This is a genomic window from Streptomyces sp. NPDC017056, assembly GCF_044332485.1.
Lineage (GTDB): Bacteria > Actinomycetota > Actinomycetes > Streptomycetales > Streptomycetaceae > Streptomyces.
In genome coordinates, this window is the sequence record NZ_JBIRPD010000007.1 from 281,249 (window position 1) to 337,619 (window position 56,371).

General features: G+C 72.7%; 50 protein-coding genes (2 of these 50 cut by a window edge). 34 read left to right on the forward strand and 16 right to left on the reverse strand.

The window, feature by feature from the left end; genetic code table 11:
• Positions 1-402 carry the 3' portion of a DNA helicase PcrA gene (gene pcrA / locus ACH4OW_RS15605; RefSeq protein ID WP_398028041.1) on the forward strand. It extends 2,076 nt beyond the left edge of the window, so the window shows 402 of its 2,478 coding nt (coding positions 2,077-2,478); its start codon lies off the left edge, out of view; it ends in the stop codon at positions 400-402.
• 78 nt (positions 403-480) lie between these two features.
• Here pcrA and ACH4OW_RS15610 read toward each other — a convergent pair whose 3' ends face one another.
• Both ACH4OW_RS15610 and ACH4OW_RS15615 read right to left on the reverse strand, forming a co-directional pair.
• Positions 481-2,061: a M23 family metallopeptidase gene (locus ACH4OW_RS15610; protein ID WP_398028043.1), complete on the reverse strand. Its 1,581-nt coding sequence runs from the start codon at positions 2,059-2,061 to the stop codon at positions 481-483.
• Positions 2,062-2,380: 319 nt separating this feature from the next.
• The gene (locus ACH4OW_RS15615) at positions 2,381-3,334 is read right to left on the reverse strand and encodes a lipase family alpha/beta hydrolase (protein WP_398028045.1); all 954 of its coding nucleotides are present in this window, start codon (positions 3,332-3,334) and stop codon (positions 2,381-2,383) included.
• Between the two features lie 444 nt (positions 3,335-3,778).
• Here ACH4OW_RS15615 and ACH4OW_RS15620 point away from each other — a divergent pair, with 444 nt between their 5' ends.
• Positions 3,779-4,189 (forward strand): cobalamin B12-binding domain-containing protein, encoded by a 411-nt coding sequence (locus ACH4OW_RS15620; protein WP_073759125.1) that lies wholly within the window; start codon positions 3,779-3,781, stop codon positions 4,187-4,189.
• Positions 4,190-4,215: 26 nt separating this feature from the next.
• Here the strand turns inward: ACH4OW_RS15620 and ACH4OW_RS15625 are convergent, their stop codons facing one another.
• The gene (locus tag ACH4OW_RS15625; protein ID WP_398028226.1) at positions 4,216-5,991 is read right to left on the reverse strand and encodes a DUF5691 domain-containing protein; all 1,776 of its coding nucleotides are present in this window, start codon (positions 5,989-5,991) and stop codon (positions 4,216-4,218) included.
• 242 nt (positions 5,992-6,233) lie between these two features.
• Complete coding sequence (locus tag ACH4OW_RS15630) at positions 6,234-7,598, reverse strand: SWIM zinc finger family protein (protein ID WP_398028047.1); 1,365 nt, start codon at positions 7,596-7,598, stop codon at positions 6,234-6,236.
• A gap of 166 nt (positions 7,599-7,764) precedes the next feature.
• On the opposite strand from ACH4OW_RS15630, the gene ACH4OW_RS15635 reads away from it, so the two are divergent.
• The 7 genes from ACH4OW_RS15635 to sucD all read left to right on the forward strand — a co-directional run bounded on the left by ACH4OW_RS15635 (position 7,765) and on the right by sucD (position 17,053).
• Positions 7,765-8,886 (forward strand): AAA family ATPase, encoded by a 1,122-nt coding sequence (locus tag ACH4OW_RS15635; protein ID WP_360136464.1) that lies wholly within the window; start codon positions 7,765-7,767, stop codon positions 8,884-8,886.
• Positions 8,883-11,297 (forward strand): DUF5682 family protein, encoded by a 2,415-nt coding sequence (locus tag ACH4OW_RS15640; protein WP_398028050.1) that lies wholly within the window; start codon positions 8,883-8,885, stop codon positions 11,295-11,297. Before ACH4OW_RS15635 ends, ACH4OW_RS15640 begins: the two co-directional genes overlap by 4 nt.
• Positions 11,294-12,457: a VWA domain-containing protein gene (locus tag ACH4OW_RS15645; protein ID WP_398028052.1), complete on the forward strand. Its 1,164-nt coding sequence runs from the start codon at positions 11,294-11,296 to the stop codon at positions 12,455-12,457. The genes ACH4OW_RS15640 and ACH4OW_RS15645 overlap by 4 nt, the downstream gene beginning before the upstream one ends.
• A gap of 172 nt (positions 12,458-12,629) precedes the next feature.
• Complete coding sequence (locus ACH4OW_RS15650; protein WP_398028054.1) at positions 12,630-13,553, forward strand: hypothetical protein; 924 nt, start codon at positions 12,630-12,632, stop codon at positions 13,551-13,553.
• Between the two features lie 127 nt (positions 13,554-13,680).
• Positions 13,681-14,544 carry a hypothetical protein gene (locus tag ACH4OW_RS15655; RefSeq protein ID WP_398028056.1) on the forward strand — a complete coding sequence of 288 codons (864 nt, stop codon included), beginning with the start codon at positions 13,681-13,683 and terminating at the stop codon, positions 14,542-14,544.
• A 419-nt stretch (positions 14,545-14,963) separates the two neighbouring features.
• The gene (gene sucC / locus ACH4OW_RS15660; protein WP_360136459.1) at positions 14,964-16,145 is read left to right on the forward strand and encodes an ADP-forming succinate--CoA ligase subunit beta; all 1,182 of its coding nucleotides are present in this window, start codon (positions 14,964-14,966) and stop codon (positions 16,143-16,145) included.
• A 23-nt stretch (positions 16,146-16,168) separates the two neighbouring features.
• Positions 16,169-17,053, forward strand: coding sequence for a succinate--CoA ligase subunit alpha (gene sucD, locus ACH4OW_RS15665; RefSeq protein WP_360136458.1), 885 nt, complete (start codon positions 16,169-16,171; stop codon positions 17,051-17,053).
• Between the two features lie 84 nt (positions 17,054-17,137).
• Here the strand turns inward: sucD and ACH4OW_RS15670 are convergent, their stop codons facing one another.
• Positions 17,138-18,229 (reverse strand): hypothetical protein, encoded by a 1,092-nt coding sequence (locus ACH4OW_RS15670; protein WP_398028058.1) that lies wholly within the window; start codon positions 18,227-18,229, stop codon positions 17,138-17,140.
• Positions 18,230-18,304: 75 nt separating this feature from the next.
• Here ACH4OW_RS15670 and ACH4OW_RS15675 point away from each other — a divergent pair, with 75 nt between their 5' ends.
• On the forward strand, positions 18,305-20,416 hold the full coding sequence (locus ACH4OW_RS15675) for a DUF6350 family protein (protein ID WP_398028060.1): 2,112 nt from the start codon (positions 18,305-18,307) through the stop codon (positions 20,414-20,416).
• Between the two features lie 79 nt (positions 20,417-20,495).
• Here the strand turns inward: ACH4OW_RS15675 and ACH4OW_RS15680 are convergent, their stop codons facing one another.
• On the reverse strand, positions 20,496-21,545 hold the full coding sequence (locus ACH4OW_RS15680) for a hypothetical protein (RefSeq protein WP_398028062.1): 1,050 nt from the start codon (positions 21,543-21,545) through the stop codon (positions 20,496-20,498).
• Between the two features lie 264 nt (positions 21,546-21,809).
• Between ACH4OW_RS15680 and purN the strand changes: the two genes are divergently transcribed.
• Both purN and purH read left to right on the forward strand, forming a co-directional pair.
• Positions 21,810-22,463, forward strand: a complete 654-nt coding sequence (purN, locus tag ACH4OW_RS15685; protein WP_398028064.1) for a phosphoribosylglycinamide formyltransferase — start codon at positions 21,810-21,812, stop codon at positions 22,461-22,463.
• Complete coding sequence (gene purH / locus ACH4OW_RS15690) at positions 22,460-24,019, forward strand: bifunctional phosphoribosylaminoimidazolecarboxamide formyltransferase/IMP cyclohydrolase (protein WP_360136453.1); 1,560 nt, start codon at positions 22,460-22,462, stop codon at positions 24,017-24,019. The genes purN and purH overlap by 4 nt, the downstream gene beginning before the upstream one ends.
• 108 nt (positions 24,020-24,127) lie before the next feature.
• On the opposite strand, the gene ACH4OW_RS15695 is transcribed toward purH, so the two are convergent.
• Entirely contained in the window at positions 24,128-24,718 is a 591-nt protein-coding gene (locus ACH4OW_RS15695) for a hypothetical protein (protein WP_360136452.1), read from the reverse strand.
• Between the two features lie 156 nt (positions 24,719-24,874).
• Positions 24,875-25,672: an RDD family protein gene (locus tag ACH4OW_RS15700; RefSeq protein WP_360136451.1), complete on the reverse strand. Its 798-nt coding sequence runs from the start codon at positions 25,670-25,672 to the stop codon at positions 24,875-24,877.
• 287 nt (positions 25,673-25,959) lie between these two features.
• On the opposite strand from ACH4OW_RS15700, the gene ACH4OW_RS15705 reads away from it, so the two are divergent.
• The 18 genes from ACH4OW_RS15705 to ACH4OW_RS15790 all read left to right on the forward strand — a co-directional run bounded on the left by ACH4OW_RS15705 (position 25,960) and on the right by ACH4OW_RS15790 (position 46,248).
• Positions 25,960-26,814, forward strand: coding sequence for a bifunctional methylenetetrahydrofolate dehydrogenase/methenyltetrahydrofolate cyclohydrolase (locus ACH4OW_RS15705; protein WP_360136450.1), 855 nt, complete (start codon positions 25,960-25,962; stop codon positions 26,812-26,814).
• 50 nt (positions 26,815-26,864) lie between these two features.
• A complete protein-coding gene (locus ACH4OW_RS15710) occupies positions 26,865-27,293 on the forward strand; it encodes a DUF3017 domain-containing protein (RefSeq protein ID WP_360136449.1) in 429 nt (142 codons plus the stop codon).
• A gap of 104 nt (positions 27,294-27,397) precedes the next feature.
• Positions 27,398-28,648 (forward strand): NADP-dependent isocitrate dehydrogenase, encoded by a 1,251-nt coding sequence (locus ACH4OW_RS15715; protein WP_398028068.1) that lies wholly within the window; start codon positions 27,398-27,400, stop codon positions 28,646-28,648.
• A gap of 302 nt (positions 28,649-28,950) precedes the next feature.
• Positions 28,951-30,222 (forward strand): helix-turn-helix domain-containing protein, encoded by a 1,272-nt coding sequence (locus ACH4OW_RS15720; RefSeq protein WP_398028070.1) that lies wholly within the window; start codon positions 28,951-28,953, stop codon positions 30,220-30,222.
• Positions 30,223-30,699: 477 nt separating this feature from the next.
• Positions 30,700-31,689, forward strand: a complete 990-nt coding sequence (locus ACH4OW_RS15725) for a malate dehydrogenase (protein ID WP_360136446.1) — start codon at positions 30,700-30,702, stop codon at positions 31,687-31,689.
• A gap of 230 nt (positions 31,690-31,919) precedes the next feature.
• Entirely contained in the window at positions 31,920-33,728 is a 1,809-nt protein-coding gene (locus tag ACH4OW_RS15730; protein WP_398028072.1) for a hypothetical protein, read from the forward strand.
• Positions 33,729-33,832: 104 nt separating this feature from the next.
• Positions 33,833-34,210, forward strand: a complete 378-nt coding sequence (locus tag ACH4OW_RS15735; protein ID WP_398028073.1) for a hypothetical protein — start codon at positions 33,833-33,835, stop codon at positions 34,208-34,210.
• A 2-nt stretch (positions 34,211-34,212) separates the two neighbouring features.
• Positions 34,213-35,076, forward strand: a complete 864-nt coding sequence (locus ACH4OW_RS15740) for a hypothetical protein (protein WP_398028075.1) — start codon at positions 34,213-34,215, stop codon at positions 35,074-35,076.
• 80 nt (positions 35,077-35,156) lie between these two features.
• A complete protein-coding gene (locus ACH4OW_RS15745) occupies positions 35,157-35,402 on the forward strand; it encodes a helix-turn-helix transcriptional regulator (protein WP_360136442.1) in 246 nt (81 codons plus the stop codon).
• The gene (locus ACH4OW_RS15750) at positions 35,399-35,941 is read left to right on the forward strand and encodes a hypothetical protein (protein WP_398028077.1); all 543 of its coding nucleotides are present in this window, start codon (positions 35,399-35,401) and stop codon (positions 35,939-35,941) included. The genes ACH4OW_RS15745 and ACH4OW_RS15750 overlap by 4 nt, the downstream gene beginning before the upstream one ends.
• A gap of 332 nt (positions 35,942-36,273) precedes the next feature.
• On the forward strand, positions 36,274-37,782 hold the full coding sequence (locus ACH4OW_RS15755) for an aldehyde dehydrogenase family protein (protein WP_398028079.1): 1,509 nt from the start codon (positions 36,274-36,276) through the stop codon (positions 37,780-37,782).
• A gap of 58 nt (positions 37,783-37,840) precedes the next feature.
• The gene (locus tag ACH4OW_RS15760) at positions 37,841-39,382 is read left to right on the forward strand and encodes a GMC family oxidoreductase (RefSeq protein WP_398028081.1); all 1,542 of its coding nucleotides are present in this window, start codon (positions 37,841-37,843) and stop codon (positions 39,380-39,382) included.
• Positions 39,382-40,506 (forward strand): glycine betaine/L-proline ABC transporter ATP-binding protein, encoded by a 1,125-nt coding sequence (locus tag ACH4OW_RS15765; protein WP_398028083.1) that lies wholly within the window; start codon positions 39,382-39,384, stop codon positions 40,504-40,506. Before ACH4OW_RS15760 ends, ACH4OW_RS15765 begins: the two co-directional genes overlap by 1 nt.
• The gene (locus tag ACH4OW_RS15770) at positions 40,506-40,766 is read left to right on the forward strand and encodes a hypothetical protein (protein WP_398028085.1); all 261 of its coding nucleotides are present in this window, start codon (positions 40,506-40,508) and stop codon (positions 40,764-40,766) included. The genes ACH4OW_RS15765 and ACH4OW_RS15770 overlap by 1 nt, the downstream gene beginning before the upstream one ends.
• Positions 40,763-42,754, forward strand: coding sequence for an ABC transporter permease subunit (locus ACH4OW_RS15775; protein ID WP_360136436.1), 1,992 nt, complete (start codon positions 40,763-40,765; stop codon positions 42,752-42,754). Before ACH4OW_RS15770 ends, ACH4OW_RS15775 begins: the two co-directional genes overlap by 4 nt.
• Before the next feature lie 2 nt (positions 42,755-42,756).
• Positions 42,757-43,743: an ABC transporter substrate-binding protein gene (locus tag ACH4OW_RS15780; RefSeq protein WP_398028088.1), complete on the forward strand. Its 987-nt coding sequence runs from the start codon at positions 42,757-42,759 to the stop codon at positions 43,741-43,743.
• Between the two features lie 118 nt (positions 43,744-43,861).
• Positions 43,862-45,550: a sensor histidine kinase gene (locus ACH4OW_RS15785; protein ID WP_398028090.1), complete on the forward strand. Its 1,689-nt coding sequence runs from the start codon at positions 43,862-43,864 to the stop codon at positions 45,548-45,550.
• A complete protein-coding gene (locus ACH4OW_RS15790; RefSeq protein WP_398028092.1) occupies positions 45,547-46,248 on the forward strand; it encodes a response regulator in 702 nt (233 codons plus the stop codon). Before ACH4OW_RS15785 ends, ACH4OW_RS15790 begins: the two co-directional genes overlap by 4 nt.
• 13 nt (positions 46,249-46,261) lie before the next feature.
• On the opposite strand, the gene ACH4OW_RS15795 is transcribed toward ACH4OW_RS15790, so the two are convergent.
• Positions 46,262-47,713 carry an amidase gene (locus tag ACH4OW_RS15795; protein ID WP_398028094.1) on the reverse strand — a complete coding sequence of 484 codons (1,452 nt, stop codon included), beginning with the start codon at positions 47,711-47,713 and terminating at the stop codon, positions 46,262-46,264.
• A gap of 133 nt (positions 47,714-47,846) precedes the next feature.
• Between ACH4OW_RS15795 and ACH4OW_RS15800 the strand changes: the two genes are divergently transcribed.
• Positions 47,847-48,470 carry a helix-turn-helix domain-containing protein gene (locus tag ACH4OW_RS15800; protein WP_360136427.1) on the forward strand — a complete coding sequence of 208 codons (624 nt, stop codon included), beginning with the start codon at positions 47,847-47,849 and terminating at the stop codon, positions 48,468-48,470.
• An 80-nt stretch (positions 48,471-48,550) separates the two neighbouring features.
• Here the strand turns inward: ACH4OW_RS15800 and ACH4OW_RS15805 are convergent, their stop codons facing one another.
• Complete coding sequence (locus tag ACH4OW_RS15805; protein ID WP_398028096.1) at positions 48,551-49,117, reverse strand: GNAT family N-acetyltransferase; 567 nt, start codon at positions 49,115-49,117, stop codon at positions 48,551-48,553.
• 119 nt (positions 49,118-49,236) lie between these two features.
• Here ACH4OW_RS15805 and ACH4OW_RS15810 point away from each other — a divergent pair, with 119 nt between their 5' ends.
• Positions 49,237-50,385 carry a trypsin-like serine peptidase gene (locus tag ACH4OW_RS15810; protein WP_398028098.1) on the forward strand — a complete coding sequence of 383 codons (1,149 nt, stop codon included), beginning with the start codon at positions 49,237-49,239 and terminating at the stop codon, positions 50,383-50,385.
• Between the two features lie 124 nt (positions 50,386-50,509).
• Here ACH4OW_RS15810 and ACH4OW_RS15815 read toward each other — a convergent pair whose 3' ends face one another.
• A complete protein-coding gene (locus tag ACH4OW_RS15815; protein ID WP_398028100.1) occupies positions 50,510-51,259 on the reverse strand; it encodes a hypothetical protein in 750 nt (249 codons plus the stop codon).
• A complete protein-coding gene (locus ACH4OW_RS15820) occupies positions 51,256-51,900 on the reverse strand; it encodes a TetR/AcrR family transcriptional regulator (RefSeq protein WP_398028102.1) in 645 nt (214 codons plus the stop codon). Before ACH4OW_RS15820 ends, ACH4OW_RS15815 begins: the two co-directional genes overlap by 4 nt.
• A 98-nt stretch (positions 51,901-51,998) precedes the next feature.
• Between ACH4OW_RS15820 and ACH4OW_RS15825 the strand changes: the two genes are divergently transcribed.
• On the forward strand, positions 51,999-52,790 hold the full coding sequence (locus tag ACH4OW_RS15825; RefSeq protein ID WP_398028104.1) for a Clp protease N-terminal domain-containing protein: 792 nt from the start codon (positions 51,999-52,001) through the stop codon (positions 52,788-52,790).
• Positions 52,791-52,840: 50 nt separating this feature from the next.
• On the opposite strand, the gene ACH4OW_RS15830 is transcribed toward ACH4OW_RS15825, so the two are convergent.
• The 3 genes from ACH4OW_RS15830 to ACH4OW_RS15840 are packed head-to-tail and all read right to left on the reverse strand — an operon-like array spanning position 52,841 to position 54,509.
• Complete coding sequence (locus ACH4OW_RS15830) at positions 52,841-53,578, reverse strand: isocitrate lyase/phosphoenolpyruvate mutase family protein (protein ID WP_398028106.1); 738 nt, start codon at positions 53,576-53,578, stop codon at positions 52,841-52,843.
• A complete protein-coding gene (locus tag ACH4OW_RS15835; RefSeq protein ID WP_398028108.1) occupies positions 53,575-54,042 on the reverse strand; it encodes a carboxymuconolactone decarboxylase family protein in 468 nt (155 codons plus the stop codon). The genes ACH4OW_RS15830 and ACH4OW_RS15835 overlap by 4 nt, the downstream gene beginning before the upstream one ends.
• A complete protein-coding gene (locus ACH4OW_RS15840; protein WP_398028110.1) occupies positions 54,039-54,509 on the reverse strand; it encodes a carboxymuconolactone decarboxylase family protein in 471 nt (156 codons plus the stop codon). Before ACH4OW_RS15840 ends, ACH4OW_RS15835 begins: the two co-directional genes overlap by 4 nt.
• Positions 54,510-54,556: 47 nt before the next feature.
• Here ACH4OW_RS15840 and ACH4OW_RS15845 point away from each other — a divergent pair, with 47 nt between their 5' ends.
• A complete protein-coding gene (locus tag ACH4OW_RS15845; RefSeq protein ID WP_398028112.1) occupies positions 54,557-55,990 on the forward strand; it encodes a PLP-dependent aminotransferase family protein in 1,434 nt (477 codons plus the stop codon).
• Here the strand turns inward: ACH4OW_RS15845 and ACH4OW_RS15850 are convergent.
• Positions 55,964-56,371: the 3' end of a hypothetical protein gene (locus ACH4OW_RS15850; protein WP_360136472.1), read on the reverse strand. It continues 489 nt past the right edge of the window; 408 of the gene's 897 nt are visible here — the last part of the coding sequence; the start codon falls outside the window, past its right edge; it ends in the stop codon at positions 55,964-55,966. The two genes, ACH4OW_RS15845 and ACH4OW_RS15850, sit on opposite strands and share 27 nt — an antisense overlap.

The window sequence follows — 56,371 nt, forward strand, 5'->3', positions numbered from 1 at the left end:
ACCCGCTCGACGATGCGCAGCGCCTGGGGCCAACCGTCCTACAACCCGCCGTCGCGCTTCCTGGAGGAGATCCCGGAGCAGTACGTCGACTGGCGGCGCACGGGCCCCGCGACACCCTCCGCCTCCATGGGCGCGATGACGGGCACGGGCGGCGGCGGCTTCGGCTCCGGGCTGTCCTCGTCGCGTACGAAGGCGGGCCCGAGCGGCTTCGCGACCCGGCGCGCCAAGGACCGCGAGGTGGTCTCGCTGGCGGTCGGCGACCGCGTCACGCACGACAGCTTCGGGTTGGGCTCGGTCGTCGCGGTCAAGGGCAGCGGCGACAACGCGGAGGCGACGATCGACTTCGGCGGCGAGAAGCCGAAGCGGCTGCTGCTGCGCTACGCGCCGGTGGAGAAGCTCTGACGGAGTGCCGCTGAACCGAAACCGTCCGGCGCCCTGGTGGGGGTGCCGGACGGTTTCGGTTGCGCGCTGCGGGGCCGGTCAGGTCGGGTTCAGGCCGTGGCTGCGCAGCCACGGCAGCGGGTCGACGGGCGAGCCGCCGCCGGGGCGCACCTCGAAGTGCAGATGCGGTCCCGTGGAGTTGCCGGACTTGCCCGAGTACGCGATCTGCTCGCCGGCCTTGACCTTGCCCGACCGGACCGTGGCGGTGCTCAGGTGGCAGTACCAGGTCTCGGTGCCGTCCGGCGCGGTCAGTATCACCATGTTGCCGTAGGCGGAGTTGAACTGCGTGCGTACGGTGCCGTCCGTGGCGGCCATGACGGGCGTGCCGTAGTCGACCGGGAAGTCGATGCCGGTGTGCACGGACATCCAGTTGACGCCTGCCTGGCCGTACATCGCGCTCAGGCCGTGCTGCGCGACCGGCAGCGCGAACTTGGGGCGCATGGCCTCCTTGCGTGCCGCCTCGTCGGCCTTGCGCTTCTTCTCCGCGGCCTGCCGGGCCTTGAGGTCGATGCGCTCCTGCGTACGGCTGGCCCGGTCGGCGAAGTCGTCGGCGCCCGCGCTGAGGCTGGCGAGCTGGGTGTCCAGCTTGTTGTTGGCCGCGGCTGTCTGTACGGCTCCGGTGTCCCCGGCGGCCTGGGTCGTCGTAGCGTCCTTGGCGCCGTTCCCGGCACCGCTGGTGACGGAGGCGGCGGCCACCGCGCAGACGCCCATGGCGGCGACGGAGGGCACCGCGACGGTCAGCAGCGCGGAGCGCTTGGCCGTACGGCGGCGGCCGCGGCCGGAGGAGCCGCCGCCCTGCGACGCGCGGCGCGAACGCGAGGCGCGCGGGCCGGGAGCCGCGTCAGCGGGGGAACCGGCTTCGGGGGTGACGTCGGCGGCATCGGGGGAGAGGCCGTCGTGGTCGGCGGTGATCGCCGGCGTGGTCTGGGTGAGGGCCTCGGCGATGAAACGGTTGTCCACCGCGTCCGCGTTCGAGGGCGCCTCGAATGCCCCGTAAGGGGGCTCGTGCTGATCACTCGGGGGCGCGTACCCGTACTGGTCCGGGGCGGCCCAAGTCATGGTTTCCCACTGGTCGCTGGCGCCCGGATCGTACGCGTAGTCGCCGGTCTGCGGGGGGCCCGCCTGCGCCGGGATGCCGGCGATCAGGTCGCTGTCCACGGCCTCCCAGACCGCGGTGGCCTCGTAGCCGTTGGCGCCGCCCGGTCCGCCGGTCCCGTAGGCGCCGGTGTCGTACGCCGTGTGGGAGTACGGGTCGTAGGCCGCCTCCGGCTGCGTGCCGGGAGCGTGTGCGCCGGAGTTGAACGCTCCGGTGGCGTAGGCGTCCGCGGGGTGGGTACCCGCGTCGTAGCCGCCGGTGTCGTAGGCGCCGACCGGGTACGCGGCCGTGGCGTAGGCGTCGGTGCCGTACGGGGCGGTGTCGTACGCGGTGGCGCCGTACGCCGCGCCGGGGGCCTGGTGGCCGGGGGCGGCGCCGAAGAACGCGTCGCCGCCGCCGTATCCGGCGTGGCCGACGTGGGTGTCCTGGTGCCCGAAGGACTCGTAGGCGGGGTAATGCGCATACGAGGCATCGGTGGAGGGGACGGCCGGAGCAGGGGACTCCGGTGAGTGACGGTCGTTCACCACCACTTCGCTTTCGCCTCGGCAGCAGGAGAATTAGCGGCGACTGTACCCGGCGGTACGTGACGGCGACAATCTTCGGCAGGTTTCGGGCTTCTTGACAACGGGCATTTGGCCGCCTTTCGGCGGACACTATGCGCGTTCTTGGCGCCGCGTTCGAGGGCCGTTCGAACCCTCCCGGGGCGGCAGGGGAACAAACGGAAGATCAACCGGCCGATCCGCGGCAGATCGGCCGGGAGGCCGCCCGTGAGAACGAATGGGCGGGTACGACCTTGGAAAGTGCCGCCCCGAGGCGGCCCGGGTAAGCCGGACGAAGCGGTGGTCAGGCGACCGAGGACCTGCTCGCGCCGCCCTCCGCCTCCTCCTCGGCACTCAACGCCTCCCGTATTCCGGCGGCGACCGCGCCGTTGACCGCGAGCGTGAGATGCCCGAGCCCGGATACCCGCACGCTCCGGGTGATCAAATCCTGGTGATCGATACACGCGGTCTTCGACGGGACCATCAGCTCGTCCAAGTCGCTCCAGAAGCAGACGAAATGCGTCCGGCAATTCGGGGCGGGGCGCTCCAACTCCACGATCACGTCGGAATGCGGACCCAGCTGCCGCACGAGCGGGTGGACCGACGCCAGGGGAGCGAGCCAGGTGCCGCCGTGCGGCGTACCGAGGGTGACCAGGGTGCGGACGCGGAGGTCGCCGCCGAGGCGCTGGACGTAGTAGCGGGCGACCAGGCCGCCGAGGCTGTGCCCCACCAGGTCGACCCGGCTGCGGCCGGTCCGCTCGCAGCACTGCTCCACGTGGTGGCCCAGCAGCTCGGCGGCCTTGCGGAGGTCGCTGGTGAGCGGCGAGTAGTTGAGCGCTTCCACGTGGCGCCAGCCGTGCCGCAGCAGTGAGCGGCGCAGCGAGACGAAGACGGAACGGTTGCCGCTGAGCCCGTGCACCAGCACGACCGGCGGGTGGCCGCGGTCGCCCGTGGGCGGTGCCGCCGTCCGGCCGGCCGGCGCCGGGGTGACCGTGCCGGTGGCGGCGTTGCCTTCGGTGCCGGTGTACGTGGTCGTGCCGGTGCCGGTGCCGGTGCCGGTGCCGGTGTACGTGGTCGTGTCGGGGCCGGGGCCGGGGCCGGGGCCGGGGCCTGTGACGGGGACGGCTCTGGGCTGCTCCTGATGGATGCCGGTCGGATACAGCAGAAGGTGCCCGACGATTAACGCCAGCTCCACGACCGTCGCACGCAGCAGCACGGACGGGCGGGCCAGACAACAGAGAAAGGGCAGGGCCTTCATGGCCGACCTCCCGAATGGCACGCGGGAGATCACTCTGTCCCCCGTATGCCCTCATGGGCAGCCGATTCCGGCAACGTACACGTACATGAACGGGCGGCTGCCACGGACGAGCTGCTGCCCGGATGTACGGATGCGAAGGCGGATGCGTTCAAGAACCGGACCCCCGTGCCGTGCGGCTGACGGCGCGGAGGCTCGGCGACCTCACTGCGGCTCCCCGAGCGCCCGTCCCGCATGGCTGAACCGATGCGGAACGCAACGCGTAGCGAACGTGTCCCAATGTGTGATTTCCCCCTCCCTCCGTGTCACGAAACGGCCGCGTACGGGATGCTGGCGATAACGTTCGTTCACGCTTGGGGCGGCCGGCGCGGCCGCTATTCGGTTGTCGGCCGGCGGCCCTGTCCCGTACAGGTGCCGTCCCGTGCCGGGCAGGGCTGGGAGGCAGTGATGGGTGTGCAGGGTCCGATCCGCGTGGTGGTGGCCAAGCCGGGGCTCGACGGGCACGACCGGGGGGCCAAGGTCATCGCGCGGGCGCTGCGCGACGCCGGTATGGAGGTCATCTACACCGGGCTGCACCAGACCCCGGAACAGGTCGTGGACACCGCGATCCAGGAGGACGCCGACGCGATCGGGCTGTCCATCCTGTCCGGCGCGCACAACACCTTGTTCGCGAAGGTCATCGAACTGCTCAAGGAACGGGACGCGGCGGACATCAAGGTGTTCGGCGGCGGGATCATCCCCGAGGCGGACATCGCACCCCTCAAGGAGCTGGGGGTCGCGGAGATCTTCACGCCCGGGGCGACGACCTCGTCGATCGTGGAGTGGGTCAGGGCCAACGTGCGCCAGCTGGCGGCCTGAGGCACCCGGGAGGCGGGCGGGCCGGCTCACGGGGCCAGCTCCGCCCGCATCGTGGCGCGCAGCCGCAGCGTGCCCACGAGGCGCTGGAACGCCTCCGACCAGTAGCCGACCGCGCCGGGCGAACCGTCCGCAGGCTCGTCCGGCGTCGCGGTGAGCATGTCGAGCCGGTCCGCCGCGTCCGGGTCCAGGCACCGTTCGGCCAGGCCCATCACCCCGCTGAAACTCCACGGGTAACTGCCCGCGTCCCGGGCGATGTCCAGCGCGTCGACTACCGCCCGCCCCAGCGGCTCCGACCACGGCACCGCGCAGACCCCGAGCATCCGGAACGCGTCGGACAGGCCGTGGGCCGCTATGAACCCCGCTACCCATTGGGCCCGTTCGTCCGCGGGCAGGACCGTCAGCAGCTTCGCCAGGTCGCGCGACGAACCGGCCGCGCCGTCGGCGCCGGTGGTGCCGCCGGCGGCGGCGCCGGTGGCCGGGGACCCGAGCAGGGCGCGCGCCCAGGAGGCGTCACGCTGGCGTACGGCGGCGCGGCACCAGGCGTCGTGCAGCTCGGTGCGCCAGCCGTCGGCCACCGGCAGGGCGACGATCGCCGCCGGCTCCCGGCCGCCCAGCCACCGGCTCCAGCAGCCCAGCGGCGCGGCCTCCAGCAACTGCCCGAACCACCAGGCGCGCTCGCCGCGCCCGGTTGGCGGCCGGTGGACCACCCCGTCCCGCTGCATCGCCGCGTCGCAGGCACGCGGCGCCTCGACGGCGAGCGCCCAGGAGGCGTTCGTACGGGAGGCGTCCGTATCCGGTGTGCGCGTGCCTGAGGCGTCCGTACCCGAGGCGTCCGTACCCGAGGCATACGTACCCGAGGCGTCCGAGCCGCTCCCGGTGCGCACCAGGGAGACGCAGGCGCGGGCCCGTACGGCCATCCGGGTCGCGAGGGCGGTGCCGGGCAGGGACGACAGCAATTCCGCCGCCGTGCCGCGGACGTTGCGGCTGCGGTCGGACAGCGCCTGCTCAAGGAACGGCTCGTCGGCCGCCGTCAGACCCTCCCGCAGCGAGTCGAGGAACATCAGCCGGTCCTCGGCGCGCTCGGTCTCCCAGGTGGTGGCGAGGAGAGCGAGGCCCGCCGCCGGGTCCCGGCGGCGCAGCGCCGCCAGCAGCGAGACGCGCTCCGCGAACAGCCCCTCCTCCCAGAGGGCGCGTACGGCCTCGGGATCGTCGGAACCGGGCAGCGCGGCCGCGCTCCCGATGCCGCGCAGCGCGAACTTCCACTCGTCGTTGAACCGGGCCAGCCACAGCGCCCGCGGTCCGGCGAAACCGAGAGCCGCTGGGCGCAGGTCGGTCCGCGCGCGGGCCGCGTCGAGCAGCGCGGGCAGCAGCGCCTCGGGAGCGCGGTAGCCGTACCGGGCAGCGGCGGTGAGCCACTGCGGCAGCAGTTCGGTCAGGTCGGGGGCCGTGCCGCGGCGGTGGCCGCCGGCGGTGCCGTCGCGGTCGGCGAGCAGCAGGGCGAGCCTGCGCCGCGCGGCCGGCGGCAGCGGGGGGCGCGGGTCGGGCGGCGCCGGTACGGGGCGCTCCCGGGCGGGCGCCGGGCGCAGCGCGGCCCGGCGCCGGACCGTGCTGACCGCTGCCGCGTCCAGCAGCGCTGCGGCGGCACTTTGCCCCTCGCGGGCGGTGACGGGCGGCGTACGGCGTTCCGTACCGAGGAGCGCCGCGCTCACCAGCTCTTCCCAGGAGGGCTCGGCAGCGGCGGCGGTGCCGTGATGGCTTCCGGCGCCGTGCTGCCCTCCGGCATCGTGATGGGTGTCGATCATGGTCATCCCCCAGACGGTGATCGTGCGGACGGGCGGAGGAGCGGATGGGTGGACGGGCGGAGGAGCTGACGGGTGGATCGGTGGAGGGGCGGATGGGCGGATGGGTGGACCGGTGGAGGGACGGATGGGCGGATGGGTGGACCGGTGGAGGGACGGATGGGTGGACCGGTGGAGGTACGGATCGGTGGAGGGGCGGGCCGGTGTCGGGGCGGGTGGCGGTGCGTGCGGTCCGGCCGCCGGGGTCACAAGGCGACCGGCTCCGGGTCCCAGGCGGTCAGGGGAGCGAAGCCCCGGTGGCCGCACTCGCCGAAGACCGTGACCGGCTCGCCGCCGGATATGGCGGCCAGGCGCCACAGCCCCGCGCGCCCCGCGCAGCGCGGATCGACGGGCAGCGCGGACTCGCCGTGCGCGTCGGCCAGTTGCCACCGCTCGCCGTCGCGCGCCGGTATCGGGACGACGTCCTCCAGGACCACCGGCCAGGCGTCGAGCCACGGATCGTCGCGCAGCGCGTGACCGTACGCGGCCAGCGCGGCATCGGTGCCGCCGCCCGGCGGCACCGCGCCCCCCGGAACCGGATCGGCGTGCCGCGCTCCCAGGGCGACGCGCAGCGGTCGGGCCCCCGGGTAGAAGGCGAGGTCGGCATCCAGGACGAGGCCCCGCGGCAGCGAGAGGTCCAGCGCGCGGCCGGGCCCGCCGAAGGAGAGGTGCAGCGCCATGCGCCCGGCCCGCTCGCCGCGCAGCCATATCCGTCTGCTGGTCAACACTCCCTCGACGGCGTCCTGTTGGGCGAGCACCAGCCAGCGGTCGCGTACGGTCGCGGTGTCGGTGCCGGTGTCGGTGCCGGCGAGGACGTCGGCCGCTTCGGTGGTCAGCCCGACACGGGTGCGGACCGTGGCGGCGAGGGCGGGCGGCAGGCGGTCGACGCCCAGGTAAGCCTGGTCGAGCAGGTGGATCAGCGCACAGTCGGCGAGCAGGCGGGACGGCCAGTCGGAACCGGACGCCACTACGGCCCCCAACTCCCGTACTCGGGACGCGAGACCGGGCGCCTGAGCGTCGACCATGCGGGCCGCCGTCTCGTCCCACGCGCCGTACCCCTCCCTCTCGGCACCGGCCAGCCCGGTGCGCAGCAGGTCCTCCAGGCGCTGCTCCAGCTCCGCGGCCCCGCTGCCGATCCGCTGGGCGCGCAGCACCGCCCGCCGCCGAGCACCCTCCGGCCCGCTGCCGCGCGCCGAACTCCCCTCCTCCCATTCCTCCTTACGGGCGTGCCGCCGGTGCGCGGTGAGCCATTCCTCCGCCCACGCCGGAGGCTCGCCGTCGCCGACGCCCCCTTCGCCGCCCGCCCGCAGAAGCATCAGCCCCAGCGCGTGCTTGCACGGCAACTTGCGGCTCGGGCAGGAACAGTTGAAGGCCGGTCCGGCCATGTCCACGACGGTTTGGTACGGCCCGCTGCCGCCCCCCTGGCACAGCCCCCACACCGCGTCACCGCGCATGCCGCTCTCCGGCCACGAGCCCGACGCCGCCAGCTCGCCGCCCGCCCTGCGCGACGGTTCGTCGGGCGCGAGCGCGAGCACCCGGTCCGGCGTCCAGCATTCCCCCTGCTGATTCATGCCCCAAACGCTACGAGCCACCACTGACAATCGCCCTTGCCGCGCTCGAAGTAGCAGGTCACGGCGGGTTTTCCGGTGATTGTCAGTGGCGTGGTGCAAGGTGGTTCACGCAAGCGGCCGGCGGTTGGCGGGGTGCGGGCCGCACACCTTGCGACGAGGGGGGACCATGCCCGACAACACCACCGGGGGGCTCGGCGGCGACGGACCGGCGCAGGCGCTGCGCCCGCACGCCGAGGACGCGTTCGCGGACGAGTTGAAGGCGCTGGCGGCGGCCGACGACCGGCCGCGGCCGGAGCGCTGGCGGCTGTCGCCGTGGGCGGTGGCGACATACCTGCTCGGCGGCACCCTGCCGGACGGCACGGTCGTCACGCCGAAGTACGTCGGCCCGCGCCGCATCGTCGAGGTCGCGGTGACGACGCTCGCGACCGACCGGGCGCTGCTGCTGCTCGGCGTGCCCGGCACGGCCAAGACGTGGGTGTCCGAGCACCTGGCGGCGGCGGTCAGCGGCGACTCGACCCTGCTCGTCCAAGGCACGGCCGGCACACCGGAAGAAGCCATCCGCTACGGCTGGAACTACGCGCAGCTGCTCGCGCACGGCCCGAGCCGGGACGCGCTGGTGCCGAGTCCGGTCATGCGGGCGATGGCACAGGGGATGACCGCGCGCGTCGAGGAGCTGACCCGCATCCCCGCCGACGTGCAGGACACGCTCATCACCGTGCTGTCGGAAAAGACCCTGCCGATCCCCGAGTTGGGCCAGGAGGTCCAGGCCGTACGCGGCTTCAACCTGATCGCCACCGCCAACGACCGCGACCGCGGGGTCAACGAACTCTCCAGCGCGCTGCGCCGCCGCTTCAACACGGTGGTGCTGCCGCTGCCCGCGACGCCCGAGGAAGAGGTGGACATCGTCTCCCGGCGCGTCGAGCAGCTCGGACGCTCCCTGGGCCTGCCGCCCGCGCCCGCCGGGACGGACGAGATCCGCCGCGTCGTGACGGTCTTCCGGGAGCTGCGGGACGGCGTCACCGCAGACGGGCGGACCAAGCTGAAATCCCCCTCGGGCACGCTGTCCACGGCCGAGGCCATCTCCGTGGTGACGAGCGGACTGGCACTGGCGACGCACTTCGGCGACGGCGTGCTGCGGTCGGGGGACGTGGCCGCGGGCATCATCGGCGCCGTGATCCGTGACCCGGCGGCGGACCGGGTCGTCTGGCAGGAGTACCTGGAAGCGGTCGTGCGCGAGCGCGACGGCTGGAAGGACTTCTACCGCGCCTGCCGTGAGGCGGGGGCATGAACCGCCGGGCGGACCGGCCGCTGCTGCTGGGGGTGCGGCACCACGGCCCGGGCTCGGCGCGGGCGGTGCGGGCCGTCCTGGACCGGTACGCGCCCCGTGCCCTGCTGGTCGAGGGCCCGCCGGAGGCGGACGCACTGGTGGCCCTCGCCGCGGACGAGGCGATGCGGCCCCCGGTCGCGCTGCTCGCCCACGTGCCCGCCGATCCGGGCCGGGCGGCGTTCTGGCCGCTGGCGGAGTTCTCCCCGGAGTGGGTGGCGATCCGCTGGGCGCTGGCCCGCGACGTACCGGTGCGCTTCATCGACCTGCCGGCGGCCCACTCCCTGGCGCTCGGCGAGGAGGCCCCGGGAGAGGAAGACACGGCGGAGACAGGGCACGGGCGGGCGGCCGAGGCGCGGATCGATCCGGTGGCGGTGCTGGCCGGGACCGCCGGATACGACGACCCGGAGCGCTGGTGGGAGGACGTGATCGAGCACCGCGCCGACGGAAGCGGTGACGCGCGCCCGCAGGACGCCACGGGCGGCACCGATCCGCTCGCGCCGTTCGAGGCGCTGGCCGAGGCGATGGGCGCGCTGCGGGAGGCGTACGGCGACGGCGGGCACGGCCATGACCCGGTGCGCGAGGCCCATATGCGGCTCCGGCTGCGGGAAGCGCGCCGGGAGTACGGCGAGCACGTCGCGGTGGTGTGCGGCGCGTGGCACGTACCGGCGCTGGACCTGCGGACGACGGTGACCGCCGACCGTCAACTGCTCAAGGGCCTCCCCAAGGTGAAACCCGAAGTCACCTGGGTGCCCTGGACCCACCGCAGGCTCTCGCGCCGCAGCGGGTACGGAGCGGGCATCTCCTCGCCCGGCTGGTACGGCCACCTGTTCGGCGCGCCGGACCGGCCCATCGAGCGCTGGATGACGAAGGTCGCCCGGCTCCTGCGCGAGGAGGACTACGCCGTCTCGTCCGCGCACGTCATCGAGGCCGTCCGGCTCGCCGAAGCGCTGGCGGCGCTGCGCGGTCGGCCGCTGGCCGGGCTCGCGGAGGCCGGTGACGCGGTCCGCGCGGTGCTCGGCGAAGGGTCCGACGCGCCGTCCGCGCTGATCCACGACCGGCTGGTCGTCGGCGACGTACTGGGCAGGGTGCCGGACGGCGCCCCCGCCGTGCCGCTCCAACGGGACCTCGCCCGCAGCCAGCGGTCGCTGCGCCTCAAACCGGAGGCGGCGGACCGGGAGCTGGACCTCGACCTGCGCAAGGAGACGGACGCCGGGCGCAGCCGGCTGCTGCACCGGCTGCGGCTGCTCGGCGTGCCGTGGGGCGAGCCGGTGCGGGCGCGCGCGAGCACCGGCACGTTCCGGGAGAGCTGGCGGCTGCGCTGGGAGCCCGAGCTGTCCGTCCGGGCCGCCGAGGCAGGCGTCTGGGGCACGACCGTGGAGGCGGCCGCGACCGCCAAGGCACGGTCCGACGCCCTCGGGACGACCGCCCTCGCCGATGTGACGGCCCTCGCCGAGCGCTGCCTGCTCGCCGCGCTGCCCGACGCGCTCCCCGTGGTCGTGCGGGTGCTGTCGGACCGGGCCGCGCTCGACGCGGACGTGCGGCACCTCGCCCAGGCGCTGCCCGCGCTGGTCCGCTCGGTGCGCTACGGCGACGTACGGGGCACGGGCGCCGCCGCGCTGGGGGAGGTGGCCACCGGGCTGGCCCAGCGGATCTTCGTCGGCTTGCCGCCCGCCTGCACGAGCCTGGACGCGGACGGCGCCGAGGAGATGCGCCGCCACCTGGACGCGACCCATCACGCGGTGGGTCTCCTGGACGAGGGCTCGCCGGCCGCAGTCACGCCCGCGGCCGTCGCCGCCGCCGGGGCGGCCCCGGAGGGCGGCCTGCGGGACCGCTGGGCCTTGGTGCTGCGGAAGCTGGCCGAGCGGGAGGCGGTTCCCGGCCTCATACGGGGGCGGGCGGTGCGGCTGCTGCTGGACGACGGGCGGCTGGCGGCCGAAGACGCCGAACGGCTGATGGGGCTGGCCCTGTCGCCCGGGAGTCCGCCTCCCGAAGCGGCGGGCTGGATCGAGGGGTTCGCGGGCGGCGACGCCGGGGGGTTGCTGCTGGTGCATGACGAACGGCTGCTCGCCCTGGTGGACGGCTGGCTGACGCACGTACCGCCGGATGCCTTCACGGATGTACTGCCGTTGCTGCGGCGGACGTTCGCCGCTTACGACGACGGGGTGCGGCGCACGCTCGGGGAGCTGATACGCCGCGGCCCGGCAGGCGGGGCCGGGCCTGCCGGTGCGCGGGGCGGCCAGGAGACGGCGGCGATTCCGGGCTTCGGACCGGGCCTGGACCGCGACCGGGCCGCGGCCGTACTGCCCACCCTGCGCACCTTGTTGGGGACAGAAGAGACCGGAACGACGGAGCGTACGGGGGTGGCCGGATGAACGGGACGGAGGAGCGGCTGCGGCGGTGGCGACTGGTGCTGGGCGGGGACGACGCCGACGGGACCGGCTGCGAGCTGCGGGGGCGTGACGCCGCCATGGACGGGGCGCTCGACGCGCTCTACGGAAACCGCGGACCGGACGGCACGGGCGCCGGAGGCCCGCGGGCGGCGGGGCTGGACGCCTCGGCGCCGGGCGTGGCCCGCTGGCTGGGCGACATCCGTACGTACTTCCCCACCCCCGTCGTCCAGGTCATGCAGCGCGACGCGATCGAACGGCTCGACCTGTCCGCGCTGCTGCTGGAGCCGGAGATGCTGGAGGCCGTGGAGGCGGACGTACACCTGGTGGGGACGCTGCTCTCGCTCAACAAGGTCATGCCGGAGACGACGAAGGAGACCGCGCGCGCCGTGGTGCGCAAGGTCGTCGAACAGTTGGAGAAACGCCTGTCGTCCCGCACCCGCGCCACGCTGACCGGCGCCCTGGACCGCTCGGCGCGCGTCAGCCGGCCCCGGCACCGGGACATCGACTGGGACCGCACGATCCGCGCGAACCTCAAGAACTACCTGCCGGAGCACCGCACGGTCGTCCCCGAGCGGCTGATCGGCCACGGGCGGGCCGCGCGGTCGGTGAAGAAGGACGTGGTGCTGTGCATCGACCAGTCGGGGTCGATGGCCGCCTCCGTCGTCTACGCCTCCGTGTTCGGCGCCGTCCTGGCGTCCATGCGCGCCCTCGCGACCCGGCTGGTCGTCTTCGACACCGCGGTGGCCGACCTGACCGACGACCTGGACGACCCGGTCGACGTACTGTTCGGCACCCGGCTGGGCGGCGGTACGGACATCAACCGCGCGCTCGCGTACTGCCAGTCCCGGATCACCCGGCCCGCCGACACGGTCGTCGTCCTGATCAGCGACCTCTACGAAGGCGGCATACGCGACGAGATGCTCAAACGGGTGGCGGCGATGAAGGCGTCCGGAGTGCAGTTCGTGACGCTGCTCGCGCTGTCGGACGAGGGAGCGCCCGCGTACGACCGGGACCACGCGGCGGCCCTGGCCGCCCTGGGCGCCCCCGCGTTCGCCTGCACGCCCGACCTCTTCCCGGAGGTGATGGCGGCCGCGATCGAGAAGCGGCCACTGCCGATACCGGACATGACGGAGCAACGGTAACGAGAGCCTCAGGGGGCTTGCGTGGCACCTGGCATGTCGTGCAAGGATCAGGCCCTGCCAGCGTGTTGGCCGAAACGCCCGCACCGGTCGCGTAGCCGCAGCCGGTCATGCCCGGCCTCCCGTGACGCCCTGGCTCCCACACGTTCTCCGGCCCGCCGAAAAGGACCTTTCCGTGCCTGCTTCGCCCGCCCTTCCCGCCGCTGCGCGCCTGCCGCGCACCGCGGTGGTGCGGCGCGCGCTGCTCGCGGGACTGTTCCTGGCGGGGTTCGTGGCGCTGGGGCTCGCGCTCGGTGACGGCGCGCATGCGGCGGACCGCCCGATGGGCATGAAGTCGCAGGTGGGGGCGCAGGCCAGGGCGGTGGCTCCGACGGCTTCGCAGACGTCGGCCAAGACCCTGGACAGGGCCTCCGTGACCGGGGCTGGGCAGGAGTTGGAGCGCGGCGGCAAGACAGCCGTAAGCACGGTGACGGAGACGCCGGTCGGCAAGGCCGCACGGCCCATCGCCGAACGGACCGCACCGACCGCCGAACGAGCCGCCGAGCCGGTCACCGCACCGGTGCGGAACGTGGTGCGCGAGGTGCGCCAGGTGGCCGGCGCGGGCTCGCTTCCCGTAGAGCTTCCGGGCCGCGTCCCCGGTGTCGACGGCAACGCCGACGGGGACAGCGGGCGTGGTGACGACGGGCACGGCGAGCAGCCGGGCCAGGACTCCGGGCCACAGCCCGGCACCGGTGCGCAGCACGCCGGAACCGGTGTCCGGCAGGGCGCCGCGCACACCAACGCGACCGACTGCGCCTCCAGTTGGGCGTCGGCGAGCGAGCTTCGCGACGCTTCGCCGCAGCCCGCGCAGCGAGCCGGTTCGGCATCGGAGCAGCAGCCGGGCCAGGAGCCTGGCGGCCTCCCCGGTCAGCTCCCGCAGGGACCCGCCCCGTCGGCCTCACACACCGCCGGAGACGGCCACGGCCCGCGCGGCGGTGACCAGTTCGCGGCCGTACCGGCGCATCACGTGCGCTTCGGGCTGGTGCCCGGAGGCGTCCTCGCGGCCGCCGAGCCGCCGACGCGGCAGCGTGCCGCGGACATCCTCGAATTCCCGGGCTAGGGCAGACCTGCAGACGTCCAGCGTCTGAGTTCCCCCGTCCGCAGACCTCGCGTCTGCACAGGACCTGCCGCGCGGGGGCGGGACAGGTCTGCCCGTCGATCCCTGAATTCGAAGGACTTCCTCCATCATGCGTACGCACATCCGTCGTTCCATCGTCGTAGCCGCCGCCGCTTCCGGCCTGTGGGCCCTGGGCTCCGTCGCCGCCAACGCCGCCGGCCTCCCCGGCACGGTCGAGAAGGCCGTGGACGGCGTGGCCGGCCAGGTCACCGGCGGCGACGTCCACACCCAGAACCTGCCGACCACCAGCCTCCCCACGAAGAGCCTCCCCACGAAGAGCCTCCCGACGAAGGGCCTGCCCACCAAGAACCTCCCCGCCAAGGGCCTCCCCGCCAAGGGCCTCCCCACGAAGGGCCTCCCCAAGGCCACCGACCTCCCCGAGACCACCGACCTTCCCAAGGCCGCCGACCTCGGCAAGGTGACCGGTACCGCGCAGGGTGCTCTGGCCACCGCCCGCCCGGTCGTCGACAGCACCACCGCCGACGTCCTGCCGCCCGTCGCCCAGCGTGTAGTCGGCAAGGTCGTGCCGGTCGCCCAGGGTGCCGTCGGCGGCGTCGGCCTGCTCGCCGGTGACGTGACGGGTCAGGCGACCCCGTTCGTGCAGGGCGTCGCGGGCGGTGCGCAGACCTTCGTGCAGGGTGTGGCCACGGACGCCACCCCGTTCGCGCAGGGCCTGGTCGGCACCGTGAAGAACGACGCGGCCGGTATCGCCGGTGGCGCCACCGCGGGTGCGCAGGGCGTGCTCCCGGGCCAGACCCTGCCTGGGGCGCCTGCCGTGCCCGCCGTACCCACCCTGCCCGCCGCGCCCGCCGACCTGACCAGCCCGGCCAACATCCCGGCGCTGCCGACTCTCCCGGGCGCCACGACCCTCCCGGTCCTCTCGACCCTTCCGGCCCTTCCGACCCTTCCGGTCCTCCCGGCGCAGGGCGTCTGACCGTCACCGGCAGGCGGCAGGGCGTACGCGCAGGGTGGTGCGCCGTACGCCCCCGCCGCCGCCCGTGACGCATGTGAGCGAGCAGCCGGGCGGCTCCCCGTGGGAAGGGAGCCGCCCGGCTTCGCGCTGTGTGCGGGACCGTACGGGCGGACGGTTCGTCCACCTGGCGGCCACCCGCCCGTACCCCTCTGTGATCTGTGACCGTCGTCTCTGTGACTGTTATCACCGCCGCAGTGTGATCTGCGATTTAGGGACCCCGGTCCTGCGGGGATAACCTGCGAGACGGACATGCCGCGTACCGGCCACCGTGTACGCATCCCTCAGTGACAGCGCAGTCACGTTGCCCTTCGCGGCACGCCCATGCAGACAACGAACCGCGATCACTACGGCGATTCTGAGTAGACAAGGGACGGACGCGCGTGGACCTGTTCGAGTACCAGGCGAGGGACCTCTTCGCCAAGCACGGTGTACCGGTGCTGGCCGGTGAAGTCATCGACACGCCTGAGGCGGCACGCGCGGCGACCGAGCGCCTCGGCGGCAAGTCCGTCGTCAAGGCGCAGGTGAAGGTCGGCGGCCGCGGCAAGGCCGGCGGCGTGAAGCTGGCCGCGAACCCGGACGAGGCCGTCGCCCGTGCGACGGACATCCTCGGCATGGACATCAAGGGCCACACGGTCCACAAGGTGATGATCGCCGAGCTGTCCCCGGAGATCGAGGCGGAGTACTACGTCTCGTACCTCCTCGACCGCACCAACCGCACCTTCCTGGCCATGGCCTCGGTGCAGGGCGGCATGGACATCGAGGAGGTCGCGGAGAAGACCCCCGAGGCCCTCGCGAAGGTCGCCGTCAACGCCGTCGAGGGCGTGACCATCGAGAAGGCCCGCGAGATCGTGGCCCAGGCGAAGTTCCCGGCCGAGGTGGCCGAGGGCGTCGCCGAGGCCATGGTGACCCTGTGGGAGACCTTCGTCGCCGAGGACGCGCTCCTCGTCGAGGTCAACCCGCTGGTGAAGACCAAGGACGGCCGCATCCTGGCCCTGGACGGCAAGGTCTCGCTCGACGAGAACGCCGACTTCCGCCAGCCGGAGCACGAGGCCCTGGAGGACAAGGCCGCGGCCAACCCGCTGGAGGCCGCCGCCAAGGCCAAGGGCCTGAACTACGTCAAGCTCGACGGCCAGGTCGGCATCATCGGCAACGGCGCGGGTCTCGTCATGAGCACCCTGGACGTCGTCGCGTACGCCGGTGAGAAGCACGACAACGTCAAGCCCGCCAACTTCCTCGACATCGGTGGCGGCGCCTCCGCCGAGGTCATGGCGAACGGCCTGGAGATCATCCTCGGCGACCCGGACGTCAAGTCCGTCTTCGTCAACGTCTTCGGTGGCATCACCGCCTGCGACGAGGTCGCCAACGGCATCGTCCAGGCCCTGGAGCTGCTCAAGTCCAAGGGCGAGGACGTCAACAAGCCGCTGGTCGTCCGCCTGGACGGCAACAACGCGGAGCTGGGTCGCAAGATCCTGAGCGACGCCAACCACCCGCTGGTCCAGCGTGTGGACACCATGGACGGCGCGGCCGACAAGGCCGCCGAGCTCGCCGCGGCTGCGAAGTAAGGGATAGAGGGACTCAGACCACCATGGCTATCTTCCTCACCAAGGACAGCAAGGTCATCGTCCAGGGCATGACCGGTGCCACGGGCATGAAGCACACCAAGCTCATGCTGGGCGACGGCACCAACATCGTCGGCGGTGTCAACCCGCGCAAGGCCGGCACCGAGGTCGACTTCGACGGGACGTCCGTTCCCGTCTTCGGCTCGGTCGCCGAGGCGATGGAGAAGACCGGCGCCGACGTGTCCGTCATCTTCGTGCCGCCGAAGTTCGCCAAGGCCGCCGTCGTCGAGGCGATCGACGCCGAGATCGGCCTGGCCGTCGTAATCACCGAGGGCATCGCGGTGCACGACTCCGCCGCCTTCTGGGCGTACGCGTCGAGCAAGGGCAACAAGACCCGCATCATCGGCCCGAACTGCCCCGGCCTGATCACCCCCGGCCAGTCCAACGCCGGCATCATCCCGGGCGACATCACCAAGCCCGGCCGCATCGGTCTGGTGTCGAAGTCCGGCACGCTGACCTACCAGATGATGTACGAGCTGCGCGACATCGGCTTCACCTCGGCCGTCGGCATCGGTGGCGACCCGGTCATCGGCACCACCCACATCGACGCCCTGGAGGCCTTCGAGGCCGACCCGGAGACCGAGCTGATCGTCATGATCGGTGAGATCGGCGGCGACGCCGAGGAGCGTGCGGCCGACTTCATCAAGGCCAACGTCACCAAGCCGGTCGTCGGCTACGTCGCGGGCTTCACCGCGCCCGAGGGCAAGACCATGGGCCACGCCGGCGCCATCGTCTCCGGCTCCTCCGGCACCGCCCAGGCGAAGAAGGAGGCCCTGGAGGCCGCCGGCGTCAAGGTCGGCAAGACCCCGTCGGAGACCGCGCGCCTGGCGCGCGAGATCCTGGTCGGCTGACCGAGGTACGCATCGGCGCGGGCCCGTACTCCCTCCGGGGGTGCGGGCCCGCGCTTTTCGTGCGCGTACGGACGCGCAACGGCCCTAGCGGGCCTGCGGGACGCCCTGGCCAGCCCCCACGGCCCTCCCGCGTGCCGTGCCGGGCGCCCCGGCCTGCTGGGCGCGGGCGCGCCTGGCCCGCTCGGCCCGCACCTTCTCCGCTCGCACCTTCGCCGCCTTCGCCTGATCCGTACGGCCGCCTTTGGCCGCCGCCCCCGGCGTGGGGGAGGAGGCCAGCGCCGGGGGCCCCGCGGCCGGCGGGCCGGGGAGGGTGCCCGCCTCCTGGACGAGCGTGAAGGTGGTCGCCACCGCGATCAGCGCGGTGAGCCCGAACGCGCCCTGCGTCATCCGGCTGACGGTGCGTTCGCCGCCGCTGCGCACGACCCCGGCGGCCGGTGGCGCCACCGGCTGGGTGGCGGCGAGCCCGGCCAGCCGCTCGCGCAGGATCTCTCCCTGGCGTACGGGCGTCGCCTGGGCCAGGCCGAGTTCCGGCAGCCGGTCGGCGATGACCTGCCGTGCGTGCGTCAGCCGTCCGGCCGTCGCGGGCGTGCTGGCCTCGATCTCCGCGGCCGTCTCGCTCAGGCCCAGGCCGAGGCCGTCGTGGAGGAGCAGGGCGCGCCGGTACGGGGCGGGCAGGCTCAGTACGGCGTCCCGCAGCGCGCGCTGCGGGGGAGTGGCGGGCGGTGGGGCGGGCGCCTTGGGGGTCGGCCGCTGTGCGGTCCGCATGCCGGGGCGCATGCGGTGCCAGGGCGACAGCGCGTACTCGTGGACCATGGCCCGGATGCGTCCCGGCGGGTCCGGGTCGACCGCCATCTCGGGCCAGCGCTGCCAGGCCGTCTGGAACGACCGTTCGACGGCCTCCTGAGAGAGAGGGCAGTGGCCGGTGAGCACGATCGCTTGGCGGGTCAGGTCGGGAGCGTGCCGTACGTACAGGGCGTCGAAGGCAGCGGCGGCGGTGCTGGTAGGACTGGGTGACGGGGCGTCAGTGCGGCGGGTGGCCGGCGCTTCTGGCGGTGCGTCGGGTGCCGCAGCGGCCGTGGGGGCGTCCGAAGGGGCGGCGGAAGCGTCCGAGGGGGTGGCGGAAGCGTCCGAGGGGGTGGTGGCGTTCGGGCGGCTCGGCGGTGTGAAAAGGTGCATAAGCATATATTGAGCGACACGTCCGGCAAACGCCTGCTCCATGGATGAATCGTGTGTTGTTGGCAGCATGGCGGCGTGAGCCAATTGACCGACCGCGGCCCGACGTTGTCGTCGCGCGGCCGCGCCTCCACCCAGCGGTCCGCCGCGCTCGGCACCGCCTTCCTCGGCGGCGTGCTGGCCGCCGGGCTCGGGCTCGGCGCGTTCGCCGTCGCGGTACTGCTGCTCTGGGTGGCCTCCCCGTACCCGGACAGCGACCCGTCCAGAGCCCTGCATCTCGCCGCCGACCTGTGGTTTCTCGCCCACGGCAGCGATCTCGTACGGGTCGTGACGCTCTCCGGCGACCCGTCGCCCGTCGCCGTGACACCGCTGCTCCTGACGGCCCTGCCCGTCTGGCTGCTGTACCGGTCGGCGCGGCACATCCTCGAATGCCCGGTCTCCGGCGACACCGGCACGGGCGCGGGCAGGGGCGCGGGCCCGAAGACGGACGCGGGCCCCACGCCGGCGTACCCGACCCGGGCTCCGGCCCCGGCCCCGGACCCGAACCCCGACCCGAAACCCAGTTCGCACCCGCACCCGGACCTGGACCCGGACCTGGACCCGGACCTGGACCTGGACCCGCACCCGGAACCGGACCATGCAGCCCCGCGCGGGCCCGAGGAGCCGCCGCCCCCCGTCGGCCCCGGCCTCCTCCACCCCGACGACGTCGACCCGGAGCCCGGCCCCCGGCTCCTCCTCGGCTGGGTACTGGCGGGCTACCTGCTCGTCGCGGCCGCCGCCCTGCTGTACGCCTCGGCGGGCCCGCTGCACGTCGAGCCGCTGAGCGCCCTGCTGTACCTACCGCTAGCCGCCGCGGTGACCCTCGCCGTGGCGGCCTGGCACGCCGTCGGCCGGGACGCCTTCGTGCCGCTGCCCGGACCGGTCCAGCGTGTCCGCGAGGGGCTGCCGCCCGGACTGCGGGCCGCACTGGAGGGCCCGCGGCTGGCCGCCGCGCTGCGCGCGGGCACTGCGGGCCTCTTGGCGCTGCTGCTCTGCGGCGCGCTGCTGGTGCTCCTCGCCCTCGGCTGGCACGCGCCCGCGGTCCGCGCCGAATTCCTCGCCCTTGCCCCCGACTGGGCGGGCCGGTGCACCGTGCTGCTGCTCAGCCTCGTCCTGCTGCCGAACGCCGTCGTATGGGGGCTGGCGTACGGGCTCGGCCCGGGCTTCACGCTCGGCGCGGGGAGCACGGCCGGGCCGCTCGGCGCCGCCGGATATCCGGCGCTGCCGCACTTCCCGCTGTTCGGCATGGTCCCGGAAGCGGGCGGCGCGGGAGCGCTGCAGTGGCTGACCGCGGCCGTACCGCTCGCCGCCGGGGTGGCGCTGGCCAGGTACGCCACGCTCACCACGAAGGCGTACGCGGCGGCGACCCGGCCGGCGGCGGACGGCGCGTCCCCGCCGCAGGCCGCCGCCGCGAAGTCCTGGGACACGGCCGTGGCCGCCGGCTGGACCGGCTGGCGGGAGACGGCCGCGGCCGCCGGGCTCGGCGCACTCGCCTGCGGGGCGGTGTCGGCGGTGCTCGCCGGGCTGGCGGGCGGCGCGCTGGGCAACTCGGCGCTGTCCCACTTCGGCCCCGGCTGGTGGCAGACGGGGGCGGCGGCGACGGGATGGACGGCCCTCGTGGGCGTCCCGGGAGCCCTCGTCGTGCGGGCCTGGTGGCTGCGCGGCGCGCCCCGGCCGCCGAAGCCTGCGCCGCGGCCGCGCGTGAAGCTCCGTACGCGGATCGGGCGCGCCGTGCGGTGGCTCGCCAAGGCGGCCCTGGGCGCCGGGCGTCTGGCGTGGGCGGCGGCCCGCTTCTGCGGGCGGGCGCTCGGCCGTACGGCGGCCCGCCGGCTGCGCCGCACCCCCGCATGCCCGGAACCGTACGACTACGCTTACGCCTACGCCTCCGACGGCGACTACGCACCCGACTACGGCTGCGCCTACGAGGACGACCCCGGCGCGGACCCCCGCGCGCAGCAGCCCTGGCACGACGCCAGCACCCGCCGGGCCCGCTGGTCGGCGCTCCGCGCCTCGTCAGGCGGCCTGATGGCGGAGTTCGAGCCCGCCCTGCCGAGGGAACCGGAGGCAGACCTTCCGTACGAGGAACCGGCCACCGCACCCGCCGCGGCCTCCGGAAACGCCTCAGCCGCCGGTCCGGAAGGCGGCGGCTGAGACGTTCTCGGGCGTTCTCGGGCGTTCCCGGGGGTCCTTGGGCGTCCCGGGCGTCCTCGGGTAGGCAGGACCTGCCGGATTACTCCTGCTGGGCGCTGAGCAGCGGACGCAGCTGCTCGGGCAGCAGCTTCTCGCAGGACTGCGCGGCGGACTTGGTCAGGGCGTCGTTCACGCACGTGAAGTAGTCGCGGTAGACGAACTGGAGCGTGAAGGTCGCCGCCACCATGACCAGCGCCAGCGAGGCCGTGACCAGGCCCGCCACCGCCGCCGTCGTCTGCGGCCGGGTGGAGCCGGGCGTCGGCGCCGAGCCGGTGGCGGAAGCGCCCGCGGCGTCCGTACGGGGCGGTGCCTGGCCCGAGACGTCGGCGGCCGTGGCCCGCGCGCCGCCGCCCGCGCGGGCCGGCTTGGCGCGCAGCGAGCTGATGCCCCAGTACAGGGCGAGGGCGGCCAGCAGCAGAGAGATCTCCGGCAGGTTGAACAGGACGAAGAAGAAGCCCCACATGCCGGCGAGCAGCGCGTAGCGGGCGCGGCGCTGTGCCGGGTCGGTCGGGTCCCAGCGCAGCCCGCCGGGGCCGCCGGGGCTCCCGGGGCCGCCCTGGCCGCCCGGCCCCTGCTGGCCGCCACGGCCGCCGCCCTGCCGCGTACCGAAGCCGCCGCCCTGGCGGCCCGGCTGCCGGCTGCTCCACTGGCTGCCCCACGACTGCCCGTCTCCCGACTGCTCCTGCTCGCCGTCCTGCCCCTGGCCCTGCTGCGGGTGGCGGGGCTGCCACAGCTGGTCGGGGGCGTCGGCGGGCGGCGGCGCGAACGGGTTGTCGCCGTCCTGCTCCCGGTTACGGCCCTGGCCCCGGGGGCGGCTGTGGGCCCGCTCCCGGGCGGGCGTCCCGGCATGGCCCGCCGGGTCCGTCCCGTCCGTCGCGTCCGGGGACCCGGCCGGTTCCGACGAGCCGGGAGAACCACCGGTGCCCGACGAGCCCGGCCGGTCCGACGACCCCGGGGTGCCCGCGGAATCGGAGGACTGCTTGCGCTCGCGCAGCAGCACCGCCCCGGGAGCGGCGGCGGGCTGGGGGCACCTCCCAGCGAAGGCTGGGGGAGGGAGGAGGAGGGCCGCGCGGCGGCGTCGGTCCGGCATCTGGAGTGTGTCTTCCCCTTGTCTCGTCCGTACGTCCGACAGGTGGGCCGGGCGGACGGATACCACGAACAGCGTGCGTTCTCACGCCCGACGCTACCTCCCGCGTGCGCCCCCGTCCCGTGGGGGCCGCGCGGTGTGCCGGTATCGTTGCTGACGGTCGGCGCCTTCGTAGGGTTCCCCGGAATCCGGCGACCCATGGTTTTGTACGACCGCACAACACCGCACACCGCCGTACAGCAGCACCGCGCGAGAAAGAGCTCCGCCGTGGCCTCCGCTTCCTCGTCCTTCGCCGTCCCCGCCGCTTCACCGGCCCGGATCGTCGTCCTCGTCTCCGGTTCCGGTACGAACCTGCAGGCACTGCTCGACGCGGTCGCCGCCGAGGGGGGACGGGCCTACGGGGCCGAAGTGGTGGCCGTCGGCGCCGACCGCGACGACATCGCCGGGCTGGAGCGCGCCGAGCGGGCCGGGCTGCCGACCTTCGTGTGCCGGGTCGGCGACCACGCCGACCGGGCCGCCTGGGACCGCGCGCTGGCCGAGGCCACCGCCGCGTACGAGCCCGACCTCGTCGTCTCGGCCGGCTTCATGAAGATCCTGGGCAAGGAGTTCCTCGCCCGCTACGGCGGCCGGACCGTCAACACGCATCCGGCCCTGCTGCCGAGTTTTCCCGGTGCCCACGGCGTGCGCGAGGCCCTCGCGTACGGCGCCAAGGTCACCGGGTGCACCGTCCACTTCGTCGACGACGGCGTCGACACCGGCCCGGTCATCGCCCAGGCAGCGGTCGAGATCCGGGACGAGGACGACGAATCCGCGCTGCACGAGCGCATCAAGGAAGTCGAGCGCAAGCTGCTCGTCGAGGTCGTGGGGCGTCTGGCCCGGCACGGCTACCGCATTGAGGGACGAAAGGTACTGATCCCGTGACCGCCGAAGCAACGAAGCGGCCCATCCGCCGGGCGCTGGTCAGCGTCTACGACAAGACGGGCCTCGAAGAACTGGCCCAGGGGCTGCACGCGGCGGGCGTCCAGCTCGTCTCGACGGGCTCGACGGCCGCGAAGATCGCCGCGGCCGGCGTCCCGGTGACCAAGGTCGAGGAGCTGACCGGTTTCCCCGAGTGCCTGGACGGCCGGGTCAAGACGCTGCACCCCAAGGTGCACGCGGGCATCCTCGCCGACCTGCGCCTGGAGGACCACCGGCGGCAGCTCGACGAGCTGGGCGTGGAGCCGTTCGACCTGGTGGTCGTCAACCTCTACCCGTTCAGCGACACCGTGGCCTCCGGCGCCGCACCGGACGCGTGCGTGGAGCAGATCGACATCGGTGGGCCCTCGATGGTGCGCGCCGCCGCCAAGAACCACCCGTCGGTGGCCGTGGTCGTCAACCCGGGCCGCTACGAGGACGTGCTCAAGGCGGCCGCGGACGGCGGCTTCGACCTGGCGTCCCGCAAGCGGCTGGCCGCCGAGGCGTTCCGGCACACCGCCGAGTACGACGTGGCTGTGGCCTCCTGGTTCGCGGGGGACTACGCGGGCGACGGCGGCGAGTTCCCCGGCTTCCTCGGCGTGACGTACGAGCGCAAGAACGTGCTGCGCTACGGCGAGAACCCGCACCAGGCGGCCGCTCTGTACACAGGCGGCTGCGGCGGCCTGGCCGAAGCGGAGCAGCTGCACGGCAAGGAGATGTCGTACAACAACTACACGGACACCGACGCCGCGCGCCGGGCCGCGTACGACCACACCGAGCCCTGCGTGGCCATCATCAAGCACGCCAACCCGTGCGGCATCGCGATCGGCACGGACGTCGCGGAGGCGCACCGCAAGGCGCACGCCTGCGACTCGCTGTCCGCCTTCGGCGGCGTCATCGCCGTCAACCGCCCGGTGTCCGTGGCGATGGCCGAGCAGGTCGCGGAGATCTTCACCGAGGTCATCGTCGCCCCGGACTACGAGGACGGCGCCGTCGAGGTGCTGTCCCGCAAGAAGAACATCCGGGTGCTGCGCTGCCCCGAGGGCCCGCAGCCGCCCGCCGAGTTCAAGCCGATCGACGGCGGCGGCCTGGCGCAGGTCAAGGACGTCCTCCAGGCCGAGGGCGATGACCCGGCCAACTGGACGCTGGCCGCCGGCGAGGCGCTGTCCGACGGCGAGCTGGCCGAACTGGCCTTCGCCTGGCGGGCGTCGCGCGCCGTGAAGTCCAACGCGATCCTGCTCGCCAAGGACGGCGCGACGGTCGGCGTCGGCATGGGCCAGGTCAACCGGGTGGACTCGGCGAAGCTGGCCGTGCAGCGGGCCGGCGAGGAGCGGGCGCGCGGCTCCTACGCCGCCTCCGACGCCTTCTTCCCCTTCCCCGACGGCTTGGAGGTGCTGCTGGAGGCGGGCGTCAAGGCCGTGGCGCAGCCCGGCGGTTCGGTCCGCGACGAGCAGGTGATCGAGGCCGCGAAGGCCGCCGGCGTGACGATGTACCTGACGGGGACGCGGCACTTCTTCCACTGAGCCGCCCGGTTCCACTGAGCCGCACCGACGCGAAAGGCCCGTCTCCCGTGTACTGCGGGAGGCGGGCCTCGGCGTGTGCGCCGGGCGTGTCCGGCCGGCGCGGGCGTATCAGTAGCGGGGGCGCGTGAACCACGCCTGGCCGTCCTGCTTGGCCGCGAAGACGATGATGAGGATGGACATCACGAAGTTCGGGATGCCGTAGATCGCGATGGCGAAGGGAATGCTGCACAGGATCGACACGGACCCGAAGATGATCGTGCCGATGCGGATGCCGTTGGCGCCCTTGGAGTACTGGAGCGCGAGCACCAGCGCGACCGCCGCGTAGGCCGCCATGAGGATCATGCAGAAGACCATCATGCCCTTGCCCGCGTTCAGCAGGCCCTCGGTGTCCCCGCCCAGGCCGCTGTACTGCGACGAGGTGCTGCTCAGCTTGTTCAGGCCGACGGTCATCATGATGATGCCGATGACGCCCGTGACGGCGAGGACGTAGAGCATGACGCGGGCGGCCTTGATGCTGCCGGGCATCTGGTTCGGCGCCGGTATGCCGGGCATGCCGCCCTGGCCCATGGGACCCGTGGGGAACGGGGCATAGGGCTGCTGCTGCATCGGCTGCTGCTGCGGGTAGCCGTACTGGGGCTGGGGCGGGCCCTGGGGCTGGCCCTGGGGCGGGCCGTAAGGGTTCTGGTTCGGGTAACTCACGAGCGGTGTCCTTCGAGCGGTGTGATCCGGTGTCAGCCGGTGCTGCGCGGTTCCGGCGGTCCCGGGTGATGTAGGAGATCGGTAAGAGCCTACGGGCCGGAGAAGGCCCCCTCGCGCGAATTTGTGCAAGGGGGCCTGGGGGACGTGCGTACCGGGTTACTGGGTGCGGACGACCACCGAGCCGACGATCTTGTCGGCGAAGGTCTGCGACTTGTCGTCCCACAGCGGCCACCAGTAGCCGAGACCGCACAGCGGGGCGTCCACCGCGTGGCAGATCTTGCGGACCAGGGCCATGCCGAAGCCGAGCGGCTGGCCGGTGGCCTCGCGGACCACGCGGATGTTCAGGGCCTTCTTGCCCGGGGTCTGGCCGGTGGAGCCTTCCTTGACGAGCAGGAAGATGCCGCCGCAGAGCGCTATCAGAGCGGCGAGCACGACCAGGATGATCGCGAAGACCGGCACGCCGACGGCGTCGTCGTAGGCGTCCTGGATGCACTGGTAGTTGGTGCCGCAGTAGGACGTGTCCGGCCGCGTGGAGGTGGTGGAGCTCGCGGTGACGACGCCCGCGATGATGTACAGGACGATCGGCAGCGCGCCCATGATCAGTCCGTCGAGCAGGGCGGCGCCGACGCGCGCACCCCAGCTCGCGTAGCCCTGCGGCATGCCCATACCGGGCATTCCGGGCTGCTGGCCGTAGGGTGCCTGCTGCTGCGGGTAGCCGTACTGCTGCTGCGGCACCTGCGGCTGGCCGTACGGCTGCTGGGGAGCGCCCTGCGGAGGCTGCTGGGGGTAGCCGTAGCCCGGCTGCGGCTGCGGGGGCTGCTGCGGGTAGCCGTAGCCCGGCTGGCCCTGCGGGGGCGCCTGCTGTCCGTACGGGGCCTGCGGCGGCTGGCCGTACGGGCCGGGCTGCGCCTGGGGCGGCTGGCCGTACGGGTTGTTCGGGTCGCCAAAGCTCATTGGCTGATTTCCTCCGTTGTGTCCAATGGGGGACGGCAGGGCGTGCTCGGAGGAAAACTAGCGATAGTGGCCCGCCCCCCGATGTTGCCTGCGGCACTGAACGGCAATACTTCTAGTTGCGCATTATTGTTGTCCAGTCAAGAGGCGATGCGTTGTGCAAGTGCAATGATCGAATCCGTGAATGCATTTCGGTCATCTCCGGTCATCACTCTTGTCGGCGGGCATAGCGCGCCCCGATAGCGCGCCCTGATTGGAACGGAAGTGGCCTCATCCGGGAGGATGGGGGTATGAGCGCCCAGATTCTCGATGGCAAGGCCACCGCCGCCGCGATCAAGTCCGAACTCGCCGTCCGCGTGGAGGCACTGAAGGCCAAGGGCATCACGCCCGGCCTCGGCACCCTTCTGGTCGGTGACGACCCGGGCAGCCGCTGGTACGTCAACGGCAAGCACCGCGACTGCGCCCAGGTCGGCATCGCCTCCATCCAGAAGGAACTGCCGGACACCGCAACGCAGGAAGAGATCGAGGCCGTCGTACGGGAGCTGAACGAGGACCCGGCCTGCACCGGCTACATCGTCCAACTCCCGCTGCCCAAGGGCATCGACACCAACCGCGTCCTGGAGCTGATGGACCCGGCCAAGGACGCCGACGGCCTGCACCCGATGAGCCTGGGCCGCCTGGTGCTGGGCGTCGAGGGGCCGCTGCCGTGCACCCCGTACGGCATCATCCAGCTGCTCCGCCACCACGGCGTGACGATCAACGGGGCGCACGTGGTCGTGGTCGGCCGCGGCATCACCGTCGGGCGCTCCATCCCGCTGCTGCTTACCCGCAAGTCCGAGAACGCCACCGTCACCCAGTGCCACACCGGCACCCGCGACCTGGCCGCGCAGCTCAAGCAGGCGGACATCATCGTGGCCGCCGCCGGTGTGCCGCACATCATCAAGCCGGAGGACGTCAAGCCGGGCGCCGCCGTCCTGGACGTCGGCGTCAGCCGGGACGAGCACGGCAAGATCGTCGGCGATGTGCACCCCGGCGTCGCCGAGGTCGCGGGCTGGATCTCGCCGAACCCGGGCGGCGTCGGCCCGATGACCCGCGCCCAGCTGCTGGTCAACGTCGTCGAGGCCGCCGAGCGCTCCGCAGGCTGAGACCGCCGCCGACGCAGCACCGGAACGGATACGGAAAGGGACTGCCACCCATGAGTGCCGAAGCGCACGCGGACGGCGCCTCCGAACCGCAGCGGCCCTCGCGCCGCTTCCCGCGGATCACCACCGACACCGCGCGGCCGGAGGGCGGCGGTCGCACCGCCCCCGGCAGTGCCGCGCCGCCCGCCCGGCAGTGGCCGCTGCTGGCCGTCATGGGCGGCGTGGCCCTCGGCCTGCTCGTCGTCGCCCTCGACGGCTTCCGCATCGGGACGCTCCTGATCGGCCTGTCCCTGCTGGCCGGGGCGGTGCTGCGCCGGGTGCTGCCGAAGGTGGGCATGCTGGCCGTACGGTCCCGGTTCACGGACATGGCGACCTACGGCGGGCTGGGCCTGGCCATCGTCCTGCTCGCCCTGATGGCGCAGCCCAAGCCGTGGCTGAAGATCCCGTTCCTGGACGACCTGGTGCACTTCACGGTCTGGTGAGCCGGGGCGGTACGCGGCCCGCCCACGCCATTCGCGTGACGTCCGCCCGCGCGCCGCCCCCAGGGGCGGCCGCGGCGTACCGCCGCCGAGTAGCTTGGCGCCCCATGGCCAAGATCAAGGTTGCCCAGCCCGTCGCCGAGCTGGACGGCGACGAGATGACCCGCATCATCTGGTCCTCCATCAGGAACCGGCTGATCCTGCCCCACCTCGACATCGAGCTGGACTACTTCGACCTGGGCATCGAGAACCGCGACGCCACCGGCGACCAGGTCACCGTCGACGCCGCCCACGCGATCAAGAAGCACGGGGCCGGCGTCAAGTGCGCCACCATCACCCCGGACGAGGCGCGGGTCGAGGAGTTCGGCCTGAAAGCGATGTACCGCTCGCCCAACGGCACCATCCGCAACATCCTCGGCGGCGTCATCTTCCGCGAGCCGATCATCATGGCGAACGTGCCGCGCCTGGTACCCGGCTGGACCGAGCCGATCGTCGTCGGCCGGCACGCCTTCGGCGACCAGTACCGCGCCACCGACATGAAGGTCCCGGGCCCCGGCACCCTCACCCTGACCTACACGCCCCGCGACGGCGGCGACCCGGTCGAGCTGGAGGTCCACGACTTCCCCGGCCCCGGCGTCGCGCTCGCCATGTACAACCACGACGCGTCGGTTCGCGACTTCGCGCGCGCCTCGTTCCGCTACGGCCTGGCCCGCTCGTACCCGGTGTACCTGTCCACGAAGAACACGATCCTCAAGAAGTACGACGGCCGGTTCCGCGACCTCTTCCAGGAAGTCTTCGACGCCGAGTTCAAGGCCGACTTCGACGCCCGGGGCCTGACCTACGAGCACCGGCTGATCGACGACATGGTCGCCGCGGCCCTCAAATGGCCGGGCGGCTACGTCTGGGCCTGCAAGAACTACGACGGGGACGTCCAGTCCGACGTCGTGGCGCAGGGCTTCGGCTCGCTCGGCCTGATGACCTCGGTCCTGATGTCGGCCGACGGCCGGATCGTCGAGGCCGAGGCCGCGCACGGCACGGTGACCCGGCACTACCGGCACCACCAGCAGGGCAGGCCCACCTCGACCAACCCGATCGCCTCGGTCTACGCCTGGACCCGCGGCCTGGCCCACCGCGGCGAGCTGGACGGCACTCCCGAGGTCACCCGGTTCGCCCGGACCCTGGAGCGGGTCTGCGTGGAGACCGTCGAAGGCGGCCGGATGACCAAGGACCTGGCCCTGCTCGTCTCGGAGAACCAGCCCTACCTGTCCACCGAGGAGTTCCTCGACGCACTCGACGTAGGGCTCCAGAAGGCGATGGCCGACGAGAACGTCCCCAACTTCCCCTCCGAAACTTCCTGAGACGTCCTGAGACCACCTGAGACCTTCTGAACCCTCTGGGACCTTTGGATTCTGCCTGAGCCATCCGAGGCCCTACGAGGCCCTGTTAGGCAGGCGCGCGGAAGTGTACGGGGGTGCACAACCGCGTGTCCGCTGCCCTGATGCTCTCCTGCGCCCCTGAGATGGGAACTGGCATCCTGGCTCTGAGCATCCCTGTGAGTAACCACCGGAGCAGGCGGCGGGGAGTCTGTCCTGGCGCACGAGCGGACGTAAGGGCACTGAACAGGCGCAAGCAGGCGCATACGGGGGGTTAGGGGGAGGCAATGCCTCGCTGGAGGGCGCTACCGGAAGAACTCGATCCGCAGGTGAAGGAGTTCGCCAGTCAGCTGCGCAGACTCGTGGAGCGCAGCGGACTGAGCGTGGCCGCCGTCGCGGACCGTACCGGCTACAGCAAGACGTCCTGGGAGCGCTACCTCAACGGACGGTTGCTGCCGCCGCAGCGCGCGGTGGTGGCGCTGGCCGAGGCGACCGGCGCGCACGCCGGGCACCTCACCACGATGTGGGAGCTGGCCGAACGCGCCTGGAGCCGTTCGGAGATGCGGCACGACGTCACCATGGAGGCGATCCGGGTGGCGCAGGCGCGGGCCGCGCTGGGGGAGTTCGGCCCCGCCCCGGACAAGGCGAAGTCCCGTACCAAGGAGAAGGCCAAGGAACGGGGCAAGGACAAGTCCCAGGACCGCGAGCCGGACCAGGGGCGCGGCGACGAGGTGCCGTCCAGCGCGGACTTCCCCGGCCTGACCGTGCCGCCCGAGCCCTCGCCCGCCCCCTCGGCCCCGCCCGCGCCTCCCGCGGCACCGGCCGCGCCGCCGCCGGAACCCGCCGCCGAAGAAGCGGCGTCGCCGGCGGACGCGGACGGCACCGACCGGTCCGACCGCGTGACGTGGCCCCGCATGACCGACTACGGGGGCGCGGACCCCGCCGGGCCGGCGCCCCGGTACGACACCCCGCGGGCCGGGGCCGCCGGTCCGGCCGCCCCCGCCCCCGCCCCCGACGCCGCCGACCGGCAGCTGCGCCGCCGTCGCATCACGATGTTCCTGGCCGGTGTCGTCGGCGCGCTGCTCGTGATCGCCGCCGCGGTGCTGCTGCTGGACGTGGACGCCAAGGAGGGGGGCAAGCAGGCCGCGCCGAAGGTGTCGGCGTCCGCGAGCAAGAAACCGGTGCTGCCGGCCGGGGTGAAGTGCGCGGGTGCGGACTGTACGGGCAAGGACCCCGAGGCGATGGGGTGCGGCGGCCGGAACGCCGACAGCACGGCACGCGGTACGGCCGGGAACTCCCTGGTCGAGGTGCGGTACAGCAAGGTGTGCGGCGCCGCCTGGGCCCGTATCACCGGAGCGGTGCCCGGCGACGAGGCTTCGATCGCTTCGGGGGGCCGTACCGAGACGGCGAAGGCCGGGCAGGACGGCGACGCGTACACCGCGATGGTCCCGGTGACCGGGGACCCGGCGAAGATCAGGGCGTGCGGGACCACCGTGACGGGCGTGAAGGGCTGCACGAAGCCGGTACCGGCGGGCTCGGGCGGAACCACCGGAAGGTGACGCGCCCGGAGGCGGCGGGGCCGTGCGCGATACCGGCCCCGTGCCTGGGGCCGACCCCATACCTCGTACCGGCCCCGTGCCTGGTAACGACCCCTCCGCCCCGGAACGAACTACGACAATCCGGTCGCTGCGAGAAGGACAGCATGACGGTGGATTGCGCGCGCGAATCCGGGGCAGGGGCATAACCAACCCCCCCCACGGGTGCGGCACCATCAGGCGGCCGTCCGCGCTCCCCCTCCTTGAGCGGACGGCCGCCCGGCACGCACCCGCGGGGGCCCGCGAACGGCCCGCCCGCCGGGTTACGGGCAGCCGGTGAGGCGTGCCACACCGGCCCGGCGACCGGGCGGGGCGGCGGTCCGATAGCCTGACGGCCGGGTCTCTCGATACCAAGAGATCTCGGTAAACGGGCAGGGGTTCCCGCCGCCACCTATGCGGTAAGGGGGCTTGCCCCCAGAAAACATCGCGCAGGAGATCGCCATGACCCGCACTCCCGTCAATGTCACCGTCACCGGCGCGGCCGGTCAGATCGGTTACGCCCTCCTCTTCCGCATCGCCTCCGGTCATCTGCTCGGCGCGGACGTGCCGGTCAAGCTGCGCCTCCTGGAGATCCCGCAGGGCCTCAAGGCCGCCGAGGGCACCGCCATGGAGCTCGACGACTGCGCCTTCCCGCTGCTGCGCGGCATCGACATCTCCGACGACCCGAACGTGGCCTTCGACGGCGCGAACGTGGCCCTGCTCGTCGGCGCCCGCCCCCGTACCAAGGGCATGGAGCGCGGCGACCTGCTGGAGGCCAACGGCGGCATCTTCAAGCCGCAGGGCAAGGCCATCAACGACCACGCGGCGGACGACATCAAGGTCCTGGTCGTCGGCAACCCCGCCAACACCAACGCCCTGATCGCCCAGGCCGCCGCCCCGGACGTACCGGCCGAGCGCTTCACCGCGATGACCCGCCTGGACCACAACCGCGCCATCTCGCAGCTCGCGCAGAAGACCGGCACCCCGGTCTCCGAGATCAAGAAGCTGACGATCTGGGGCAACCACTCCGCGACCCAGTACCCGGACATCTTCCACGCCGAGGTCGCCGGCAAGAACGCCGCCGAGGCCGTGAACGACCAGGCGTGGCTGGCCGACACCTTCATCCCGACCGTCGCCAAGCGCGGCGCCGCGATCATCGAGGCCCGGGGCGCCTCCTCGGCCGCCTCCGCCGCCAACGCCGCCATCGACCACGTCCACACCTGGGTCAACGGCACCGCGGACGGCGACTGGACCTCCATGGGCATCCCCTCGGACGGCTCCTACGGCGTCCCGGAGGGCCTGATCTCCTCCTTCCCGGTCACCACCAAGGACGGCAAGTACGAGATCGTCCAGGGCCTGGAGATCAACGACTTCTCGCGCGAGCGCATCGACGCGTCCGTCCAGGAGCTGGCCGACGAGCGCGAGGCCGTCCGCGGTCTCGGTCTCCTCTGATCCCGGACAGCGCGCGCGTCCGCTGACGCGCCCCGCACGGCCGGAGCCCGTACGGAACCCCTCGGGGACCGTACGGGCTCCGTCGTTGTGTCACACCTTCGTTGTGTCACACCTTGGTGTGATCTTCCGGGTGTGCTCCTGGCACAGCTCACCGGCCTCATTTATGCTGCGGCGTTCGTGACACACAACCCACCCGCTCGCAGGGGTGGTTGGTGCCTGGGGGGAATCAGGTGACACACACGTACGTGCCGCAGCAGTCCGGCCCGCAGGACGGCCCGCGCGCCGCGGGGCCGCGGCACCCCGGCGCCAGCGAGGCCACCCGGCTGCTGTGCGCGGGCACCTACCTCGACCCCGCCTACCGCGACGCGGTGATCGACGAGCTGTACGTCCACGAAGAGCGCCTCGCCGCCCCGTCGCTGGGCTGCGACGCGGCCCGTGTGCTGGCCCACGCGCTGCGCGCCCGCCGCATCGAACTGGCCTGGTCCGCCGCCGTACTGCTCCTGTGGATCGTGTCCGTCCCGCTCTCCTCCGGGCTGGTCCTGCTATACCTGCTGCCGGTCCTGCTGCTCTCGCTGGCCGGCTTCGTACGGGGCCGCGCCGCACGGCCGCCCTGGTACCGGCGGGCCGGCGGCTGGGTGCTGCGCTGGTACGGGCGCTTGAGCGCGCTGGGCGTGGCCGTGACGCTGCTGGTCATGGCGTTGGGCGGCGACGACTCCGGCGGGTCGTCGTACGGCTCCTCCGGCAGGTTCTCCGGCCCGGCCGACAACCCGCTGGCGCTGCTCCTGCCCGCCGGACTGCTCGGTCAGGGCCCGGCCGCGGCACAGCCGCTCCACGCCTGGCTCGCCCTGGCTTTCCCCGCCCTCCTGGCCTGGGCGGTCGGCGCGCAGCACGGCCAGGTCGCCAAGGTGCTGACCACCGAACTGTCCAGGAACCGGTTCCCGGACGCCGCCGCCGACCCCGCCGAAAGGGCCGAGGGCACCCGCTTCCGGCGGCTGCGCCACCGCATCCGTACCGAACAGCACGGCCCGCTGGTCATGTACCGCGCGGCCGACCCGTTCTGCGGCGCGGGCACGCCGTACGAGACCTGGTCCCTGTCGGTGGAGCTGCGGCCGCGCAAGGACGCGGCGGCCACGGACGACGACGCCGGCGGCGGGCCGCTGCCGCTGGACAACGACACCGTCCTGCGGCGGATCATCCCCCTGGTCGCGGCGCTGCGCGAACCCTCGGCGCACGGCTCGCCGCAGGCCGCCGCCGCGGTGCGCGACCGGCTGCGCGAGCTGGAGCTCGACGAGTGCGTCTTCCTGCCGGTGGCCGGGCTGCCGTCCAGGGACGCCGCCCCGTACGGGCCCGGCGGCTTCGCGGAGCACCGGGCCGCCGCGGTCGAGGAGGGCGGCGAGACCCGGCGGCACTTCCTGCGCGTCCGCGTCGGCGGCTGGGGCGAGGGCATCGTCACGACGGTGTTCGTCCGGGTCCACACGCAGGGCAACATGCTCATGCTGGAGGTCGCGCCGCACGTCCTGTGGCCGGTACGGGCCCTGTACCGCGAAGCCGACCGGATCGCGCACCGCTACCGCCACAACAACCCCTTCGGCAAGGCCGTGTGGGCACTCGCCCGGACACCGCGCTCCGCCGGGCGCGCCGTGGTGAGCCTGTGGCGCGGCTTCGTCTCCACGTGGAGCATGCTCACCGGGGGCCACCGCGGTGCGCTGCCGGACGGCCCCGCTGCTTCGGTCCGCGAACTGGGCTCCGACGGCGACGCCTCGCTTTTCCAGGAGATGGACGTCACCCGCTACCTGAAGAGCATCCAGGACCGGGTGGCGAGCGGCGTGCGGCTGGCGCTGCACGAGGCCGGCTGGCAGACCGACGAGTTCGAACAGCGGATCGTCAACGTCGGCAACGGGGGCGTCTTCATCGAGTCCGCACACGGCGCCGTCGGCATCGGCGACCACAACACGATCATCAGCAACGGTTTCGACGCTGCCGCCAAGGCGGGCAAGCAGGCCCCCAAGCCGGGCCGGCAGACCGGCGGGGGCCGGTGAACGGGAACCGGTGAAAAGGACACGGACGCGCGCCGGCGGCGGAGGCACAATCGTGCCGGAGGCCGGAGCGTACGGCACGACAGCGGACGGACGGGGAGGCGGACATGGCAACGGCTGACGAAGGCAACCGCGGCATCCACATCGGCAAGGTGCACGGCGCCTTCGCCATCGGCGACAACAACACGGTCACCCACAACGAACACGCGCCCGGCAACCCGGACACCGACCCCGCCCAGGAGGAACTGCTCGCCGCCGTACGCCAGTTGCGCGCAGACCTGGCCAGGGTCATCGAAACGCCGCAGGTCACGCTGCTCAGCGCCGAACTGGCCGACGCCCAGCAGGAGATCGAGACCGGCGGCCGGACCGCCCCGGGCCGGCTGGACCGGCTGCGCGTGGCCCTCGCCGACGCGGGCGCGGTGACCGGCATGCTGGCGTCCGGCGCGGCCGTGGCCCAGTCCGTGGCCGGGCTGCTGGGAGGCTGAGCATGAGCGAGCAGGGCCACGGCGCGGCCGGTGTGCGCTGGAACGACGAGGCGCAGTGCTGGGACACCGGCGGCCCCGCCCCGGCGCCGTACACCAGCCCGCTGCCCCCGAAGCCGGGCTTCGTCCCCGACCAGGGGCCGGTGCCCCCGCCGCCCGGCGCCGGGGCGCCGCCCGCCCGGCGGGTGGCCTGGTCGGTGCCCGTCGTCGTCGGCGCGGCGGTCGCCGTGGTGGCCGCGGGCTTCGGCGGCGGCTGGCTGCTGTGGGGCGGCGACAGTGGTGCGGTCCGCGCGGAGGACGGCCGGTCGTCGGCCTCGGCGTCCGCCGGGTCCCCGGGGCCGCACAAGGCGCCGGGGACGGGCGACGTACCGGCCGGCTCCGCCACCGGCGGCCCGTCCTCCGGCGCACCCTCGGGGGCACTCCCGGCCGGCTACCGGCTGGTGCGGGACAGCGCCGGCTTCACCCTCGCCGTACCGGAGACCTGGCAGCGCTCCGCACGCAAGGACGGCGTCTTCTACACCGCCCCCGACCAGCGCTACCTCCTCCAGATCTTCGAGATCACCGAACCGGACATCACCCCGTACGAAGCCCTCAAGGCCACCTCCGAGAGCCTGGCCGACAAGCCCGGCTACGTGGAGATGAGCCTCGGCCCCGTCGGCGACGTCGGCGTCGGCACCGGCGCCACCGAGCTGGTGTACGCCTACGACAGCGACAAACTCGGCGTCCGCGCCCGCGTCACGGACCGCGCCTTCACCGTCCCCGACGGCCGCCAGTTCGCCGTCCTCGTCCTCGGCCCCGACGCCGAATGGCCCACCCAGGCCCGCATCCAGCGCACCGCCTTGGAGCACTTCGCCCCACGCGCCTCCTGAACGACAGCACCCGGCCAGGCAGTGGCCCAAAACCGCCCCTCCCGTAGCGCCGCTACCTCGGCATGTAGTACTTCTTATATATGAGCGAGCAGGTGCACAACAGGCTGGCGATGGTGCGTGCCGAACGCAAGGTGTCCCGGCAGGAACTGGCCGACGCGGTCGGAGCCCACTACCAGACCATCGGCTACATCGAGCGCGGGCAGTACAACCCGAGCCTCGACCTCGCCCTGCGCATGGCCGAGTTCTTCGAACTGCCGGTCGAGGCGTTGTTCTCCCTCCGGCCGTTCCGCCCGCTCACCGACGAGGTTTACGGGAGGAAACAATGACGACCACCGATACCACCCCCACGGCCCGCCGGCCGCGCACCCGCTACGACGAGCACATGTACACCCTCATGAACCGCCGTGAGGGCGTTGAGCTGTACGCGACGGCAGGGCGGCGGCGCGCGGTCGTCATCGCGCACGTGCTGCTCACCGCGGCGAGCCTGGCCGCGCTGTTCAGCGCGTTCGCGACTGCCACGGTCTGGCTCAGCTTCGTCCCGCTGATGCTGTTGCTCCCCTGGTGCATAGCCACCGGTGTGATCAACGCGGCCACCCGCGGTCTCCTCGAACTACGGACCCGTGTCCTGGACGAGCGCCAACTGGCCGAGCGCGACCGGGTGCGCGCCCTGGCCCACCGCCTGACCACGTACGTACTGCTGTGCGCCGTGGCGGGCGGGATCGTGGTCGGCGAGCTGGGCGGGCTGACGGCCGGCGGGGTGGTCCTTCCCGTGCTGATCTCGGCGTTCGCCGTGCACTGGCTGATGCCGATGTGGGTGGCCGGGATGACGGCTCAGGACGAACCGGCCGACGAGACGGACGCGTAGCCCAGCACCCCGCGGGTCAGGCAGGCCGGGCCGGTGGGGTGCGGGGCGTACGGCGTTTCGCGTGCGGCGCTGGACCGCCGCTTCACCGGACTGATCGGTGAGGGGCGTACGGCGGGGGCCGTGCGGAAGGGGCCGAATGGTGGGTTTGGGGCGTGTGGGGTGGGGCCAGTGACCCGGTGTGGGGGTGGCAAACCTGTATTCAGGGGGCTGGAGGAGTGAGTCGGGTCACTTTCCGCGAACGTTTCGGCATAGGTAAAGGGGTTCCGGGGAGGGGTCCTCGTTGCTGGTGTGAACCAGTGGCAACAAACCGGTAGTCGAAAGGCAGAACAGACGTGTCGGCAAACGAGACGATTCACGTAGACGGGGTGTGGCGCTCCGCCGTATCCGGCGCCACTCGGGAGATCCTGGACCCCGCCGATGCGAAGACGCTCGAAGTCGTCGCCGAGGGCGGCGCCGAAGATGCCGACGCGGCGGTCGAGGCCGCGCGCCGCGCGTTCGACGGCGGGGCGGGCCGGTGGCCCCGTACGCCGGTCGCGGAACGGGCCGCGCTGCTGCGGCGGGTCGCCGACCTGCTCCAGCGGGACCGCGAGGAGATCGCCCTCATAGAGAGCCGGGACACCGGCAAGACCCTCGAAGAGGGCCGGGTGGACGTCGACGATGTCACCAACGCCTTCCGGTACTTCGCCGATCTGGTGATGAACGAGAGCGGCGGGCGCGTCGTGGACGCCGGCAGCCCGGACGTGCACAGCGTCGTCGTGCACGAGCCGGTCGGCGTCTGCGCGATGATCACGCCGTGGAACTATCCGCTCCTGCAAGCGAGTTGGAAGGTCGCGCCGGCGCTCGCCGCGGGCAACACCTTTGTGATCAAGCCGAGTGAGGTCACTCCGCTCTCGACGGTGTACCTGGTCAAGCTGCTGGTCGAGGCGGGGCTGCCGGCCGGGGTCGCCAACATCGTCACCGGCGCGGGCCTGCCGGTCGGGCAGCGGCTGGCCGAGCACCCGGACGTGGATCTGTTCTCCTTCACCGGCGGGCTGGTCAGCGGTACGAAGGCCGGTTCGGCCGCGGTCGCGGGCGCCAAGAAGATCGCGCTGGAGCTGGGCGGCAAGAACCCGAACGTCGTCTTCGCCGACTCCTGCGCCACCGACGAGGGCTTCGACACCGCCGTCGACCAGGCGCTGAACGCCGCCTTCGCGCACAGCGGCCAGGTCTGCTCGGCCGGTGCCCGCCTGATCATCGAGGAGTCGGTGCGGGATCGTTTCGTCGCCGAACTGGCCCGCCGCGCCGAGAAGATCAAGCTGGGCCGCGGCACCGAAGAGGGCGTCGAGTGCGGGCCGCTCGTCTCGCAGCAGCAGTTGGAGAAGGTGGAGGCATACGTCGCGTCCGCTCTCCAGGAGGGCGCCCAGCTGCGGTGCGGCGGACGCCGCCCGGAGGCCAGCGAGGTCCGCCCGGCCACCGGCTACTTCTACAGCCCGACCGTTCTGGACGGCTGCCACCGCGACATGAAGGTGGTCCGCGAGGAGACCTTCGGGCCGATCCTGACCGTGGAGACGTTCACGACCGAGGACGAGGCCGTCGCGCTGGCCAACGACACCGAGTACGGCCTGGCCGGCGCCGTCTGGTCGGCCGACACCGCCCGCGCCCGCCGGGTCGCCGCCCGCCTGCGGCACGGCACGATCTGGATCAACGACTACCACCCGTACCTGCCGCAGGCCGAGTGGGGCGGCTTCGGGAAGTCCGGCATCGGCCGGGAACTGGGCCCCGCGGGTCTGGACGAGTACCGCGAGAGCAAGCACGTTTACGAGAACCTCCGGCCGGAGCCGGTCCGTTGGTTCGCGGGCTGAGGGCCCGTCTGTTCACCGCACCACGCACGCACGAACTTTGCAGAAGGAGTGCCACCTCATGCCCGTGTACGACTACGTGATCGTCGGCGGTGGGACCGCCGGATCGGTGATCGCCTCCCGGCTCACCGAGGACCCGGACGTCAGCGTCGCCGTCATCGAAGGCGGCCCGTCCGACATCGACCGCGAGGACGTGCTGACGCTGCGCAAGTGGCTCGGCCTGCTCGGCGGCGACCTGGACTACGAGTACACGACCACCGAACAGCCCCGCGGCAACTCGCACATCCTGCACAGCCGCGCCAAGGTGCTGGGCGGCTGCTCGTCGCACAACACCCTGATCTCCTTCAAGCCGCTGCCGTCCGACTGGGACGAGTGGGAGGCGGCGGGCGCCACCGGCTGGGGCGCCAAGGACATGGACCCCTACTTCGGCAAGCTGCGCAACAACATCGTGCGGGTGGCCAAGAAGGACCAGAACCAGATCGCCACCGACTGGATCGAGGCCACCAAGACCGCCCTGGGCGTGCCCGAGGTCGTCGGCTTCAACGACCAGCCGTTCGAGGAGGGCGTCGGGTTCTTCGACCTGTCGTACCACCCGGAGAACAACAAGCGCTCCTCCGCCTCGGTCGCGTACCTGCACCCGCACATGGAGGCCGGCGACCGCCCCAACCTCACGCTGATGCTGGAGACCTGGGCGACCAAGCTGGAGCTGGACGGCACCACCGCCAAGGGCGTCCACGTCCGTACCAAGGACGGCGAGGAGGTGTACGTCGAGGCCGCGCGCGAGGTGCTGGTGTGCGCCGGCGCGGTGGACACCCCGCGGCTGCTGATGCACTCGGGCATCGGCCCGAAGCAGGACCTGGAAGCGCTGGGCATCGAGTGCAAGCTCGACCTGCCGGGCGTCGGCGAGAACCTGATCGACCACCCGGAGTCGGTGATCGTCTGGGAGACCAACGGGCCGCTGCCGGACAACTCCGCGATGGACTCCGACGCGGGCCTGTTCGTGAAGCGGGACCCGGACCACAAGGGCCCGGACCTGATGTTCCACTTCTACCAGATCCCGTTCACCGACAACCCGGAGCGACTGGGCTACGAACGCCCCGAGCACGGCGTGTCGATGACGCCGAACATCCCCAAGTCCCGGGCGCGCGGCCGGCTCTACCTCACCTCCGCCGACCCCGAGGTCAAGCCCGCGCTCGACTTCAAGTACTTCGAGGACGAGGGCGACTACGACGGCAAGACCCTCGTGGACGGCATCAAGCTGGCCCGCAAGGTCGCCGAGGCCGAGCCGTTCAAGAAGTGGCTCAAGCGCGAGGTCTTCCCCGGTCCGGACGTGACCGACGACGAGCAGATCAGCGAGCTGGTCCGCAAGGCGGCGCACACCGTGTACCACCCGGCCGGCACCTGCAAGATGGGCGCCAAGGACGACAAGACGGCGGTCGTCGACCCCGAGCTGAAGATCCGCGGCCTGTCCGGCATCCGGATCGCCGACGCGTCGGTCTTCCCGACGATGCCCGCCGTGAACCCGATGATCGGCGTGCTGATGGTGGGGGAGAAGGCAGCCGAGCTGCTGGTTGACTCCCCGACCCAGGGAGGTGGTGCGTGATGGCCGCCACCGCCCCCGAAGCCGGTATACCCCAGCCCCGCAAGGCCGCCGACAACCTGGCGGCCGAGGACGCCCGGGACCCCCGGGACGTCGTGTTCTCCGTCCGCAACCTGTGGAAGGTCTTCGGCCCGAAGGCCGAACGCGTCCCGGACGACGCCGAGCTGACCGGCCTGTCCGCGCGCGACCTGCGCGAGCGGACCGGCTGCACGGCCGCCGTCCGCGACGTCAGCTTCGACGTCCACAAGGGCGAGGTCTTCGTCGTCATGGGCCTGTCGGGCTCCGGCAAGTCCACCCTGGTGCGCTGTCTGACCCGGCTCATCGAGCCGACCAGCGGCGGCCTGGACATGGACGGCGAGGACGTCCGCGCCATGGACAAGACGCAGCTGCGCGAGCTGCGCCGCCGCCGCGCCGCCATGGTCTTCCAGCACTTCGGCCTGCTCCCGCACCGTTCGGTGATCGACAACGTCGCGTACGGCCTGGAGATCCAGGGCGTGCCCCGCGCCGAACGCCGCGAGCGCGCCGCCGAGATGGTGGAGAAGGTCGGCCTCGCGGGGCTGGAGAACCGCCGACCCGGACAGCTGTCCGGCGGCCAGCAGCAGCGCGTCGGGCTCGCCCGCGCGCTCGCCGTGGACCCCGAAGTCCTGCTGTTCGACGAGCCGTTCAGCGCGCTCGACCCGCTGATCCGGCGGGACATGCAGGAAGAGGTCGTCCGGCTGCACGAGGACGAGGGCCGCACGATGGTCTTCATCACGCACGACCTCGCCGAGGCGCTGCGTATCGGTGACCGGATCGCCCTGATGCGCGACGGAAGAATCGTTCAACTCGGCACCCCCGAGGAGATCGTGGGCTCCCCGGCCGACGAGTACGTCCGCGACTTCGTCCAGGACGTGCCGCGCGAACAGGTGCTGACCGTACGGCGCGCCATGCGCCCGGCCGAGGCCGGCGAGACGGAGGAGGGTGCCGCGCTCGCGCCGGACACCCTGGTCTCCGACGCGATCGAGGCCGTCGCCCGCTCCGGCGGCGCGGCCCGCGTCATGGACGGCAAGCGCTGCCTGGGCATCGTGGACAGCACCTGTCTGCTGAACGTCGTCGCCCGGATAGACGCCGGCGAGGTGGCCGCCTGATGTCCGCGCATTCCAGTACCGCCAACGCCGCCGCGATAGCGGCCGGTTGGCCGCCGACCCGGCGGCCCGTGCGGGTCGCCCCCGCCCAGGTGCGGAGGCTCCAGCCGCCGACCCGGGACGGGTTCCGTACCCGGCCAGTCCCTGTAGTCCACTCCCTGGCGAGCCGGTTCCGCGCCGCCGTACGGCACCGCTGGCACGAGGCCCAGCGCGCCGCGGCGATGCAGGTGCCGGCCGGCACGGTGAAGCGGGGGCGCGCATGACGGCCGCCACCCCCACCGCAAGCACCACCGCCGCGCCCGACGAGCCGGGCGCCCTGCGGACCGCCCTCCAGAGCCGCGGCCTCCGCAAGATCCTCATCCTCGCCGTCGCCGCCGCGGTCCTCGTCCCGCTCGCCCACGCCAAGTGGTCCAGCGGCACCTGGCCGAGCGACCTGACCGTCGACCTGACAGGACCGCTCGGCAGAACCAGCGACTGGATCATCGACAACCGCGACAGCCACCCGCTGTTCGTGTACTTCCTCGGCCACCTCAGCAACGCCGTCGTGATCTCCGTACGCGCCGTCTACCAGCTTCTGCTGCTGCTCGGCTGGACCGGCGTCACCGCGGGGGTCACCCTCGTCGCCTGGCGCGTCGCGGGCGTCCGCATCGCCGCGACCGCGCTGATCTCGTTCGCCGTCAGCGGCGTCCTGGACATGTGGCTGCCGACCATGCAGACCCTCGCCCTGATGATCGTGGCGGTCGTCGCCTCGGTCGTCGTGGGCGCGCTGCTGGGACTCGCGGGCGGCCTCTCCGAGCGGCTGTTCAAGATCCTGCGGCCGGTGCTGGACACCATGCAGGTGCTGCCGGCCTTCGCGTACCTGCTGCCCGTCGTGCTGGTCTTCGGCATCGGCGTGCCCGCGGCGCTGCTGGCCACCGTCGTGTACGCGGCCCCGCCGATGGCCCGGCTGACCGCGCTCGGCCTGCGCGGCGCGGACCCCGGCGTGCTGGAGGCCGTCTCCTCGCTCGGCGCGACCGGCCGGCAGCGGCTGCTGACCGCCCGCCTGCCGCTGGCCCGCAAGGAACTGCTGCTCGGCCTCAACCAGACGATCATGATGGCGCTGTCCATGGCCGTCATCGCCTCCATGATCGGCGCGGCCGGTCTCGGTGACCGCGTCTACCAGGCCCTCGCCTCGGTGGACGTCGGCGCCGCGCTCGCCGCCGCCGTGCCGATCGTGCTGCTCGCCATCGTCATGGACCGGACGACCGCCGCCGCCGGCGAGCGGATGGGCGCCGACCCGGCGACCCGCGGCCCGAAGCTGCTGCGCGGCCGGCGCGCCTGGGCCGGCATCGCCGTCGTCACCGCCGTCGTCACCGTCGCGGGACGGCTGGCCGGCTCCACCATCTGGCCCTCCGGCTGGACGGTGGCCATCGCCCGCCCGGTCAACGACTTCAAGGAGTGGATGGTCGACCACCTCTACTCCGGGGTCCCCGTCGTCGGCGGCACCGCCGACTGGGCCGCGCACTTCACCTCCTGGGTCCTGGACCCGCTGCGCGACGGCCTGACGGCGCTGCCCTGGTGGGGCGCGCTGCTCATCGTCGCCGCGCTGGCCTGGCTGATCGGCACCTGGCGCACCGCGCTGACCGCGACGCTCGCGATGGCCGCCATCGGCGTCCTCGGCGTCTGGAAGCCGTCCATGAACACCCTCTCCCAGGTCCTCGCCGCGCTCGTGGTGACCCTGGTGCTGGGCTTCGGCGTCGGCATCCTCGCCGCGGGCAGCAAGCGCCTGGAGGCGATCCTGCGCCCGGTCCTGGACGTCATGCAGACCATGCCGCAGTTCGTGTACCTGATCCCGGTGGTCGCGCTGTTCGCCGTGGGCCGCGCCCCGGCCGCTGCCGCAGCCGTCGTGTACGCGCTGCCCGCGGTCATCCGCATCACCACCCAGGGCCTGCGGCAGGTCGACCCGGCCGCGATGGAGTCCGCCCGCTCGCTGGGCGCCACCCGCTGGCAGACCCTGCGGCAGGTGCAGCTCCCGCTGGCCAGGCCCGCACTGCTGCTGGCCGTCAACCAGGGCGTCGTCCTCGTCCTCGCGGTCGTCATCATCGGCGGCCTGGTGGGCGGCGGCGCGCTCGGCTACGACGTCGTCACCGGTCTCGCCACCGGCGACCTGGCCCTCGGCCTCGTCGCGGGCGTGGCCATCGTCTGCCTCGGCCTGATGCTCGACCGGGTCACCCAGCCGACGCAGCGCCGCACCGCGGGGAAGGGAGCGTAACCATGTCCCGTACCCGTATACGCGTTGCCGGGGCCGCCGCGCTGGCGGGGGCGGCACTGCTCGCCCTCTCCGGCTGCGGCAAGGCCGACATGACCAAGCAGGGCTCGCCCTTCCAGGCGGCGGGCGGCGCCAAGTCCGTCACCCTGTCCGTGCAGACCTGGGTCGGCGCGCAGGCCAACGTCGCGGTGGCCAAGTACCTGCTCGAACACGAGCTGGACTACCACGTCGACACCGTCCAGGTGGACGAGATCCCGGCCTGGGACGCGCTCAGCCAGGGCCGGGTGGACGCGATCCTGGAGGACTGGGGCCACCCGGACCAGGAGAAGCGTTACGTCAAGGACAAGAAGACGATCACGGCGGGCGGCGGCAACGGCGTCACCGGACACATCGGGTGGTGGGTCCCCAAGTACTGGGCCGACCAGCACCCGGACGTGACCGACTGGAAGAACCTCAACAAGTACGCCGACCAGCTCCGCACCTCCGAGAGCGGCAGCAAGGGCCAGCTGATGGACGGCTCGCCGTCCTACGTCACCAACGACAAGGCGCTGGTGAAGAACCTCAAGCTGGACTACGAGGTCGTCTTCGCGGGCTCCGAGGCGGCGCAGATCACCCAGATCCAGCAGTTCGCCAAGCAGAAGAAGCCGTTCCTGACGTACTGGTACGAGCCGCAGTGGCTGTTCAACCAGGTGCCGATGGTGGAGGTCAAACTCCCCGAATACACCGACGCCTGCGCGGAAAAGGGCGCGAAGGACCCGTCGACGGTCGACTGCGCCTATCCGACGACGCCGCTCCAGAAGTTCTTCAACACCGACTTCGCCAAAGGCGGCTCCGAGGCCGCGGTGTTCCTGAAGAACTTCCACTGGACGAAGGAAAACCAGAACGAGGTCTCCGAGATGATCGCCTCCGACGGGCTGTCCGCCGACGAGGCGGGCAAGCGCTGGGTGGCGAAGCACCCGGAGGTCTGGAAGAAGTGGCTGCCGAAGAAGTAATCGCGGCCGGCGCTTCCGGATGAGAGCCGGGCGGGTATGTCTTCGGGCAGACCCGCCCGGCTTTTCCTCCTCCTCAAGGTGCAGCGGTTCCGGTACCGGCGTACGGATAATCGGGGGCATGCCTTTCACGCCGCCGCCGACGGCCCCGCCGTACGACGCCGACCGGTCGCGCCGGCGCAAGAGGCGCCGCCTGCTCTTCCTTCTGGAGGTGGCCGCGGGATTCGGCTATCTCGGCCTCCTCGGCCCTTACTCTTTCGGATACTTCGAACTGCTGCCGGCCGAGAAGAAAATCGCCCTGTGTGCCGTCGCGGCCCTGCTGCTGCCCGTTCGCCGGCGCTTTCCCGTCACCATCCTGCTCGTCCTCGCCGCGTTCGCCGGGGCCCTGCCGGTGGTCGGGATGCTGACCGCCCTCGTCGCCTACGACGCCATCCGGCGCATCGACGACCCCCGCCGCCGTACCGTCGTCCTCCTCACCGCGACGGTCATCCCCCTGCTCACCGCCATCGTCGGCACGGTGGGCACGGGCTACGAGAGCTGGCGCTTCGGCTTCGCCCAGGGCGCCGTGGTCGGCGGCGTCGGCATCCTCGTCCCTGGCCTGGTCGGCAGCTCGCGCGGGCAGCAGGAACGCCTGCTGGTGGCCCTGCGGGAGCGGGCCGCCGCAGCCGAGGAGGCCCGGCGGCTGGTCGACAGCGCGTCCCGCGTCGAGGAGCGCTCCCGTATCGCCGCCGAGATGCACGACCTGGTGGGCCACCGGCTCAGCCTGATCTCGCTGCGCAGCGGCGGCCTGGAGATGGCGCTCGCCTCGAAGGCGCCCGAGCTCCAGGAGGAGGCCGCCCAGGTACGGGCGGCCACCCGGGACGCCATGAACGAACTGCGCGGCGTCCTCGGCGTCCTCGGACCGCTGGGCCGCGACACCGGCACCCAGGCGCTCACCGACGCCACCGGCACCCGCTCCGACATCGCGGCGCTGGCCGAGGAGTCCCGGGCCGCGGGCATCCGCGTCTCCGTCCGCTGGCAGGGCGCCGACCTGGACGGGCTGGAGCCGCGGGTCCGGCGCGCGGTGCACCGCGTCGTCCGCGAGTCCCTCACCAACGTCCACCGGTACGCGGCCGGCGCGTCCGTCGAGCTGACCGTGGAACACACCGCCGACCGGGTACGGGTCACGGTGCGCAACGGCGCGCCCCCGAAGCTGCCGGAAGTCACCACCGGACTCGGCACCGGCCGCGGGCTGACCGGACTGCGCGAGCGGGTCGGCCTGCTCGGTGGCGAGCTGCGGGCGGAGCCCACCGGCGTCGGCGGGTTCCTGGTGCAGGCGACGGTCCCCGCGCACCCGGCCGCCCCGTCGGCGTCCGGCGCCGGGCAACCGTACGTGCCACCCGCCCTCCTGGCCGCCGAGGGGCGCCAGCCCGGCGCGCTGCCCGGCGTACTGCGCCACCTGCCCGGCCTCGCGACCGGCGTCCTCGGGCTGGTGGGCGTGGGGACGATGCTGGCGCTGGGACTGGAACTGGTACAGAGTTCCCGCGAGCCGGAGCCGATCTCCGAGCAGAGCATCCACGTCGGCATGACCCGGCACGACGTCGAGTCCGCCTTCCTGTACGACAGCGTCCTGGCCCGCGCCGCGGCCAGGGGCCACGAGCCGCCCAGGCCGCCGGGCGCGGAGTGCCTTTTCCCGTACACCTCCGACGATCCGGAGAACGGGCGGATCGAACTCAGCCGCTACTGTTTCCGCGGCGACGTCCTGACCGATATTGACAAGTTCTGGGTGCCGGTTGCGCCCGGACCGACTGATACGACGGAGGGTCCATGACCGCCGACGCCACCCCCGCCGCCGGGACCCGCCCCGCCATCCGGGTCCTGATCGCCGACGACGAGGAGATGATCCGGCACGGTGTCCGCCTCATCCTGCGGCACGCCGAGGACATCGACGTCGTCGCGGAGGCCGCCAACGGCGCCGAGGCGGTCGACCTGGCCGCGCGGCAGCCCGTGGACGTCGCCCTCGTCGACATCCGGATGCCGGTGCTCGACGGCCTTGCCGCCATCGGGCAGCTCGTCGCGCTCGACCCCAAGCCGCAGGTCGTCATGCTCACCACCTTCGGCGACGAGGAGAACGTCACCCGCGCCCTCCAGGCCGGCGCCAGCGGCTTCCTCCTCAAGGACGAGGGGCCGCAGGAGCTGATCAGCGCCGTACGGGCAGCCGCGGCCGGCGACGCGGTGCTCTCGCCCGGCGTCACCGGCCATGTCGTCAAGCGGATGCTCCAGGGCAGCGGCCGGATCGGTCCCGCAGGCGGCCGCAACCCCGACGAGCGGCTCGCCGCGCTGACCGACCGGGAGCGGGAGGTGCTGGCGATGCTCGGCGAGGGCCTGTCGAACCTGGAGATCGGGCGCCGCCTGGAGATCGGCCTCGGCATGGTCAAGACGCACGTCGGGCGCATCCTCGACAAGACCGAAACGGAGAGCCGGGTACAGGCGGCACTCCTGGCACACCAGGCCGGGCTGGCGCACTGAGCGCCCCTGTTCTTCAGCTGCCTGGGTGGTTTCCTGCCCATACCGTGGGGGTTCGGCCCGACCACGGACTTGCCTGTTCGAGTTGGCCGGCGAGGCGGAAGAGCCGGCTTTCAAGGCCGTATCCGGCGGCGAACTGCATACCGACCGGGAGCCCCGTTCCGGCGTCGGCCGTCACAGGTACGGACATGGCGGGCGTGCCCGCCACATTGAACGGCATGGTGAACGGCGACAGGTCATTGATGCGCTCGATCCAGCCGAGACCGTCCAGTGTCTCCGCACCCTCGGTATGGGTGCCCAGGAGCACGGGAGGCTCCGGCAGGGTCGGCGTGAGGAGGATGTCGTACTCGTCGAAGTACCGCGCCAGGCTTCGGGCCACCCGGTTCCGCATCGCCAGAGCGGTGAGGAATTGCGCGCCGCCGACCCGCTGCCCGTAGTGGTAGCCGGCGAGGGTCGCCGGCTCAAGGGTCGAGGAGTCGACGGGACGGTCGAAGGCGGCGGCCAGTGCGTCGACCAGGGTGGTGAGGTTCACCGTCATGAGCCGGGCGTTGGCCAGGACGAATTCCTCCCAGTCGGCGCCGAGGCCGGCCTCGGCCTCCTCCACCTGGTGGCCGAGGGATTCGAGCAACCGCACGGTGCGGGAGAGGGCGTCGGTCACCGGTGCGGTGGTACGGCGTCCGCCCCACGCCTGGGTGAGGACACCGATCCGCAACGAGCCCGGATGACGGGTGACTTCCTGCGCGTACGGCCGGGACGGCTGCTGGGCGAAGTAGGGGTCGCCCGATTCCGGGCCGCGTATCTGGTCGAGCAGTACCGCACTGTCGCGTACGGTGCGGCTGACGCTGCCGTGCACGGCCAGGCCGTTGAAGACCTCGTCGACGTCGGGGCCCATGGAGACCCGGCCACGGGTGGGCTTGATCCCGAAGAGGCCGTTGTAGGCGGCGGGGATACGGAGCGATCCGGCGGCGTCGGTGCCATGGGCGACCGGGACCACTCCGGCGGCGACAGCGGCGGCCGCGCCTCCACTGGATCCGCCCGCGCTGCGCTCCGGGTCCCACGGGTTGCGGGTCGCGCCGTACAACGCTGATTCCGTCGAGATGCCATAGGCCATCTCCGGTGTCGCGGTGCGCCCGAACGTCACGAGGCCCGCGCGCCGGAAGCGCCGCATCAGCGAGGAGTCGGCGCCGGCGACGTTACCGGCCGCCAGGCGGCTTCCCAGCTCCATCCGCCTCCCGGCCATGGCCACCGCGATGTCTTTGATCAGAAAAGGGACGCCGGCCAGTGGTGTGCTGCCGGGGACCGGTTCGTCGTCGGTCGGCCAGGTCTCCACGACGGCGTTGATCCGCGCATCGACTGCCTGTGCAGCCTCGCGCGCGGCTGCCTCCAGTTCGGCGGGGAGCACCTCGCCCTTGGTCACCAGCTCCGCCAGCCCGACCGCGTCGAAGCTCACGTACTCAGAAACTCTCACTGCCACTCCCTGCCAAGAACGATACCCGCAAGTGCCGAACGATACCGTACGGTATCGAAGGTGACGCGCTGGTACCGTGAGAGAGGTTGTGAACCGCACGATCGACCGGAGTGACCGGAGTGACGGAGTAGTCATGGCATCGACCCTCAGCAGGCCGAGCAGAGTGGCGAAGCTGCCGCCTCGTGAGCGCATTCTCGACGCGGCCGAAGAGCTCTTCCAGAGGGAAGGGATCCGGCAGGTAGGGGTTCAGGCGATCGCCGACAAGGCCGAGACCACCAAGATGGCGATCTACCGGCACTTCGAGACCAAGGACGCGCTGGTCGCGGAGTGGCTGCGGATCGTCGCCGCGGACTATCAGGCGGCCTTCGACCGCGTGGAATCCGAATACCCCGACCGGCCCGAGGAACAGATTCTGGGCCTGGCCCGCTTCATCGCCGAGGGGCTGCCGGCGATCTCATACAGGGGCTGCCCGTTCATCAACTCCCTCGCCGAGCTGCCCGACCGCCTTCATCCGGCACGGCAAGTGATCGAGGAGCACAAGGCCCACCAGACCCGCAGGCTGATCGGCATGTGCACCGAAGCCCGGATGTCCGACCCCGGACAGGCCGCGGCCGAGATCACCTTCGTACTCGAAGGGGCGCAGGTCAGCACACAGAACGGAAGCATCGATCAGACGGGAGACCGACTGATGAAAATCGTCGAGGGAATCGTGGACCGACACCGCTCCCACCTCGGCGCGTACCGGGCGGCTGACTGACCGCCCCGCGCCGCCCTCAACGCGGGCATGCGGAAAGAAGCACTTTCCAGGTGCGCATCCGCCCCCGCCGCCGCAGCCGGTCAGGGCCGCCAGTCGGCCCGCTCCAGCGCGTATTCCACCTCACCGTGTTCCGATCCCGGGATGGGGTCGGGCCATTCCTCGAAATAGGTACGTACGTACCGCAGGCCCGCTTTTTCCATGACGCGCCGGGACGCGGCGTTGACCGCCATGGTGGTGGCCATCACGCGCCGTACGCCGTATTCGGCGAACGCCGCACGAACCAGCGCACGGGCCCCTTCGGTGGCGTAACCCCGGCCCCAGGCGGAGCGGCACAGCCGGTAACCGAGCTCTACTTCGCCGGGAATTCCCCGGTTCGTCGGGGTGAGTTCGAACCAGCCGACGAATTCCCCGGTGGCCGCGTCCTCGGCGGCCCGGTAGCCGAGTTCCCCGCGGTCCCCTTGCCGGGCGAGCAGGACCGGCATGGTCTTTTCGAGAACCTCGGCACGCGGCACGGGCTTTCCGTCGCCGAGAAAGCGCACCACTTCCGGATCGCCGTCCAGCGCGACGATGTGCGGCGCGTCCGCTTCGGCGAGCCACCGCAGCCGCAACCGCGGCGTCCGCAGGTCATGTTCCGGAAAAGGTTCCACGGCGAATGCAACCCCTCGTCGGTTACCGGACGTGTCGCACAGGCATAGTAGATGCGCCCCCGGCCGGGGGCATGTCAATAAATGACGCATCTCCGGACGCACCTGGGGGAAACCGCTCCATGTCTGCCATACGTCGTACCGCCGCGGCCGCCGCCGCGGTGGTCACGCTGCTCACCGCCGCCACCGCCTGCGGCCCGGCCGACGACAAAGCCGCCGCGCCGGGAAGTTCGGCGTCCGCCGGGCAGAAGGGCGACGCGGGCGGCCCCGACCTGCCGGACGGCCTGCCCAAGAACCTGGACGACCTCAAGAAGTGGGAGAAGGGCGGCTGGAAGGACTGGGACCAGTGGTCCCGCAAGGCGTCCGAGTTCGCCAACCCGATCATCAAGGACCTGTGGAACCCGTCGCGGATGGCCGAGGCGAAGACCACCCCGGACGTCACCACCCAGAGCGCCGGCGACGCGGGCGGCACCGACCCGGAACCGCGCCCGGTCCAGGCCCGGCAGGTGGAGCGCCCGTACCACCAGCACATGGCGCCCATCGGAAAGATCATGTTCGACAGCCCGCAGGGCCCGATGGTCTGCTCCGGCACGGTCGTCGAGGACCCGGCTCATCCGGGCAAGTCGAACCTGGTCTGGACCGCGGGCCACTGCGTGCACACCGGCAAGAGCGGCGGCTGGATGCGCAACATCGTCTTCGTGCCGTCCTACAACGACCAGGGCCTGCCGATGAGCCAGGTCGGCCGCGCCCCGGCCCAGGAGGTCGCGCCGTACGGCGTCTGGTGGGCCGACTGGGTCACCACTTCCGGCGAGTGGATCGACATGGGCAGCACCAAGTCCGGCAACGCCGGCTCCGCGTACGACTTCGCCGTACTGCACGTGAAGCCGGAGCGGGGCGGCGGCAAGTCGCTCCAGGAGACCGTCGGCGCGGCACTCCCGGTATGGTTCGGCGCCCCCTCGGCCGACCGCATCAGCGGCCTCCAGGCCTTCGGCTACCCGGCCGCGCCCCCGTACGACGGCGCCCGCATGATGAACTGCCCGTCCCGCCCCGGCCGCCTCACCATGGCCCAGGGCACGCCCGCCATGTTCCGCATCGGCTGCACGATGACCGGCGGCACCTCCGGCGGCGGCTGGTTCACCACCCAGGGCGGCCGCACGTACCTGGTCTCCAACAGCTCGATCGGCTCCCTGAACCACACCTGGCTGGCGGGCCCGCACCTGGGCGCGGAAGCGAAGCGCGTCTTCGACGGGATCAGCCGCAAGTTCGCCTAAACGACGGGGCCTTGGACACGCGTGGCCAGGGCCCCGTCCGTATCCGGCCGACCAGTGCCGAGATGTGCTCCGTTCTCGCGCACGCCATTGATGGTGGAGCGCGCTGACGTTTGGCGGTGTGCCGTCAGTCGTCGGTCGTGGGGCGGGTGGGGCGCCAGTGTTGGGCCTTGTGCTTGTCCTCCCGGACGATGACGCCCAGCTCGGCCAGCTCCGTCCTGAGCTGTTCGGCGTCTTGCTTCTCGCCCTTGTTCAGTGCGTGTGCGCGGGCCTTGAACAGGGCGTGGGCGCCGGCGGGCAGGCCGGGTTGTGCGGCGACCCAGCGGCGGAAGTCGGCGGCGTACGGGTCGCCGTCGGGGTGCCACGGGTAGCCGTGCTGTTCGAAGGCGGCCGCGAAGCGCTTTGCGTCGAAGTCGCCGTGCAGCCGCGCCAGTTCGGCGGAGTCGTGGCCGAGGAGTACCAGGTTCTTGCCGTCCTGGAAGACCGCGGCGGTGGCCGCGCGCGGCACCGTACGGGTGACGCCGTCGACGGTCAGGACGGCCTGGTCCGGGCCGATGTCGGCGGTCACGTACTCACGTTCGGCGAAGAATGCGATGGCCAGGCCGGCGAGGACACCGACGACCAGGGCGCCGATCGACAGCAGCGGTTCGGGTGCGGACGCGACCAGCTTGAACACGCCCTGCATGGGCGCCCAGGGGAGCGACGCCACCCAGGCCGCCGCCCTGCTGACCAGCCACAGCGCCACCGCTCCCAGTACGGGGAAACCGGCCCACAGCAGGGCGCGTTCGCCGGTGGTGGGGCCGACGGTGGTCGGGGCGGAGGACGGTGGCGGAGTCTTGGACAGCGAAGACCTGGACGCCGGGTTGTCGGAGGTCATGGGGACGGTTCTCCCTCTGGAGCGGTGCGGGACGGATGCGGGCCGCCGGGCGCGTCGCCGCCGGTCAGCCAGGTGATGATGCGCCGTAGCTCGGCCGCGTGCGTGGCGGGGTCGAAGTCCGGTTCCCCGGCGGAGAGGTAGGCGGCGTCCAGCAGTCCCTGGATCCAGCCGGCGACCCGTTCGGGCGGGAAGGGGAGGGGGCGCCCTGCCGTGGCGAGGCGTGCCGTCAGGGTTTCCAGGGCGGTGCGTACCTGGGCGGTGTCGGTCATGATCAGCCGGGCGAATTCCTCGTCCCGGTTGACCTGGAAGACGACGGCCGCCGCGAGTCCCGGCACGAGCGGGTCGGCGAGGTCGGTGAGCAGGTGGTCCACGAGGAGGCGGATGCCGTCGTCCGGCCGGTCCTGGGCGAGGGCGCGGGCGCAGGCCGCGGCGTTGCGCGGCAGGTCGTCGCTGAACAGCGCGTGGAAGATGTCGCGCTTGGTGGCGAAGTAGTGGAAGAGGGTGCCCGAACCGATGCCGGCGGCGCGGCAGATGCGCGCGGTGGACGTGCCGTCGACGCCGTGCGCGGCGAACTCCGCGGCGGCGGCGCCGAGGATGTGGGCCCGCTTGCGGGCGTGCTCTTCGGGGTTGACGGTACGCATCGCGGCCAATAGTAGAGCGGCTGCTCTAGCAATGCCAGGAGAGGTAGATCGTCAACCTGGGGTTGACGTTCTGGGAGGCGTCAACTTACGGTTGACGCATGACGCAACCCACCGGAAGCACTCCTCCGATCCGCCTCGACGACCTGATCGAGGCCATCAAGAAGGTCCACCCCGACGCGCTGGACCAGCTGACCGACGCGGTGCTCGCCGCCGAGCACCTCGGCGAGGTCGCCGACCACCTGATCGGCCACTTCGTGGACCAGGCCCGCCGCTCGGGCGCCTCCTGGACGGACATCGGCAAGAGCATGGGCGTCACCAAGCAGGCGGCCCAGAAGCGGTTCGTGCCCAAGACGCCAGGCGAGGCGTCCGACCTCGACCCCAGCCAGGGGTTCAGCCGGTACACGGAGCGCGCCCGGAACGTGGTGGTGACCTCGCAGAACGAGGCCCACGCGGCGGGCAACGACCAGATCGGCACCCTGCACCTGGTGCTCGGCCTGCTGGCCGAGCCGGACGGCCTCGCGGCGCGGGCGATCGTGGCGCAGGGCGTGACGCTGGACGTCGTGCGGCAGCGTGTGGTCGAGTCGCTGCCGGCCGCAGCCGGGGAGATGCCCGCGCTGATCCCGTTCGACGCGCAGGCGAAGAAGGCGCTGGAACTCACCTTCCGTGAGGCCCTGCGCCTGGGGCACAACTATGTCGGCACCGAGCACATCCTGCTCGCGCTGCTGGAACTGGAGGACGGCAAGGGCCTGCTGAGCGGCCTCGGCATCACCAAGGAGGCGTCCGAGGCCGACGTCGTGGCGGCTCTGGCGGAGATCGTCGCCGCCACGCAGAAGGGCGCGCAGAAGGGCCCGGAGAAGAGCACGGAGAAGGGCGCGCAGAAGAAGCAGTAGTGACCGGGCGGGGGTGGTGGCGCAGACCGTCACCACCCCCGTACGGCAGGTCAGTCGTTAAAGAGCGCCTCCGCCGTCGCCCGTACCGAGTCCATCGCCCGCCGGTGCAGCCCGCCTCCGAAGGTGATCCGGGACGCGCCCAGCGCGCCGAGTTCGCGGGGAGAGGGGCCGCCCGGTACGGCGATGGCGTTGACCGGCAGCCCGATACGGTCCGCCAGTTCCCGCAGGGCCTCCGGCGGCGCGAGGATCGGGTAGACGCAGTCGGCGCCCGCGGCGGCGTACCGCAGCCCGCGGCGTACCGCCTCCGCCACCTGTGCCGCCAGGTCCGTCCCGCCGTCCGCGCCGCGCAGGAACACGTCGGTACGGGCATTGATCACCAGCGCGTCGCCCGCCGCGGCGCGGATCTCCGCGAGCCGGTCGGCCTGCCGCTCGACACCGGTGAGCTGTCCCTGCTCGCTATCCTCGATGTTGCAGCCCACCGCGCCGGTGGCGGCGATACGTTCCACCAGCTCCTTCGCGGGCAGGCCGTACCCCGCCTCCAGGTCCGCGGTCACCGGCACGTCCACGGCCCGTACGATCCGGGCGACCGCCGCGAACATCTCGTCCGGCGGCGTGCTCCCGTCCGCGTACCCCAGCGACGCCGCGACCCCCGCGCTCGGCGTCGCCAGAGCAGGGAAGCCCGCCGCCGCGAAGATCCGCGCGCTCTCCGCGTCCCACGGGCCCGGCAGGACGAGCGGGTCGCCCGCCGCCCGGCCGTGGTGCAGGGCGCGCAGGGCCGCAGCGGTCACGACCCGCTCCCGATGGGCTGGCGGACCGCGACGTTGATGCGGTTCCACATGTTGATGGTGGTGATCAGGGCGATCAGGTGGGCGAGTTCGGGCTCGTCGAAGTGGGCGGCGGCGCGCTCGTACACCGCGTCCGGTACGAAGCCGTCGGTCAGGACGGTGACGGCTTCGGTGAGGGCGAGGGCGGCCTGTTCCTTGGCGGTGTAGTGGCCGGTGGCCTCCTCCCAGGCGTTGAGGAGGTAGATGCGCTCCTCGGACACTCCGGCCTTCTGCGCGTCCTTGACGTGCATGTCGAGGCAGAAAGCGCAGTGGTTGATCTGCGAGGCGCGGATCAGGACCAGTTCGGCCAGGACGTCGTCGCCCAAGCCCTTCTTCGCGGCGATGTGCGCGTTCAGCAGGGGCTGGTAGACGCTCGGAGCGAGCTTGTAGAAGTTGAGGCGGGCGGTTTCGGCGGTGGTCGTCATCATGCCTGTCCGGGGGTCATGCGGGTGGTCACGCCGAAGCGGTTCCACGCGTTGATGGTCGTGATGAGGGCGATGAGCTGGGCGAGTTCGGGCTCGTCGAAGTGGGCGGCGGCGCGCTCGTACACCGCGTCCGGTACGAAGCCGTCGGTCAGGACGGTGACGGCCTCGGTCAGGGCGAAGGCGGCCTGCTCCTTCGCGGAGTAGTGGGCGCCGGCCTCCTCCCAGGCGTTGAGGAGGTAGATGCGCTCCTCCGTCTCGCCCTCCTTGCGGGCTTCCTTGATGTGCATGTCGATGCAGAAGGCGCAGTGGTTGACCTGCGAGGCGCGGATCTTCACCAGGTGGACCAGCGCCGGGTCCAGGCCCTTCTTGGCCGCCGCGTCGAGCGCGACCATCGCCTTGTAGACCTCGGGCGCGTTACGCGCGATGGCGATCCGCGGCGGATGGTGCCCGTGCTGGGGGTTCGTCGTCATGACAGTGACGCTACGCCGCCATTGGCGCACGGGTATGGTCCATTCGTATGGACGATTCCTGGGCCACTTTCGGCCGCGACCTGCACCTGGACCTCGCCGGGTCCGGCGGACTGCGCGCCTCCCTGATGCGGGCCCTGCGCGACGCCGTCCGCACCGGGCGCCTGGCCCCCGGCACCCGGCTGCCCTCCTCCCGCACGCTCGCCGCCGACCTCGGCATCGCCCGCAACACCGTCGCCGACGCGTACGCCGAGCTGGTCGCCGAGGGCTGGCTCAGCGCCCGGCAGGGCTCCGGCACCCGCGTCGCCCGCCGCTCCGTGCCGCCGCGCCCCGCGCCCCCGGTCCGGCGCGCCGCCCCCGCCCGGGTGCCCGACCGCCCGCGCTACGACCTGCGTCCCGGCACCCCCGACGTCTCCGGGTTCCCCCGCACCGCCTGGCTGGCCGCCGCCCGGCGCGCGCTCACCGCCGCCCCCAACGACGCGTTCGGCTACAGCCCGTCGCTCGGCCGCCCGGAACTGCGGATCGTGCTCGCCGACTACCTGGCCCGCGCCCGCGGCGTACGCACCGACCCGGAGCGCGTCCTCGTCTGCACGGGCTTCATGCAGGGCCTCGGCCTGGTCGCCCGCGTCCTGCGCGACTCGGGTGTCCGCGCGGTCGGCACCGAGGCGTACGGCCTCCCCTTCCACCGCGACGTACTGGACCGCGCCGGGCTGCGCGCCACCCCGGTCCCGGTCGACGGGCGCGGCGCGGACACGGAACGGCTGGCCGACCTGCCGGGCGTACGGGCGGCCCTGCTCACCCCGGCGCACCAGTTCCCCACCGGCGTACCGCTGCACCCGGACCGCCGCGCCGCCGTCGTCGACTGGGCGCGCTCCAGCGGCGGGCTGGTGCTGGAGGACGACTACGACGGCGAGTTCCGGTACGACCGGCAGCCCGTCGGGGCGCTGCAAGGGCTCGACCCCGACCGGGTCGTCTACCTCGGCACCGCGAGCAAGAGCCTCGCCCCGGCGCTGCGGCTGGCCTGGATGGTGCTGCCCGACCACCTCGTGGACCCGGTGCTCGCCCTCAAGAGCACCGGGGAGTGGCAGACCGGCGCGCTGGAGCAGCTGACCCTCGCCGAGTTCGTCGCGTCCGGCGCGTACGACCGGCACGTACGCGGTATGCGGCTGCGCTACCGGAGGCGGCGCGACCAGCTCGTCACCGCGCTGGCCGAACAGGCGCCGCACATCCGGGTCAGCGGTATCGCGGCGGGCCTGCACGTCGTCCTCGAACTGCCGCCCGGCACCGAGCAGTCCGTCGTCCAGGCCGCCCGCTGGCAGGGCCTCGCACTGGAGGGCCTGAGCACCTTCGCGCACCACGCGGCCACGGGAGGGGGCGGCGGGGTGCCGCGCGACGGCCTGGTCGTGACGTACGGCAGGCCGCCGGACCACGCGTTCGCGGGGGCGCTGGAGGCGCTGCTACGGGTGCTCCCGCCCGCGCCGTAGACCGCTCGCGGCCGGTTCCCCGGCCGTCGCGCCGGCCGGCTCCGGCACCTCCGGCGCCTCGCCGAAGCGGGCCAGCGCGAGTGCGCCCAGCACCGCCAGGGCGAACCCGGCGAAGCCCAGCGGCGCCAGCCCGGCGCGCGTACGGTCGCCGAGCCAGACGACGCCGACCAGCGCGGGCCCCAGCGTCTCGCCGATCACCATGCCCGCCGTGGCCGCCGTCACCGAACCGCGCTGGAGGGCCGAGGTCAGCAGCAGGAACGCCGCGCCGCCGCCCACGAGCAGGGCGTACGTGGCCGGATTGGACACCAGCGACGCCGGCGACAGGTCGGGGACCAGGCGCACGGCGACCTCCACGACACCGAAGCCGAACCCGGCGCCGAG

Bases quoted from the DNA above. Each gene is read 5' to 3' on its own strand.
- ACH4OW_RS15625 (WP_398028226.1), bottom strand. From the start codon at position 5,991: ATGATCGACACCCATCACGATGCCGGAGGGCAGCACGGCGCCGGAAGC.
- ACH4OW_RS15640 (WP_398028050.1), top strand. From the start codon at position 8,883: ATGAACCGCCGGGCGGACCGGCCGCTGCTGCTGGGGGTGCGGCACCAC.
- ACH4OW_RS15735 (WP_398028073.1), top strand. From the start codon at position 33,833: ATGGCAACGGCTGACGAAGGCAACCGCGGCATCCACATCGGCAAGGTG.
- ACH4OW_RS15705 (WP_360136450.1), top strand. From the start codon at position 25,960: ATGAGCGCCCAGATTCTCGATGGCAAGGCCACCGCCGCCGCGATCAAG.
- ACH4OW_RS15745 (WP_360136442.1), top strand. From the start codon at position 35,157: ATGAGCGAGCAGGTGCACAACAGGCTGGCGATGGTGCGTGCCGAACGC.
- ACH4OW_RS15725 (WP_360136446.1), top strand. From the start codon at position 30,700: ATGACCCGCACTCCCGTCAATGTCACCGTCACCGGCGCGGCCGGTCAG.
- ACH4OW_RS15630 (WP_398028047.1), bottom strand. From the start codon at position 7,598: ATGAATCAGCAGGGGGAATGCTGGACGCCGGACCGGGTGCTCGCGCTC.
- sucD (WP_360136458.1), top strand. From the start codon at position 16,169: ATGGCTATCTTCCTCACCAAGGACAGCAAGGTCATCGTCCAGGGCATG.
- ACH4OW_RS15825 (WP_398028104.1), top strand. From the start codon at position 51,999: ATGACGCAACCCACCGGAAGCACTCCTCCGATCCGCCTCGACGACCTG.
- ACH4OW_RS15790 (WP_398028092.1), top strand. From the start codon at position 45,547: ATGACCGCCGACGCCACCCCCGCCGCCGGGACCCGCCCCGCCATCCGG.
- ACH4OW_RS15770 (WP_398028085.1), top strand. From the start codon at position 40,506: ATGTCCGCGCATTCCAGTACCGCCAACGCCGCCGCGATAGCGGCCGGT.
- ACH4OW_RS15655 (WP_398028056.1), top strand. From the start codon at position 13,681: ATGCGTACGCACATCCGTCGTTCCATCGTCGTAGCCGCCGCCGCTTCC.
- ACH4OW_RS15775 (WP_360136436.1), top strand. From the start codon at position 40,763: ATGACGGCCGCCACCCCCACCGCAAGCACCACCGCCGCGCCCGACGAG.
- ACH4OW_RS15680 (WP_398028062.1), bottom strand. From the start codon at position 21,545: ATGCCGGACCGACGCCGCCGCGCGGCCCTCCTCCTCCCTCCCCCAGCC.
- ACH4OW_RS15760 (WP_398028081.1), top strand. From the start codon at position 37,841: ATGCCCGTGTACGACTACGTGATCGTCGGCGGTGGGACCGCCGGATCG.
- ACH4OW_RS15750 (WP_398028077.1), top strand. From the start codon at position 35,399: ATGACGACCACCGATACCACCCCCACGGCCCGCCGGCCGCGCACCCGC.
- ACH4OW_RS15700 (WP_360136451.1), bottom strand. From the start codon at position 25,672: ATGAGCTTTGGCGACCCGAACAACCCGTACGGCCAGCCGCCCCAGGCG.
- ACH4OW_RS15835 (WP_398028108.1), bottom strand. From the start codon at position 54,042: ATGATGACGACCACCGCCGAAACCGCCCGCCTCAACTTCTACAAGCTC.
- ACH4OW_RS15670 (WP_398028058.1), bottom strand. From the start codon at position 18,229: ATGCACCTTTTCACACCGCCGAGCCGCCCGAACGCCACCACCCCCTCG.
- ACH4OW_RS15820 (WP_398028102.1), bottom strand. From the start codon at position 51,900: ATGCGTACCGTCAACCCCGAAGAGCACGCCCGCAAGCGGGCCCACATC.
- ACH4OW_RS15810 (WP_398028098.1), top strand. From the start codon at position 49,237: ATGTCTGCCATACGTCGTACCGCCGCGGCCGCCGCCGCGGTGGTCACG.
- ACH4OW_RS15765 (WP_398028083.1), top strand. From the start codon at position 39,382: ATGGCCGCCACCGCCCCCGAAGCCGGTATACCCCAGCCCCGCAAGGCC.
- ACH4OW_RS15815 (WP_398028100.1), bottom strand. From the start codon at position 51,259: ATGACCTCCGACAACCCGGCGTCCAGGTCTTCGCTGTCCAAGACTCCG.
- ACH4OW_RS15615 (WP_398028045.1), bottom strand. From the start codon at position 3,334: ATGAAGGCCCTGCCCTTTCTCTGTTGTCTGGCCCGCCCGTCCGTGCTG.
- ACH4OW_RS15645 (WP_398028052.1), top strand. From the start codon at position 11,294: ATGAACGGGACGGAGGAGCGGCTGCGGCGGTGGCGACTGGTGCTGGGC.
- ACH4OW_RS15840 (WP_398028110.1), bottom strand. From the start codon at position 54,509: ATGACGACGAACCCCCAGCACGGGCACCATCCGCCGCGGATCGCCATC.
- ACH4OW_RS15715 (WP_398028068.1), top strand. From the start codon at position 27,398: ATGGCCAAGATCAAGGTTGCCCAGCCCGTCGCCGAGCTGGACGGCGAC.
- ACH4OW_RS15780 (WP_398028088.1), top strand. From the start codon at position 42,757: ATGTCCCGTACCCGTATACGCGTTGCCGGGGCCGCCGCGCTGGCGGGG.
- ACH4OW_RS15635 (WP_360136464.1), top strand. From the start codon at position 7,765: ATGCCCGACAACACCACCGGGGGGCTCGGCGGCGACGGACCGGCGCAG.
- ACH4OW_RS15620 (WP_073759125.1), top strand. From the start codon at position 3,779: ATGGGTGTGCAGGGTCCGATCCGCGTGGTGGTGGCCAAGCCGGGGCTC.
- ACH4OW_RS15740 (WP_398028075.1), top strand. From the start codon at position 34,213: ATGAGCGAGCAGGGCCACGGCGCGGCCGGTGTGCGCTGGAACGACGAG.
- ACH4OW_RS15785 (WP_398028090.1), top strand. From the start codon at position 43,862: ATGCCTTTCACGCCGCCGCCGACGGCCCCGCCGTACGACGCCGACCGG.
- ACH4OW_RS15845 (WP_398028112.1), top strand. From the start codon at position 54,557: ATGGACGATTCCTGGGCCACTTTCGGCCGCGACCTGCACCTGGACCTC.
- ACH4OW_RS15720 (WP_398028070.1), top strand. From the start codon at position 28,951: ATGCCTCGCTGGAGGGCGCTACCGGAAGAACTCGATCCGCAGGTGAAG.
- ACH4OW_RS15800 (WP_360136427.1), top strand. From the start codon at position 47,847: ATGGCATCGACCCTCAGCAGGCCGAGCAGAGTGGCGAAGCTGCCGCCT.
- ACH4OW_RS15710 (WP_360136449.1), top strand. From the start codon at position 26,865: ATGAGTGCCGAAGCGCACGCGGACGGCGCCTCCGAACCGCAGCGGCCC.